57 protein-coding genes (2 of these 57 running past the window's edge) are annotated in these 57,671 nt (G+C 45.3%); 40 read left to right on the plus strand and 17 right to left on the minus strand.

Annotated features, from left to right (window positions below; all coding sequences use genetic code 11):
- The 7 genes from NQ095_RS11130 to NQ095_RS11160 form a co-directional block, all read left to right on the plus strand.
- Nucleotides 1–655: the 3' portion of a YebC/PmpR family DNA-binding transcriptional regulator gene (locus NQ095_RS11130; protein ID WP_098438242.1), read on the plus strand. Its footprint begins 65 nt before the window's first position; 655 of the gene's 720 nt are visible here — the last part of the coding sequence; its start codon lies off the left edge, out of view; its stop codon occupies nucleotides 653–655.
- A 182-nt stretch (nucleotides 656–837) separates the two neighbouring features.
- Complete coding sequence (locus tag NQ095_RS11135; RefSeq protein ID WP_258263537.1) at nucleotides 838–2,103, plus strand: ATP-grasp domain-containing protein; 1,266 nt, start codon at nucleotides 838–840, stop codon at nucleotides 2,101–2,103.
- 59 nt (nucleotides 2,104–2,162) lie between these two features.
- On the plus strand, nucleotides 2,163–4,127 hold the full coding sequence (locus NQ095_RS11140; protein WP_258263538.1) for a hypothetical protein: 1,965 nt from the start codon (nucleotides 2,163–2,165) through the stop codon (nucleotides 4,125–4,127).
- Nucleotides 4,128–4,225: 98 nt separating this feature from the next.
- Nucleotides 4,226–4,420, plus strand: coding sequence for a hypothetical protein (locus NQ095_RS11145; RefSeq protein WP_258263539.1), 195 nt, complete (start codon nucleotides 4,226–4,228; stop codon nucleotides 4,418–4,420).
- A gap of 12 nt (nucleotides 4,421–4,432) precedes the next feature.
- Nucleotides 4,433–4,594, plus strand: coding sequence for a hypothetical protein (locus tag NQ095_RS11150; RefSeq protein ID WP_258263540.1), 162 nt, complete (start codon nucleotides 4,433–4,435; stop codon nucleotides 4,592–4,594).
- Nucleotides 4,587–4,787, plus strand: a complete 201-nt coding sequence (locus NQ095_RS11155) for a hypothetical protein (RefSeq protein ID WP_258263541.1) — start codon at nucleotides 4,587–4,589, stop codon at nucleotides 4,785–4,787. The genes NQ095_RS11150 and NQ095_RS11155 overlap by 8 nt, the downstream gene beginning before the upstream one ends.
- Nucleotides 4,788–4,929: 142 nt before the next feature.
- Nucleotides 4,930–5,583: an oxidoreductase gene (locus NQ095_RS11160; RefSeq protein WP_258263542.1), complete on the plus strand. Its 654-nt coding sequence runs from the start codon at nucleotides 4,930–4,932 to the stop codon at nucleotides 5,581–5,583.
- 51 nt (nucleotides 5,584–5,634) lie between these two features.
- Here NQ095_RS11160 and NQ095_RS11165 read toward each other — a convergent pair whose 3' ends face one another.
- On the minus strand, nucleotides 5,635–6,489 hold the full coding sequence (locus NQ095_RS11165) for a TetR/AcrR family transcriptional regulator (RefSeq protein ID WP_258263543.1): 855 nt from the start codon (nucleotides 6,487–6,489) through the stop codon (nucleotides 5,635–5,637).
- Between the two features lie 163 nt (nucleotides 6,490–6,652).
- Here NQ095_RS11165 and NQ095_RS11170 point away from each other — a divergent pair, with 163 nt between their 5' ends.
- The 9 genes from NQ095_RS11170 to NQ095_RS11210 all read left to right on the plus strand — a co-directional run bounded on the left by NQ095_RS11170 (nucleotide 6,653) and on the right by NQ095_RS11210 (nucleotide 20,553).
- The gene (locus tag NQ095_RS11170) at nucleotides 6,653–9,784 is read left to right on the plus strand and encodes an efflux RND transporter permease subunit (protein ID WP_258263544.1); all 3,132 of its coding nucleotides are present in this window, start codon (nucleotides 6,653–6,655) and stop codon (nucleotides 9,782–9,784) included.
- A 236-nt stretch (nucleotides 9,785–10,020) separates the two neighbouring features.
- Complete coding sequence (locus tag NQ095_RS11175; RefSeq protein WP_258263545.1) at nucleotides 10,021–11,046, plus strand: LacI family DNA-binding transcriptional regulator; 1,026 nt, start codon at nucleotides 10,021–10,023, stop codon at nucleotides 11,044–11,046.
- Between the two features lie 106 nt (nucleotides 11,047–11,152).
- On the plus strand, nucleotides 11,153–12,463 hold the full coding sequence (locus NQ095_RS11180; RefSeq protein WP_258263546.1) for an ABC transporter substrate-binding protein: 1,311 nt from the start codon (nucleotides 11,153–11,155) through the stop codon (nucleotides 12,461–12,463).
- 78 nt (nucleotides 12,464–12,541) lie between these two features.
- Nucleotides 12,542–13,441 (plus strand): carbohydrate ABC transporter permease, encoded by a 900-nt coding sequence (locus NQ095_RS11185; RefSeq protein ID WP_258263547.1) that lies wholly within the window; start codon nucleotides 12,542–12,544, stop codon nucleotides 13,439–13,441.
- Nucleotides 13,442–13,584: 143 nt separating this feature from the next.
- Nucleotides 13,585–14,361, plus strand: a complete 777-nt coding sequence (locus NQ095_RS11190) for a carbohydrate ABC transporter permease (RefSeq protein ID WP_258263612.1) — start codon at nucleotides 13,585–13,587, stop codon at nucleotides 14,359–14,361.
- A 15-nt stretch (nucleotides 14,362–14,376) separates the two neighbouring features.
- Nucleotides 14,377–15,744 (plus strand): GH1 family beta-glucosidase, encoded by a 1,368-nt coding sequence (locus NQ095_RS11195; RefSeq protein ID WP_258263548.1) that lies wholly within the window; start codon nucleotides 14,377–14,379, stop codon nucleotides 15,742–15,744.
- The gene (locus tag NQ095_RS11200) at nucleotides 15,741–17,069 is read left to right on the plus strand and encodes a glycoside hydrolase family 30 protein (RefSeq protein WP_258263549.1); all 1,329 of its coding nucleotides are present in this window, start codon (nucleotides 15,741–15,743) and stop codon (nucleotides 17,067–17,069) included. The genes NQ095_RS11195 and NQ095_RS11200 overlap by 4 nt, the downstream gene beginning before the upstream one ends.
- Before the next feature lie 146 nt (nucleotides 17,070–17,215).
- A complete protein-coding gene (locus NQ095_RS11205; RefSeq protein ID WP_258263550.1) occupies nucleotides 17,216–18,532 on the plus strand; it encodes an oligosaccharide flippase family protein in 1,317 nt (438 codons plus the stop codon).
- A 143-nt stretch (nucleotides 18,533–18,675) separates the two neighbouring features.
- Nucleotides 18,676–20,553, plus strand: a complete 1,878-nt coding sequence (locus tag NQ095_RS11210) for a cation:proton antiporter (protein ID WP_258263551.1) — start codon at nucleotides 18,676–18,678, stop codon at nucleotides 20,551–20,553.
- 14 nt (nucleotides 20,554–20,567) lie between these two features.
- Here the strand turns inward: NQ095_RS11210 and NQ095_RS11215 are convergent, their stop codons facing one another.
- The 3 genes from NQ095_RS11215 to NQ095_RS11225 form a co-directional block, all read right to left on the minus strand.
- Nucleotides 20,568–20,702 (minus strand): hypothetical protein, encoded by a 135-nt coding sequence (locus tag NQ095_RS11215; RefSeq protein WP_258263552.1) that lies wholly within the window; start codon nucleotides 20,700–20,702, stop codon nucleotides 20,568–20,570.
- A gap of 109 nt (nucleotides 20,703–20,811) precedes the next feature.
- Nucleotides 20,812–20,964 (minus strand): hypothetical protein, encoded by a 153-nt coding sequence (locus tag NQ095_RS11220; protein WP_258263618.1) that lies wholly within the window; start codon nucleotides 20,962–20,964, stop codon nucleotides 20,812–20,814.
- 606 nt (nucleotides 20,965–21,570) lie between these two features.
- A complete protein-coding gene (locus tag NQ095_RS11225; protein WP_258263553.1) occupies nucleotides 21,571–22,290 on the minus strand; it encodes a TspO/MBR family protein in 720 nt (239 codons plus the stop codon).
- Between the two features lie 209 nt (nucleotides 22,291–22,499).
- Here NQ095_RS11225 and NQ095_RS11230 point away from each other — a divergent pair, with 209 nt between their 5' ends.
- The 11 genes from NQ095_RS11230 (at nucleotide 22,500) to NQ095_RS11280 (ending at nucleotide 33,266) form a co-directional block, all read left to right on the plus strand.
- A complete protein-coding gene (locus tag NQ095_RS11230; protein WP_258263554.1) occupies nucleotides 22,500–24,287 on the plus strand; it encodes a M3 family oligoendopeptidase in 1,788 nt (595 codons plus the stop codon).
- A 168-nt stretch (nucleotides 24,288–24,455) separates the two neighbouring features.
- Nucleotides 24,456–24,800, plus strand: coding sequence for a lmo0954 family membrane protein (locus NQ095_RS11235; RefSeq protein ID WP_258263555.1), 345 nt, complete (start codon nucleotides 24,456–24,458; stop codon nucleotides 24,798–24,800).
- 15 nt (nucleotides 24,801–24,815) lie between these two features.
- Entirely contained in the window at nucleotides 24,816–25,469 is a 654-nt protein-coding gene (locus NQ095_RS11240) for a PspA/IM30 family protein (RefSeq protein ID WP_258263557.1), read from the plus strand.
- Nucleotides 25,470–25,615: 146 nt separating this feature from the next.
- Entirely contained in the window at nucleotides 25,616–26,347 is a 732-nt protein-coding gene (gene liaF / locus NQ095_RS11245) for a cell wall-active antibiotics response protein LiaF (RefSeq protein ID WP_258263558.1), read from the plus strand.
- A complete protein-coding gene (locus NQ095_RS11250) occupies nucleotides 26,344–27,393 on the plus strand; it encodes a sensor histidine kinase (RefSeq protein ID WP_258263559.1) in 1,050 nt (349 codons plus the stop codon). Before liaF ends, NQ095_RS11250 begins: the two co-directional genes overlap by 4 nt.
- Nucleotides 27,386–28,018, plus strand: a complete 633-nt coding sequence (locus NQ095_RS11255) for a response regulator transcription factor (RefSeq protein ID WP_098351162.1) — start codon at nucleotides 27,386–27,388, stop codon at nucleotides 28,016–28,018. The genes NQ095_RS11250 and NQ095_RS11255 overlap by 8 nt, the downstream gene beginning before the upstream one ends.
- 226 nt (nucleotides 28,019–28,244) lie before the next feature.
- Nucleotides 28,245–29,171, plus strand: coding sequence for a DUF7847 domain-containing protein (locus NQ095_RS11260; RefSeq protein WP_258263560.1), 927 nt, complete (start codon nucleotides 28,245–28,247; stop codon nucleotides 29,169–29,171).
- 63 nt (nucleotides 29,172–29,234) lie between these two features.
- Nucleotides 29,235–29,864 carry a DUF4129 domain-containing protein gene (locus tag NQ095_RS11265; RefSeq protein WP_258263561.1) on the plus strand — a complete coding sequence of 210 codons (630 nt, stop codon included), beginning with the start codon at nucleotides 29,235–29,237 and terminating at the stop codon, nucleotides 29,862–29,864.
- Nucleotides 29,865–29,900: 36 nt separating this feature from the next.
- The gene (locus NQ095_RS11270) at nucleotides 29,901–31,031 is read left to right on the plus strand and encodes a DUF4350 domain-containing protein (RefSeq protein WP_258263562.1); all 1,131 of its coding nucleotides are present in this window, start codon (nucleotides 29,901–29,903) and stop codon (nucleotides 31,029–31,031) included.
- On the plus strand, nucleotides 31,028–31,957 hold the full coding sequence (locus tag NQ095_RS11275) for an AAA family ATPase (protein ID WP_258263563.1): 930 nt from the start codon (nucleotides 31,028–31,030) through the stop codon (nucleotides 31,955–31,957). The genes NQ095_RS11270 and NQ095_RS11275 overlap by 4 nt, the downstream gene beginning before the upstream one ends.
- Nucleotides 31,908–33,266, plus strand: coding sequence for a DUF58 domain-containing protein (locus NQ095_RS11280; protein ID WP_258263564.1), 1,359 nt, complete (start codon nucleotides 31,908–31,910; stop codon nucleotides 33,264–33,266). The genes NQ095_RS11275 and NQ095_RS11280 overlap by 50 nt, the downstream gene beginning before the upstream one ends.
- Here NQ095_RS11280 and NQ095_RS11285 read toward each other — a convergent pair.
- Complete coding sequence (locus tag NQ095_RS11285) at nucleotides 33,258–34,214, minus strand: stage II sporulation protein M (RefSeq protein ID WP_258263565.1); 957 nt, start codon at nucleotides 34,212–34,214, stop codon at nucleotides 33,258–33,260. The two genes, NQ095_RS11280 and NQ095_RS11285, sit on opposite strands and share 9 nt — an antisense overlap.
- A gap of 104 nt (nucleotides 34,215–34,318) precedes the next feature.
- On the opposite strand from NQ095_RS11285, the gene NQ095_RS11290 reads away from it, so the two are divergent.
- A complete protein-coding gene (locus NQ095_RS11290; RefSeq protein WP_258263566.1) occupies nucleotides 34,319–35,122 on the plus strand; it encodes an RDD family protein in 804 nt (267 codons plus the stop codon).
- Nucleotides 35,123–35,403: 281 nt separating this feature from the next.
- Nucleotides 35,404–37,362: a phospholipase D-like domain-containing protein gene (locus NQ095_RS11295; protein ID WP_258263568.1), complete on the plus strand. Its 1,959-nt coding sequence runs from the start codon at nucleotides 35,404–35,406 to the stop codon at nucleotides 37,360–37,362.
- Between the two features lie 50 nt (nucleotides 37,363–37,412).
- On the opposite strand, the gene NQ095_RS11300 is transcribed toward NQ095_RS11295, so the two are convergent.
- From NQ095_RS11300 to NQ095_RS11310, 3 genes are all read right to left on the minus strand, one after another.
- A complete protein-coding gene (locus NQ095_RS11300) occupies nucleotides 37,413–37,700 on the minus strand; it encodes a hypothetical protein (protein ID WP_060671453.1) in 288 nt (95 codons plus the stop codon).
- 194 nt (nucleotides 37,701–37,894) lie between these two features.
- Nucleotides 37,895–38,695: a VLRF1 family aeRF1-type release factor gene (locus NQ095_RS11305; RefSeq protein WP_258263569.1), complete on the minus strand. Its 801-nt coding sequence runs from the start codon at nucleotides 38,693–38,695 to the stop codon at nucleotides 37,895–37,897.
- Between the two features lie 281 nt (nucleotides 38,696–38,976).
- Nucleotides 38,977–39,411, minus strand: coding sequence for an RDD family protein (locus tag NQ095_RS11310; protein WP_258263570.1), 435 nt, complete (start codon nucleotides 39,409–39,411; stop codon nucleotides 38,977–38,979).
- Between the two features lie 160 nt (nucleotides 39,412–39,571).
- On the opposite strand from NQ095_RS11310, the gene NQ095_RS11315 reads away from it, so the two are divergent.
- The gene (locus tag NQ095_RS11315) at nucleotides 39,572–39,808 is read left to right on the plus strand and encodes a hypothetical protein (RefSeq protein WP_258263571.1); all 237 of its coding nucleotides are present in this window, start codon (nucleotides 39,572–39,574) and stop codon (nucleotides 39,806–39,808) included.
- 239 nt (nucleotides 39,809–40,047) lie between these two features.
- Here NQ095_RS11315 and aldA read toward each other — a convergent pair whose 3' ends face one another.
- Both aldA and NQ095_RS11325 read right to left on the minus strand, forming a co-directional pair.
- Nucleotides 40,048–41,499, minus strand: a complete 1,452-nt coding sequence (aldA, locus tag NQ095_RS11320; protein ID WP_309137637.1) for an aldehyde dehydrogenase — start codon at nucleotides 41,497–41,499, stop codon at nucleotides 40,048–40,050.
- 169 nt (nucleotides 41,500–41,668) lie between these two features.
- Nucleotides 41,669–42,688: an NADP-dependent oxidoreductase gene (locus tag NQ095_RS11325; protein ID WP_258263614.1), complete on the minus strand. Its 1,020-nt coding sequence runs from the start codon at nucleotides 42,686–42,688 to the stop codon at nucleotides 41,669–41,671.
- A gap of 114 nt (nucleotides 42,689–42,802) precedes the next feature.
- Here NQ095_RS11325 and NQ095_RS11330 point away from each other — a divergent pair, with 114 nt between their 5' ends.
- On the plus strand, nucleotides 42,803–43,714 hold the full coding sequence (locus NQ095_RS11330; RefSeq protein WP_258263573.1) for a phosphotransferase: 912 nt from the start codon (nucleotides 42,803–42,805) through the stop codon (nucleotides 43,712–43,714).
- A gap of 45 nt (nucleotides 43,715–43,759) precedes the next feature.
- On the opposite strand, the gene NQ095_RS11335 is transcribed toward NQ095_RS11330, so the two are convergent.
- Nucleotides 43,760–44,263, minus strand: coding sequence for a peroxiredoxin family protein (locus tag NQ095_RS11335; protein ID WP_258263615.1), 504 nt, complete (start codon nucleotides 44,261–44,263; stop codon nucleotides 43,760–43,762).
- A gap of 170 nt (nucleotides 44,264–44,433) precedes the next feature.
- On the opposite strand from NQ095_RS11335, the gene NQ095_RS11340 reads away from it, so the two are divergent.
- Nucleotides 44,434–44,748, plus strand: coding sequence for a phospholipase (locus NQ095_RS11340; protein ID WP_258263574.1), 315 nt, complete (start codon nucleotides 44,434–44,436; stop codon nucleotides 44,746–44,748).
- A gap of 42 nt (nucleotides 44,749–44,790) precedes the next feature.
- Here the strand turns inward: NQ095_RS11340 and NQ095_RS11345 are convergent, their stop codons facing one another.
- The 4 genes from NQ095_RS11345 to NQ095_RS11360 form a co-directional block, all read right to left on the minus strand.
- Complete coding sequence (locus tag NQ095_RS11345) at nucleotides 44,791–45,234, minus strand: GNAT family N-acetyltransferase (RefSeq protein WP_258263575.1); 444 nt, start codon at nucleotides 45,232–45,234, stop codon at nucleotides 44,791–44,793.
- Nucleotides 45,235–45,738: 504 nt separating this feature from the next.
- Complete coding sequence (locus tag NQ095_RS11350; protein WP_258263576.1) at nucleotides 45,739–46,296, minus strand: beta-class carbonic anhydrase; 558 nt, start codon at nucleotides 46,294–46,296, stop codon at nucleotides 45,739–45,741.
- Between the two features lie 23 nt (nucleotides 46,297–46,319).
- Nucleotides 46,320–46,817 (minus strand): hypothetical protein, encoded by a 498-nt coding sequence (locus tag NQ095_RS11355; protein ID WP_258263577.1) that lies wholly within the window; start codon nucleotides 46,815–46,817, stop codon nucleotides 46,320–46,322.
- A gap of 107 nt (nucleotides 46,818–46,924) precedes the next feature.
- The gene (locus NQ095_RS11360) at nucleotides 46,925–47,575 is read right to left on the minus strand and encodes a cobalamin B12-binding domain-containing protein (RefSeq protein WP_258263578.1); all 651 of its coding nucleotides are present in this window, start codon (nucleotides 47,573–47,575) and stop codon (nucleotides 46,925–46,927) included.
- Between the two features lie 346 nt (nucleotides 47,576–47,921).
- Here NQ095_RS11360 and queF point away from each other — a divergent pair, with 346 nt between their 5' ends.
- The 8 genes from queF (at nucleotide 47,922) to NQ095_RS11395 (ending at nucleotide 56,419) form a co-directional block, all read left to right on the plus strand.
- On the plus strand, nucleotides 47,922–48,419 hold the full coding sequence (gene queF / locus NQ095_RS11365) for a preQ(1) synthase (protein WP_258263579.1): 498 nt from the start codon (nucleotides 47,922–47,924) through the stop codon (nucleotides 48,417–48,419).
- 280 nt (nucleotides 48,420–48,699) lie between these two features.
- On the plus strand, nucleotides 48,700–49,548 hold the full coding sequence (locus tag NQ095_RS11370) for a YitT family protein (RefSeq protein WP_258263581.1): 849 nt from the start codon (nucleotides 48,700–48,702) through the stop codon (nucleotides 49,546–49,548).
- 109 nt (nucleotides 49,549–49,657) lie between these two features.
- A complete protein-coding gene (locus NQ095_RS11375; protein ID WP_258263582.1) occupies nucleotides 49,658–51,295 on the plus strand; it encodes a DUF2339 domain-containing protein in 1,638 nt (545 codons plus the stop codon).
- Between the two features lie 80 nt (nucleotides 51,296–51,375).
- Nucleotides 51,376–51,489, plus strand: a complete 114-nt coding sequence (locus NQ095_RS22510) for an RAxF-45 family protein (protein ID WP_098351140.1) — start codon at nucleotides 51,376–51,378, stop codon at nucleotides 51,487–51,489.
- Nucleotides 51,490–51,717: 228 nt separating this feature from the next.
- Nucleotides 51,718–53,592 carry a ribosomal protection-like ABC-F family protein gene (gene abc-f, locus NQ095_RS11380; RefSeq protein WP_258263583.1) on the plus strand — a complete coding sequence of 625 codons (1,875 nt, stop codon included), beginning with the start codon at nucleotides 51,718–51,720 and terminating at the stop codon, nucleotides 53,590–53,592.
- Between the two features lie 86 nt (nucleotides 53,593–53,678).
- Nucleotides 53,679–54,650, plus strand: coding sequence for an NAD(P)/FAD-dependent oxidoreductase (locus NQ095_RS11385; RefSeq protein ID WP_258263584.1), 972 nt, complete (start codon nucleotides 53,679–53,681; stop codon nucleotides 54,648–54,650).
- Nucleotides 54,651–54,721: 71 nt separating this feature from the next.
- A complete protein-coding gene (locus NQ095_RS11390; RefSeq protein WP_258263585.1) occupies nucleotides 54,722–55,237 on the plus strand; it encodes a GNAT family N-acetyltransferase in 516 nt (171 codons plus the stop codon).
- Nucleotides 55,238–55,351: 114 nt separating this feature from the next.
- Entirely contained in the window at nucleotides 55,352–56,419 is a 1,068-nt protein-coding gene (locus NQ095_RS11395; protein WP_258263616.1) for a nitric oxide synthase oxygenase, read from the plus strand.
- A gap of 46 nt (nucleotides 56,420–56,465) precedes the next feature.
- On the opposite strand, the gene NQ095_RS11400 is transcribed toward NQ095_RS11395, so the two are convergent.
- On the minus strand, nucleotides 56,466–56,693 hold the full coding sequence (locus NQ095_RS11400; protein ID WP_060671434.1) for a hypothetical protein: 228 nt from the start codon (nucleotides 56,691–56,693) through the stop codon (nucleotides 56,466–56,468).
- 252 nt (nucleotides 56,694–56,945) lie between these two features.
- On the minus strand, nucleotides 56,946–57,671 hold the 3' portion of the coding sequence (locus NQ095_RS11405) for a copper amine oxidase (protein WP_258263587.1). Its footprint extends 627 nt past the window's final position; the window shows 726 of its 1,353 coding nt (coding positions 628–1,353); its start codon lies beyond the right edge, outside the window; it ends in the stop codon at nucleotides 56,946–56,948.

The raw sequence follows: 57,671 nt of genomic DNA on the forward strand, positions 1-57,671 counted from the left end.
ATATGCGAAATTCGGCCGTGAGATTTATGTGGCGGCGAAGCAGGGTGAGCCGGATCCTGAGCTTAACCAAACGTTGAAATTCGTTCTTGAACGTGCGAAAACGTATAGCGTACCGAAACACATCGTGGATCGCGCCATCGAAAAGGCAAAGGGCGGTTCAGAAGAAAATTATGATGAACTGCGCTATGAAGGCTTCGGACCGAATGGATCCATGGTCATCGTGGATGCCTTGACGAACAATGTAAACCGTACAGCATCCGAAGTGCGTGCCGCTTTCGGTAAGAATGGCGGGAATATGGGCGTGAGTGGATCTGTAGCGTATATGTTCGATGCGACAGCCGTCATCGGCATCGAAGGAAAATCTGAAGAAGACGTAATGGAAATCCTGATGGAAGCGGACGTGGACGCACGAGATATCATCGAAGAAGACGATTCTGTGATCGTCTATGCCGAGCCGGATCAATTCCATGCTGTTCAAGAAGCATTTAAGGGCGCCGGAATCACCGATTTTACAGTGGCAGAGCTTACGATGCTTGCTCAGAATGATGTGGAACTATCTGAAGACGATCAAGCCCAATTTGAGAAAATGATTGATGCGATTGAAGATCTGGAAGATGTGCAGCAGGTATATCATAATGTCGATTTAGGTGAATAATAGAGTGTAGGTGAACCCCCGATGCTGGCTGCATCCGGGGTTTTGATTATCGTAAATAATGTCAGTTTACCACTTTATTTGTCGAATAGACTGAAAATTCAGCATAATACTTCATTATCATAAGGGGCTTTGTTATGCTAAAAGGGAATCTGAATAAATACGTGAAAGAGGGAGAGGAAACTATGGGACTAGATCAACTTGAATTGCAACAGGCAGAACAGAGCGTGAAGGATAAAACCAAACCCTATTTAACGGCACTCATCGGGTGGAGCCTGCCGGCAATAGAGGCGTGTACGAAACTGAACAGGCCATTCGTAGTCGTAGGACCGCCGGATTTCGAAGCATACGCTGAAAAACATGAAATTGCTTTTATAGGCTGGGACTTTGATCGCTTGAACGAAGGTTCAGATCATCTTTATAAACAGCTGAAGTCACTCGGTGCTGAAGTGGCTGTTCCCTTATATGAAGAATGTGTGGAGTGGGCCGGGGCTTTGAATTCCCGTTTCCGCAACGAACCACGCGTATTCAATCGTTCTCTATTATTAAGGGATAAGGGGATGATGAAGCGAAAAGCCCAAATTGCGGGAATCAAAGTAGGTGTATTTGAAGAAGCAAGGGATAAAGAGGATGTACGACGCTTTCTGAAACGAGTAAATGAAGCCCTATTGAAAGTGGAAGGAGACAAGAACGATCCCATCCATGTTAAGCCCCTTGATAAAGCAGGATTTGTCGGTCACCGTGCCATCGAGAATCCAGAGGATATCGATGCTCTCACCGAGTCTGAATTCCCTCTGTTGATGGAAAGTCATTTAGACGGGCAGGAGTTTTCATGCGAAGCGTTCATTCATAAAGGGAAAATCCAATTTTTAAATATAACGGAGTATGTACGGTTGGGATATTCCAATTTCGTACCGGCATCTCCTACACTTGAAGAAAAACGTCCGATCATCCGTGAGGCGATTCAACAGCTCATTGATGCATTTGAAATCGAATATGGCGTGATCCATCCTGAATACTTCATCACCTCCGATGGGACCCTTCATTTCGGTGAAGTCGCAGCGAGGGTGCCTGGTGGGCATATCTTTGATTTGATTGAACGGGCGTATGGATTTAACGCTTATCAGGCACAGATTTTATGCGGTGACCCAAATACAACCGAAGAGGAGCTAAGAGAATTTTTCCCTTCGACAGGTGAGAAAGCGAAAGCTCATGCGGGTTGTCTAATGGTGCATCCTCATGTGAATTATGTCGAGAAACTTGAAGTACCTGACGAACTGGAAAACCATCCTTATTTTGAAAAACATGATATGTTCAGTCCTGCCCAGGGAAAAGTGGCTCAGCGGATAGGGTTCGGGAACCATTACGGGACCATCTTCTTCTATGGGGAAGACAGCGAAGTGATGAGGGATCTTTTAAAGGAATACGAACAATTTAACTTTTATATTTAGATCGGTCATCTTTGTGTAAACAACTTATCCGATATTCTGATCGATAAAGGAGTTTTGAAATGGCTTTTGAATTAACTTCTAAGCTGGAAGAACGATTTTTGCTGGCGCTGAATGAATTGGAAAGTGCAGCTTCATTTGCGAAATCAATGTATCAAACGGACGTCTATCAGGAAGCTCAAAGATTACTCGATACAGATGAAGGACTCGATATTTTATATCGGAGCGCAAGCCGTTTTGAAAAAGCCGGTGTATTCCAGGACGGTCCATGGGAAAAAGCATCCAAGCTTCAACCGCCTCTTGTGGCGGGGTCACTGCAGGCGAAAGGTCTGCCCTCGATTATCGAAATCCTGAGTGAACTCAGGATGCTTTCGATTGCAGAAGCCCAATATGAGCATGCAGACGTCTCGGCTGAAATGGCACAGGATTTTCTCAATGAAGTAATGGTGCTGAACCTGAACCTGCTTTTCCCGGAAGCAACTGAAGCCGCGCGGATTGAAGGTGGTGAGCAGAGTGAAAGGGCTACGGAGTTGTTTCACTTTCTTTCAGATAAATTGTCTTACCAAGCCCTTACGACTACGCTGATCAAAGAGATCGAACGGTTGACGGCACAGCGACCCATTATGGTGAAGCGAACCGTTTCCATGATTGAGACTGCGAAGAAAATGCTTCATTCTGATCTTAGTGCAGCGGAACGCCTGGTATTGGAGAAATATGTATCTGCCATCGAAGGTCCGTCCCCTTTGAGTAAAAATATTATCCTGCCTGGTGAATATCGCAAGAAGTTAATGGACGTTTCCCATGAAGAACTGGAGAAGGAGGCCGTTGCGTTCGCCGGGTCCATGCGCGAAACAGGGTTGGTTGCTCCTCAGCACGCCATTCTTCTGAGATATTTATGCAGGAAGTTGCCTGAGCTTGTACCCACCGCACTTCAGTTAAATGATAAAGGAAAAGCAAACCTGGATGAAAATGCCGAGCTTGTTTTTCAACTTGTGAAAGTGGCGATCTTCCCGGCCACGAAGCAGTCTGTATACGGGCTTGCTCTCTTGCTTGAACGAGGGGTCCTTTCCTATTCCCCTGTATCACCGGGACTCAAACGACTAATTGAACTTGATATCAGGGCAGAAGTGAGGAAGACGCTCCTGAATTCGTGTAAAACGGGAGATGGCATCACCGCAAATTCCGTGCTCCTTGCAGGTGTGATCAATGTCCTCGGGCAGCCTATCGGGATTGGACAGGGCTTGAACCCAACCTGTCAAACAGCACGGGGAATCAGCCTTTGGGCGCAGCATGCGCCCGGCTATCTGCTTGAACTGATCCCTAGGGCTGCAAGGGATGGTGACATCGATATCATGTTTGAAGGTACTCCCGTTCATTCCAAGGACTTGAGCGGAGGATTGGCGCCGGAACTTCATCAGGAACTTGATCCTGTTTCACTGGTTCTCGTCCCGCACCTTGACCGGATTTATAGTGAAATGATGAGGAGGGTTTCCCTTAGAGGGGAAGATGGACATCGCTGGGTGAATCCCGAGTTTTATGGTGACTGGGTCCAGAAGGGGTTCAGCACGGTGATCGATCCGTTGACCGGGCTCATATCTGATTATCCTGGTTTTGTAAGGCTGTTTTACGCTACCCATCATCCGGAATACAATGATGACTACGGTTTGATCTATCCGAATCCAGTTGGGATTTTCATTACCAATGTCCACGGAAAGCTCCTTGGATTCCACGCCGTATCCATTCTCCGTATCACCCGCGATCCAAAGGGGGAGTATCGGATCTATTTCTACAATCCGAACAATGACGGTTCACAGAATTGGGGACAGGGGATCGAACCTTCCGTCATGGATAACGGGGAATTGGAAGGGGAATGTTCACTTCCTTTCCATGAGTTTGTTTCCCGGCTCTATGCCTTCCACTACAATCCGTATGAGCAGGGTGATGCATTTGCGGTAGAGAATGATATAGTCGACGAAATCAAGGTCCTTGCCAGGGATAGCTGGGGAAAGGATTATACATGGGTTTAACATGATGAATGGCGTTGAGCGACGGTGGTCGCTCAACGCTATTTTGATTGGAATGATTCTTCTCTCACCAGCCATACTAAATAGTGGAGGTGGTACGAATGGACAGAGATAAGAAATCAGAAAAAAGGCGTATGGATACTCCGTTGAATCCTGAATTCAACATGAATGGCAGGCTGCGCAACCCTAGCCAGGTGTATGTTCCGGGAGAGTCCCTGGAAGAACATCATGCGGTGGAAGAGGGGAACGGCGTCATCGCAGAGAAAGTGATCGGCCAATCGAACGAGAATGGATAGGAGGTGCCAGCTTTGAATATGAAAGAATATCCCGTAGCGGATTTGTCTGAAGATGCCTTGAGTAAAGTGAAGAGTATGGAAAGTGAACTTTGTCAGCAATCAGCGGATGACATCGTGTTGATTGCTTATAAAAATACGGAAAGAAGCCGGGAAGGAGCGAGAAAAGATGGATAAAGGGAACAAGGAAATGCCTGACTTCAAAGAGCTGAATGACCGTATCATAGCGGAGGAACCAAAAGGTCCTTTCTTCGCAATCAAAACGAATCTGGATACGGCAGGGGTCAGGGACAACCCGTATGCGTCGGAGAAAGCGAGTCCTGAACAAGAGGAAAAGCTACAGCAGTTTTTTGAAGATGAAGAGCTATAGAGGTAACCGAAAGGCGTTAATCACCAAACATTGATTAACGCCTTTGCAGGTGGAACCTAGATTATTAGTGGCTACATAAGGATTTTATACGAATATGCCTTATACTAAAGAGGAATCATTCATAGAGAGAGGGGGAAATCATGTGTCTAGAGTTGCCTTAATCGCAGGTGCTACGGGTCTGGTCGGTTCTCATCTGATTGAAATACTCCTTAAGAGCCCTGAGTACAACAAGGTGATTTCTTTTGTAAGAAGGGAGAGTGGCATGAAGCATGAAAAACTGGATGAGCGGATCATTTCATTTGATGTGATGAAGCTTCTGCCTCATGAGGAAATTGATGATGTGTTTTGCTGTCTCGGAACCACGATCAAGAAAGCCAAGTCGAAACATGCTTTTAAGAAAGTGGACTACGAGTATCCCATTCAACTTGGGAAGCTCGGGAAAGCACATGGAGCAAAGCAGTATCTGGTGATCTCCTCGATTGGTGCAAATCCGGGATCACCGTTCTTTTATAGTAAGGTCAAAGGGAACTTGGAGAAGGAATTGATGGAGCTTCATTTTCCTTCACTCCACATATTCAGGCCATCTCTTCTATTGGGGGAGAGGCAGGAGTTCCGATTTGGTGAGAAAGCGGGGGAAATCTTCTCAAGAGCCGTCCGCCCTGTCATGATGGGCAGGTTGAAACGATACAGAAGCATTCCAGGCCAACAGGTTGCTTATGGCATGTATCGGTCAGCGATAGGGACATCCAAACAAGAAGTGATCATACATGAATCCGAGCAGATCCAGGAGCTTTAGGAAATAGGGGGAAATGATGAGAGACCCGCATCGGAAGCGGGTCTTTCATCGTTAAATTTGATAAAAATGCCTCAAAGCATTAATAAGATGCTTCATTGAAGAATCTTCAGCTAAATTCACAAGCATTCCTTTAATGACGACGGGACGGGTTTTGTCTTTCTGGATTTCTTCTTTAATGACTTCCAGGGAAATCCGGATATTCTCTTCCTCTGCCATCTCCAGTGCATCCTGGATCAAATGGACAAGCGTCGACTCATTGATTCTGGTAGAAGACGTGAAGTCCTTCACCAGATCATCCAATTTTTCAAAAGAAAGAACCGGCTCATCTCCACTCCTTAGCAAACCTTCGACTAAATCGTCCGTCCGTTTTAATATGAAATGGGACAAGTAAGCAAAGTCCAGATCGATCTTATCCAGCATGACCAGTTCTAAATAAGAATGGAAAAAACCTTGAATCATCATGGTAATGTCCCAGAAATAGGGCTCTATCTTTTTTCCGTATATACCGAATAATCTTCTTCTGTAATAGCGGTGAGTGTTCATCTTCATCTCGCTTAGGAGATCGTGGATTTCATCATTGAACGGCATGGCGTTCTCTCTGATCTGCATGATGATGAACTCTTTATGCTTACAAATTTCAATGAGCTGACATTCTAATTGCTTTTGGAATTTCTCATAAGGAGGCAGATCCTCGTTTTCGATCTCGTTCACTTTATCGGTGATCATCCTAAAATAGTAGTTCATGATCGCGAGCAGAAGAGCTTCCTTTGATTTGAAATACAAATAAAAGGCACCTTTTGATATATCACATTCGTTCACGATTTCTTGAACGGAGGTAGCGTTAAAGCCTTTCGTGGCAAACAGCTTAATCGATGTTTCAATGATTAATTTTTCTTTTTCTTTCATACTTTCCTCTCCTTGATAAACTCCTTACGTATATTATGACCGATTGGTCACAAAAAATAAACCTTTTCTTTCATAAGCATATTGACTTATGACTAATCGGTCAGTTATATTAGATATTGTTATGACTAGTCGGTCAGAAATAGAGAGAAGGGATGAATACGACGTGAACAGTATTATTAATTTCGTACTTAAAAATAAGTTTGCTGTCTGGCTGATGACGATCATCGTCATTATTGCAGGCTTATATTCAGGATTTAATATGAAGCTCGAAACCCTGCCTAACATCAATACCCCGATTGTCAGTGTGACAACGGTGTATCCGGGGGCTACGCCCGAAGATGTAGCAGACAAGGTGTCCGAACCAATTGAGAAACGGTTGCAGAATCTAAATGGTGTGAATGTTGTCAGCTCAACTTCCTACCAGAATGCTTCAGCCGTTCAGATAGAATACAAGTTTTCGAAAGATATGGATGAAGCAAAGACCGAAGTGGAAGAGGCTCTTTCTGATCTTTCTTTTCCGGACGGAGTGAACGAGCCGGAAGTATCCAGACTGAGCTTTAACGCCTTTCCGGTCATCGCCCTAAGTGTGGCGAATGAAGACCAATCTTTAGCTCAATTAACATCAACAGTAGAAGATACCATCATTCCTCAGCTCGAGGGAGTGGACGGGGTTGCTTCGGTTCAGGCATCAGGACAGCAAGTGCAAGAGGCACAGGTTGTTTTTGACCAGGACAAGCTTGCAAAATATGGATTAACGGAAGAAACCGTTCAAAATATCATCAAAGGCTCTGATGTGTCTGCTCCATTAGGATTATACACGTTCAAAGACAGTCAGAAATCCGTGATGGTTGATGGGAATATTACAACGATTGAAGATTTGAAAGAAATGAAGATCCCTGTGACGACGAGTGGGGCAACAGCACAAGGACAGGAGGGACAAGGGCAGACTCCTCAGGCACCTGCTGCTGGACAAGCACCTGCAGGCATGAAGGTCCCGACGGTTCAACTATCAGATCTTGCTGATATCAAACTGACCGGGAAAGCAGAATCCATTTCCAGAACGAACGGAAAAGAATCCATCGGACTTCAAGTGGTGAAAACAGCAGACGCCAATACGGTCGATGTTGTCAATGCCGTCAAAGAAGAAGTCAAAACGTTTGAGAAAGATATCGATGGAGTAGAAATCATTTCTACATTTGACCAGGGTGAACCGATCGAGGAATCTGTCAGCACGATGCTGAACAAGGCATTATTCGGCGCCATATTTGCGGTCATCATCATTCTCCTGTTCTTACGGGATATCAAATCGACGCTGATCTCCGTCGTATCGATACCATTATCGCTTTTAATCGCGATTTTACTTTTAAAACAGATGGATATCACGTTGAATATCATGACCCTTGGGGCGATGACTGTTGCCATTGGACGTGTTATCGATGATTCCATTGTCGTAGTAGAGAATATCTACCGGAGAATGTCACTGAAAGGTGAATTGCTGAAAGGGAAAGACCTGATCCGGGAAGCGACGAAAGAAATGTTCGTTCCGATCGCATCATCAACTATCGTCACAATTGCCGTGTTCCTTCCATTAGGATTGGTTCAAGGCATGATAGGTGAGCTATTCCTACCGTTCGCCTTAACAATCGTGTTCGCTCTATTGGCTTCACTTCTTGTTGCTGTCACAATCGTACCGATGCTTGCCCACTCCATGTTCAAAAAGGGTGTAGGGAAGAAGCACGTGGAAAAGAAAAGCCGTTTGGCACATTGGTATAAAGGTGTATTGAATTGGACATTGGATCATAAGATCATCACGTCGATCCTTGCCATCGCCATGTTGGTCGGAAGCTTGTTCCTTGTGCCGCTTATTGGGGTAAGTTTCCTACCATCCGATGAAGAAAAGATGGTCATGGCGACATATAAACCAGATCCCGGTCAAACGGAAGAAGATGTTGAGAAAATCGCACAGGATGCAGAGGAATACTTCCAGGGACGTAAAGACGCTGATACGATTCAGTACTCTGTCGGCGGGGAAAATCCGATGAGTCCGGGAAGTTCAAACAATGCAATCTTCTACGTTCAGTATAATGACGATACAGAAAATTTCTCTGAAGAAAAAGAAAAGGTCATCAAAGACTTGCAGAAATCAACTGACAAAGGGGAATGGGCTTCACAGGACTTCTCGGCAAGTGCCGGCAGCAATGAAATTGTCGTATACGTGTACGGGGAAACCCTGAAAGACATCGAACCTGTTGTCAACGATATTCAAGACATGATGGAAGACAAGAAAGATTTCAAAAAGGTCGGATCAAGCATTTCTGAATCCTATGACGAATACTCGTTTGTCGCCGATCAGGATAAACTGAGCGAACTTGGCCTGACGGCAGGTCAAATCGCCATGGAACTTGGTCAGACACGACAGCGTCCGGTCCTCACAACCTTTGAAAAAGATGGGGAAGAAGTGAATGTATACCTGGATGTTGAAAAAGAAACGTATGAAAGCATCAATGACTTAACGGATAAAACGATTCAGTCACCACTGGGCATGGAAGTCCCGATCAAAGACGTCGTTGAGGTTCAGGAAGGTAAAACGTCAGATACCGTATCACGACGGGACGGAAAAGTATTTGCTCAAGTGAGTGGAGAACTGAAGACCGATGATGTGTCGAAAGCATCTCAGGATATCAAGAAAGAAATCGATAAACTAGATGTACCATCAAGCGTGGACGTGAATATGGGTGGAGTGACAGAAGATATTCAGGAATCCTTCACGCAACTCGGATTAGCGATGCTTGCAGCAATTGCGATCGTCTACCTCATCCTTGTCATTACATTCGGTGGCGGTCTTGCACCATTTGCCATCCTGTTCTCACTGCCATTCACAATTATCGGAGCATTGGTAGGGTTATTGATCGCAGGAGAAACAATCAGTATCTCTTCTATGATCGGGGCACTGATGCTGATCGGTATCGTTGTGACGAATGCCATCGTACTCGTCGACCGTGTGATTCATAAGGAAAAAGAAGGTCTATCCACACGGGAAGCATTACTCGAAGCCGGTTCCACCCGACTCCGCCCGATCCTTATGACAGCCATTGCCACAATCGGGGCCCTGTTCCCACTGGCACTCGGCCTTGAAGGAAGCGGACTGATTTCGAAAGGCCTCGGTGTCACGGTTATTGGAGGATTGACCAGTTCGACTCTCTTAACGCTTGTCATCGTACCGATCGTGTATGAAATCCTGATGAAAATCAAAGGGAAGATCGGTGGACGTAAACGTAAAGTAGTGAAAGAATAGTTTGATAAAGAGGCAGTCCTGTATGGGGCTGCTTTTTTGATTATAGAGACGGGCTCTTGATAGGATTGTTCATAGTTGGAATAGCTTTGCCGGAACCAGTCACGGGCAGGCCCGTAAACAGAATGGATACTAACCATAAAAATTTTTAAAGTTTTCTAAAAATAGTATTGATTCCAACAAAAGTCTGGACTATAATAACAATTAACGAAAGCGCTTTCGATGAAGAGGAGACAGTAATGGTTACAATCTATGACTTAGCAAAACGCACTGGGTTTTCCAGTACGACCGTTTCAAAGGCTCTTAATAATTACACAGATGTGAGTCAAAAAACGAAGCAAAAAATCCTCGATGCAGCGGCGGAAATGGGTTATTTACCCAATGCTCATGCCCAGTCTCTATCGACGAAGAAATCCTGGACGATCGGGGTCATGTTTGCAGAGGACAATGAGGTCGGGTTGAAACATCCTTTCTTCAGCGCCCTTATTGAAAGTTTCCGCAAGTATGTGGAACGGGAAGGCTATGATTTGATCTTTGCTTCACGGAACCTCCGGAATCGGGATACAAGTTATCTTGAGCACTTCTTGTATCGTGCCGTGGATGGAATCGTTGTGATCTGCTCAGATCCCAATGATCCACAGGTTCAGGATATGATCAATAATCACGTGCCGATTGTCGTGATCGATATGAGCAATCAGAACTGCAGTGTTGTTTATTCCGATAATATTGAAGGTGGAAGATTGGCTGTGAGTTATCTTCATTCTTTGGGTCACACCCGAATCGCCCATATTTCAGGTGATCCGTCGATCGATGCCGGAGCACAGCGGATCAAGGGATTCACTAAGGGAATGGATGAACAGGAACTCCCAATTCTTGATGGGTATCTTGTTAACGGCGGGATGTTCTCGATTGCAGAAGGAAGAGCTGCAATGGAAAGGCTTCTCGCGCTGGAAACAGTCCCAACAGCAGTCTTCGTAGCAGGTGACCATATGGCAATCGGTGCCATGGAAGCCATCAAAGAGAAGGGGTTAAGGGTCCCTGAGGATATTTCAATCATCGGGTATGATGATATTGAAATGTCTTCCTACCTCACACCGAAGCTCACCACCGTCAGACAGGATACCGACCAGATCGGTGCACGTGCAGGACAGTTACTAATGAAGCAGATCATCCAGAAGAAGAAGCTGATAACGACAGAAGTCATTCCGGTGGACCTCATCATCAGGGAATCTTGTACAGTGGCAAAAAAAGAAAAAAAGAAATAATCTTATATTTTTTTTATGAATTTCGAAACCGGTTTCGGAATTTTTAATTGAAAGTGAACGAAACCGCTTTCGCCTTAATAATTACCAATGAAAAAGGGGGATTAAGATGAAGAAGATTTTGACAATATTCATGACTGTGGTACTGGTTGCAGGGGTACTTTCGGCCTGTTCGGGAGATTCCAAATCGTCTGGCTCAAAAGATAAAGACGTAGATTTAAAGGTTTGGTCCTTCACGGATGAACTGAAGAAACCGATCACGAAGTTTGAAGAGAAAAATGGTGTAAAAGTAGAATTGACGATCGTTCCGATTGCCGATTATCCGACAAAATTAAAGCCTGTTCTTGAAAGTGGCGTTGGGGCACCTGATGTCTTCACTGGAGAAATCGCGTTCCTGAAACAATGGGTCGACGCAGGATACTGGGAAAACTTATCAGAAAAGCCATACAATGTTGATGAAATCAAAGATAAATATGTACCATATGTGTTCGACTTAGGTAAAGATAAGGACGGAAATGTAAGGGCTTTATCTTGGCAAACGACTCCTGGTGGAATTTTCTACCGAAGAAGCATCGCGAAAGAAGTGCTTGGTACAGATGATCCAACAGAAGTAGGAAACATGATGAACTCAATGGACAATGTCTTCAAAGTGGCTGAAAAGATGAAGGAAAAAGGGTACAGCATGTTCCCGGATGAGGGCTCAATCCGCTGGTTCTCACAAGGAGATAATCCACAACCTTGGGTGAATGACAAAAATGAGTTGCAACTGACAGATGAAAAGATCGAATATATGGAATCTGCAAAGAAACTTCGCGAAAATAGCTATACAGCTCTTGCTGCTGAATGGTCCCCATCTTGGTTCGAAGCGATGGATAAGCCCATCAAAATGAAAGAAAACGGCAAAGAGAAAGAAACACAAGTATTCTCCTATGTTCTTCCGACTTGGGGACTCCACAGCGTTCTGAAAACGAATGTAAAGGAAACTACTGGTGACTGGGCCGTGACAAGTGGACCAAGCCCGTACTTCTGGGGTGGAACATGGTTAGGGGTTTACAACAAATCAGAAAACAAAGAACTTGCTTATGACTTTGTGAAAATGATGACTCAAGATGATGAATTCCTGACAGATTGGGCGAAAGAAACGGGTGATGTCCTAGCATACAATCCGGTAACAAATGCGATCAAGGATGACTTTAGCAGTGAATTCCTTGGCGGACAGAACAACTATCAATTCTTCCTTGAGCAGGCGAAAGAAATCGAGCCTGGTATTGTAACGAAGTATGATCAACAGCTTGATACGTTCTATGGAAACGCTGTTCAGCAGTATGTGGATGGAAAGAAGTCCAAAGACGAAGCCATTAAAGAATTCTATAAAAAAGCTCAAAACGCTTATCCGGATATAAAAGTACCGAAAAACTAAGAAGTAAAAATCAGTGGCAGGTGATGTGATTCCATGTCACCTGCCGATAATCTATTAACAACTAGGGGGGGCTGGGGAATGAAGAAAGTAGATCGATATGGTTATCTATTTATTGCCCCGTTTTGGATCATCTTTTTAATATTCAGCATTTATCCTGTTGCTCTTACATTCTACTACAGCTTTACGAACTATTCAGGAAGCGGGACAGCGGAAGTAATCGGTCTTGCCAACTATACCCGTTTACTCACGGACAGCTATTTTGTGGAAGCTTTTTTTAACACGTGGAAAATATGGGGAATCAACTTTGCCCTGCAAATCGGTCTGGCCCTAGTACTCGCATTAATCTTCTCTGATATGAGAATGAAGTTGAAAGGTTTGGCATTTTTCAGATCGATCTTTTATTTACCTAATTTAATCACCATCAGTTCGGTCGCTCTGCTGTTCGGTATCTTACTTGACTGGCAGCACGGATCATTAAATATGATTCTATTAAATATAGGTCTTATATCAGAACCGATTAATTGGCTGAACGAACCTGCGACTGCCCAACTTTCCGTTTCCCTGATCCTTACCTGGATGTGGTTCGGCCATTCGTTCATTGTCGTCATGGCGGGGGTTTCCGGAATATCAAAGGACTACTATGAGGCCGCTTTGATTGATGGAGCAAACAGATGGCAGACTTTTACGAAAATCACGGTTCCTTTATTAAAACCGATCTTACTTTATATCATGATCACATCCCTGATCGGCGGCCTTCAATTGTTTGATCTGCCTATGCTTCTGACAGACGGAATCGGTTCTCCTGATGGATCACTGAATACCATGGTGCTGTATCTGTACAATCAGGCATTCAAGTTTAATAACTATGGATATGCTTCAGCTGTCGCATATGGATTGTTCGTCATTACCTTGATCTTCTCGGCGATTGTCTTCAAAGGGATGTATGGAAATGAACGCAAACAAGCAAGGAAGGTGTAAGCATGTTGGGAAAAACAGCTGTAGAAAAAAATGTACCGACTCAAAAGGTTGAAAAGTCAAAGCCTGAACTTCTGCCACATGAGTCCAAACTGAAGACCAGAAATACCATTGTGAAGAGCATCATCTACATCGTACTTGTGTTGATGGCGATTATCTGCTTCATCCCATTCCTTATGATGCTTGTAAATGCGACAAGATCAAATGAAGCGATCCTGTCAGGATTCACCTTGATACCGGGAAGTTCTTTAGTTGAAAACTACACCACGATGATGGAGTACGTAAACATCTGGTCGGGGTTCAAGAATAGTCTGATCATCTCTGTCCTTACAACTTTATTATCAGGATATTTCTCAGCTTTGACTGCCTATGGATTCGCCTTTTACACATTCAGGGGGAAGAATTTCCTGTTCGTCTTCATGCTTGTGATGATGATGGTTCCAGGACAATTGGGGCTGATTGGCTTCTACGAACTGAGTAAGAATCTGGGAATCCTTGATTCTTTCATTCCACTGATCGTTCCGGCTATAGCAAGTCCGTTTGTCGTATTCTTCTTAAGACAATACATCCAGACGACGCTTCATCCAAGTTTAATAGAAGCTGCCCGTATCGATGGGGCAAGTGAGTTCAAGATTTTCCATACGGTGGCCATTCCGATCATGATGCCGGCCGTTGCGACGATGTCGATTTTCACGTTCATCGGATCATGGAATAACTACATCATGCCACTCGTGATCCTGTTCTCACCTGAGAAATATACGCTGCCTGTATTGATGGGATTCTTGAAGGGATCTCAAGTAGCACAAAATTTAGGTTCAATGTACTTAGGGATCGCGATTTCAGTCGTACCAATCATGATTGCCTTCCTATTCCTGTCTAAATATATCGTCAACAGCATTTCAGCAGGATCAATCAAAGAATAGAGGAGAGAATGACCTATGAAATTTGATAAAACATTTACCTTTGGAACCGCCACATCATCGTATCAAATCGAGGGTGCACATAATGAAGGGGGGAGAACTCCTTCCATCTGGGATATGTTCTGTGACATTCCGGGGAAAGTATACAAGCAGCATAATGGGGATGTCGCATGTGACCATTATCACCGATTCGAAGAAGACATCCAGCATATCAAGCGCCTTGGTGTAGACACCTATCGTTTTTCCATTGCATGGCCTCGTATTTTTCCTGAGAAGGGGAAGTACAATCAGGAAGGGATGGACTTTTATAAGAAATTAGCGGCAAGACTTCAAGAAGAAGGAATCAAGCCTGCCGTGACATTGTATCACTGGGACTTACCGATGTGGGCCCATGAAGAAGGTGGATGGGTCAACCGTGAATCTGTAGAATGGTTCATGGACTATGCAAGAGCGTGCTTCACGGAACTCGATGTGGTCGTCGATTCATGGATCACACATAATGAACCTTGGTGTGCAGGGTTCCTTGGCTACCATCAAGGTGTCCATGCACCGGGTCATACCAATCTGGATGAAGCAGTGAGAGCCGTTCACCACATGCTGTTGTCACACGGAAAAGCGGTTGAACTGCTGAAGAAAGAATTTAAATCTCAAACGGATATCGGCATCACGCTGAACCTGTCACCGGTTTATCCATATACCGATTCAGTAAACGATGCCCTTGCTGCCAATAATGCGGACGGATATTCCAATCGCTGGTTCTTAGATCCTGTATTCAAAGGGGAATACCCGAAAGACATGATGAACCTGTTCTCGAAATATGTCCATACGTATGATTTCATCAAAGAAGGGGATATGGACCTGATTTCAACGGAATGTGATTTCTTCGGCATCAACTATTACAGCCGTGGGATCGTCGAGTTCAGTGCAGCCAATGATTTCATGCATAAGGGAGCTTACTCCGATTATGAGAAAACAGGCATGGGCTGGGACATCGCTCCTAATGAGTTCAAGGACCTCATCCGCCGTCTGAGACTGGAATATACGGATCTGCCAATCTATATCACAGAAAACGGAGCTGCGTATGACGATGTTTTGGAAAATGGAAGAGTGCATGATCACGAACGCGTTAACTACTTGAATCTGCATCTTCAAGCGGTTTCCGACCTCAATGAAGAAGGCATGAACATCCAGGGATATTATCTATGGTCCCTGATGGACAACTTTGAGTGGAGCTTCGGTTACGATAAGCGATTTGGCATCCTTTATATCGACTTCGATACGCAGGAGCGAATCTGGAAAGACAGTGCCTTCCGTTATGCTGAAGTCATCCGGGATCATAAAGAGACACATGGTCTTCATACCAATGCCGAGGAAGTAACGCAATGAATATGAAGGTGATTTTGACAGCCAAAGAAACAGGAGATCGGTTCTCTGAAAAAGAGCCGGTTTCTTTTTCGGATGGCCGTGCTTCTACCCACATCCAACTCGATCCGGAGCGCAGATATCAGGAAATGTTGGGATTTGGCGGTGCATTCACCGAAGCGGCGGCTCACAGCCTTTCCCTCATCAGCCCCGAAAAAAGGGAAGAAATCATTCACCGGTATTTCGATCCGGCAGAAGGTCTTGGTTACCGCTTCGGAAGGACGCATATCAACAGCTGTGATTTTTCATTAGGAAATTATACGTATGTGGAAGATGGAGATGCGTCACTGAAGAGCTTTTCCATCGATCGGGAGAAAAAGCTTGTGATACCGCTTATCCAGGAAGCGATGGAAGTGGCAGGGGAAGAGCTTTCCATACTTGCTTCACCGTGGAGTCCCCCTGCTTGGATGAAGACAAACGGTGAAATGAACAACGGGGGGAAACTATTGCCTCAGTTTGAATCTGTCTGGGCAGACTACTACTCGAAGTACATAGAAGCGATGGAAGAAGAGGGGATCCCGATCTGGGGATTGACGATCCAGAATGAACCCGAAGCGAAGCAGGTATGGGATTCATGCCTGTACACGGGAGAAGAAGAACGGGATTTTATAAAAAATCATCTAGGTCCGTCCCTTGAGAAACATGGCCATGGGGATGTGAAGGTCATCATCTGGGATCATAATCGTGATGTGATCCATGAACGTTCCAAGGCCGTCCTTTCAGATCCCGAAGCGGCGAAGTATGTGTGGGGAACTGGTGTCCACTGGTACGTTTCAGAGGAGTTTGAAAATCTCTCTAAAGTGCATCATGACTTCCCTGATAAGCATTTGATCTTTACAGAAGGATGCATCGAAGGCGGGGTCAGACCCGGCGCCTGGGATACTGGTGAACGCTATGGGCGTAATATTATCGGTGATTTGAACAATTATCTTGAAGTGTGGATCGATTGGAATATAGTACTGAACGAAGAAGGCGGACCGAATCATGTCGGGAATTACTGCGATGCACCGATAATCGTCGACACTTTGAATAACGACGTCCGTTACAATAGTTCGTACTATTACATCGGGCATTTCAGTAAATATATCAAAGTCGGAGCAAGACGTATCGGATGTCAGATTTCCAATGACGCTGTATCGGCTACTTCCTTTGAAAATCCAGACGGGGAGATCGTCGTTATTGTGATGAATGTGAATGACCGTGAGGAAGAGATTTCCCTTTCATGCGGTGAGGGGATTTTCACTACGACTCTTCCATTGCATTCGATTGCCACTTTTATGATCCGTTAGTTGGAAAGCGGTCCTTTCGGGGGCTGCTTTTTATTATGAGGAATGAAAATAAAGACGAGAGCTATGACCCATCCACACCCCGCCTCATATTCCCCGGACAACCATCATAGAATAGACCATCTTACATAAAGGCAGGGTACAAGCGTATGAGTCTGTTTTTAAGGGGTGCATTGGTGTTGGTTGTGACGGCATTCTTAGGGGAATGTCTGGAGTTTGTAATTAATATGATCCTGGCCCGTGAGCTTGGGGAAGCGGGGCTTGGCACATACATGTCGATTCTGCCGTCGGTGTTCCTGATCGTCATTTTATCGAGCATGGAACTGCCTATCAGCCTTTCCAAATTCTTTGCAGAAAAGGAGGAAAGATACCACAGGGGGATGCTGCACTATGCTTTCAGGTTTGCATTGATCACGACATGCATTCTGTTATTGATCATGGTGATGGTTTATGCCTGGACTCCTTTATTTCAAGGATATCACCCGGGGATTCGCTGGCTCGTCCTGATTGTGATCCCGATTGTGGCCTTCACTTCGATCACAAGAGGATATTTCATGGGGATCCAGCGGATGGGGAAAATTGCGGCAGCGAATTTTCTTCGTAAAGGAATCCAGTTATTTTTATTAGTGTCAATCTATCAATTTTTATCCTTTGGCATCGATACATCCATCTTCATTGCCCTTGGAACATTAATTGCCAGTGAAGTGGTGGTTTTTGTATATTTGATTCATGCTTACGTTCTTGAAATTAAGGGTAAAAGAAAGAACAGCCATTCTACACTTTCAACAGGTGAGATGAGAAAGTCAGTGCTATCTGTATCGATTCCGACGACGGTCCTTCGCATCTTTCATGCACTGACCCATGCCATCCAGCCTTTTCTGATAAAATGGGCCCTTGTCCTTTCGGGGATGGGGGCAGTGGATGCGAATGAACATTTCGGGATGCTGGCGGGAATTGCCCTCACCATCGGGTTCTTTCCTTCGTTCATTGCATTTTCGATGCTGATCGTTTTGATCCCGACCGTTTCGGAAAAAGTTTCATCGAAGGATTTTGATGGGATCCTGACCCATCTTAAGCAAGTGATGTGGCTTACATTGGGCTACGGTGTACCGGCCGTGTTTATTTACTATACTCTCGGGGACTACATAACAGAGACGTTTTTTCATTCTGTTTCCTCCGCCTATTATTTAAAGCTGCTCTGGCCGTACTTCCTGTTTCATTTTTTGGTATTTCCTCTCCAGGCCTTTTTGATCGGGCTGGGACTGGTGAGGGATGCCCTCCTTCATACCATATGGTCCAGTGTCTTTTCGTTTTCACTCATTTACCTCCTTGGTTCCCGTTTTGGAATGGAAGGCGTCATTCTGGGTATGAATGCAGGAGCCGTCTTGATTACCATGCTCCACTACGTGACCATCTGCAGGGAACTGGAAACGACTCTTTGGTTAAAATCAGCCATAAAAATGTAAACTATACAAAACAAATGTGCTACCGCGAGGCATTTGTTTTGCAATAGGAGGGACGGACCTTATATTCTATTGGTAATCTGTAACACCTACATACCATTTATTTGTTATGATGGCTGATTTCATAACCTCCAAAGGAGAAATCTATGATCGATTCTATTTTATTCAACATCATGTTAGTCGGAGTACTGGGAATCGCTTCCCAATGGGTGGCTTGGAGATTCAGGCTGCCGGCCATCGTTGTCATGTCGATTGTCGGACTGCTCGTAGGTCCGATATTCGGCCTCATCAATCCTAAAGACGATTTTGGGGAAGTGTTTAAACCTATCATATCCATGGCTGTGGCCATCATCCTCTTTGAGGGAAGCTTGAATCTTGATTTCCGCGAAGTGAGGGGACTCGGGAAACCGGTCTTCAGGATCGTGACGTTCGGGGCCCTCCTTGCCTGGATCCTTGGTTCCCTTGGAGCCCATTATGTTGCAGGTCTATCATGGGCTGTTGCCTTCGTGATCGGTGGATTATTCATCGTTACGGGTCCTACTGTCATCCTGCCTTTACTCAGGCAGGCGAAGCTTAAGCCGAGACCTGCAGCAATCCTGAAGTGGGAAGGGATCGTCGTCGACCCATTCGGCGCCTTGATTGCTGTGTTTGCCTTTGAAATCATCAACTTCTTGATAAGTGATGATGTAACAGGACTTTCTTTATTACTTTTCTTTGCCGCCTCCCTGTTTGCCGTCGTATTCGGATGGGCCCTCGGGAAGTTCACCGGCTTTATCTTTGAAAATGGACATGTTCCGGAATTCCTTAAGTCACCTGTTGTGTTTGCACTCGTCCTTGCCTGTTTCACGATATCAGATCAAATCACACATGAAACCGGCCTCCTGGCTGTCACGGCCATGGGGATGACGCTTGCAAATATGCATATCTCATCCATCGACGATATGCGTCACTTTAAGGAAAATATTTCGGTGCTGCTCATATCGACCATATTCGTGATGTTGACGGCTTCACTAACCGTCGATACCCTGTACCGAATCTTCAACTGGAACATCATAGCATTCGTCCTGCTCATGCTATTCATCGTACGGCCACTTTCGATTTGGCTTTCGACGATAGGGACGGACCTCTCAGTCAGGGAGAAGATCCTTGTCGGTTGGATTGCACCGCGGGGAATCGTCGCTTTGACCGTTTCTAGTTACTTTGCGTCGGTATTGTTGGAGAAGGGCTTTCAGGATGCATCCATCCTGACGTCCCTAACCTTTGCCCTTGTATTCTCAACCGTATGTGCACACGGGTTTTCGATTAAATGGCTGGCTAAGAAACTTGACCTGGCCATCAGCGAACAGCCTGGTGTCGTGATTGTCGGAGGGAGTAAATTCAGTACTGAATTCGCTAAAACTCTGCAAGATATGAAGATTCCTGTACTGATCACGGATTCCTCCTGGCAGCGATTGTTTTCGGTGAGAAAGGCGGGGATCCCATTTTACAGGGGAGAGATCCTTTCAGAACAAACGGAGTACTATCTGGATATGACTCCGTATGAATATATGATCGCAGCGACCGAACTGGACTCTTATAACGCCCTTGTGTGTACGACGTTCGTGCCTGAGGTCGGAAGGAATAATCTGTTCCAGCTGAGCCTCAGAAGCAAGCGTGATGATGACCTGGAAGATATGGTCCATACGATTGGAGGACGCATACTCTTTCAAAATCATGTCACGTGGGAAGAGCTGAATAAACGTGTCGAGCGTGGAGACGTATTCAGGAAAACCAATATCACGGAAAAATACACCTTTGAAGAGTATTTACATGAGCGCGATGAAAATACCTTGTTGATGTTTGCCCATAAACCGGCGGGAAGAATCGAATTCTTCACGGAAGGCGCGTCACCGAAGATCGAGCAGGGAGATGTGATTGTCAGCCTGACTCAGCCTTGTAAGGAAATCAACAAGATTCAAGAGAAGCTTACCGTTCAAAGGGAAACAAAAGCAAAAGAAGACAGAAAGAAAGAAAGCGCCGACTGAGTCGACGCTTTCTTTTATTTTTCACCCGAATACTGCTCACCTAACTGCTGCTTCACTTGATTGTACGTCAGGCCGGATTGTGCGTTCTGACGTTTCACCTCATCAATATCCGTCCCGCTCTTTGTTACCCTTTTGTTTGGCTGATTCATACTCACACCCCCTGAACTTAATGTCAGTCAGATGAGACTATTCTATGCAAGAATAAAGTGGCTGGGACATAACTAAATCCATTTCCTCTAAAGACGAACAATCAATAAATTAGGTAGGATTGCTTGCTACACCGCTATTGATTTCCGTGCAAGACTTCGCTTTCCTCGGGCGGAAGGCGAGCCTCCTCGTCGCTATTCGCTCCTGCGGGGTCTCACCTATTCCGCTTTTCCCGTAGGAGTCTTCGTCTTGCACTCCAATCAATAGCTAGATCCTGCTATATACATAACATGCTTTAGCAATAATAATAAATGGTCCGTTTCACCAAGGTAGTTCCATTGTTCGGTCATTAGGGGTGTATCTTAGCAGAATGTGTCATTCATATCAGGTAAGAAAGAATACTTGTATTTTTAAAAGGAATCTGTCACTGCAACTATTAGGATAAGAGTTAAAGTGAAACACTTACGCTTGGAAAGTTGATTGGAGCGGAAGATGCTCGACTCCTGCGGGAAACGCTGGACAGTCCGAAAAGCGGAAGCGGCTTGACCAGCCCCTCGAGGTCATAAGCTAAATGGACCAAGAAGGCGTTATTTTGCCTTCTTGGTCCATTTAGCTTATGACCTCGAGGGGCTAGCTGCTGTAGCTGGACAGGTGAGACCCCGCAGGCGCAGCCGAGGAGGCTCACCGCCAGCCCCGCGGAAAGCGAGCAACTGGAGCGGAAATCAACCACTACTCACTACGTCTAAAAGCAACAGTATTTACGTAAACAGCCGATTGATCACAATCCGAACGATTTCGATTTTCAAAAAAGAATTTCGAATGATCGTCCGGATTTTCTTTTAACTAAACACTTTTCCCAGCGTCTTCATTTTATGAACGTGTGCGCTTGTAGACAAGGTCAAAGATCAGGATGATGACGGCGAGGGCATAGGCGGTATATGAATAGGTGGAGTGCTCTGCCATATTCTTCACGCCGATACCGATAAAGGCCCATACAAATACGAGTGGGTAAAGGAGATCATGCTGCGTGATACGGAACCAGAAGGCAAGGACAGTCGCGAAAATCAATCCGAGGTACGCCCAGACAAGCTCGGAAATCCCGAATCCGTTCCAACCGATATCCACTAAATAATAGGTGATATTCACAATCGTCGCAATCGAAATCCATCCTAAATAGATCGAAAAAGGGGCGGAATCCAACAGGGACGGACCTGTGCTTTTGATCCTCCTATAAAGGGCAATCAGGGTGATTAATAGTCCGAGCATAATAAAGACGGAAACAAGGAAATAGTTATAATGCCAAGCCAGGATCCACGCTGAGTTCAACAGGCAGCTCAGTACGAATAATCCGCTTGTTTCCTGATAAAGTGGGAGCAGGCGTCTCTCTTTAGGGAATTGACGGATGATCCAGATGGCGAGCAGAAGGTAAATAAGGCTCCAAATGGAAAAAACATAGCCTGCAGGTGTAATCATGATGTCGAGCCTGTCGCTGATTTCCCTCGTGGATTGATTGTTCAATGGCAGTGTGACAGCCAGTGTATTCATCACGATCACCAATGCAAAGGCTAAAATATTTAAAATCAACTTCATATTGTATCCCCCTTGAAAAATAATGGTGCAGGAAAGGATCCCTTTCGGACCTGTTGTTTGCTATATACTATTCCACTTTTATCCGTTTAAAAACCAAATGAAGAGAGTTTAGGTAAAAGGAATTGTAAAAGATCATGAAGGATTTAGAGGTTTTATCGAGAATTAAAAATAGGATAGGGACAATTTACATATTAAATTAGGGGGACATTATGGACCATACAACTCATACATATTCAACTGTTTGGGATTTAGATGTTTTTTTCAAAGGGGGGAGTGAATCACAGGAATTCAGGAATCATCTCGATACATTGGAAAAGAAGAAAAATGACTTCGCAGAGAATGCCCTTGCCTTTCATCCGCCTCAATCTGCGAATGATGCGGAGCTTGTGTGGAAGCTCATTGATGAAGCGAAGGACGTGATGTTGTATTTGCGCCAGGCAGGTGCTTTTGTCAGCTGTCTGGAAGCTCAGAACATGCATGATCGGAAGGCAGACTCTCTTCGAAGCGAAGTCACAAGCCTGAGTGCCGATTTCTCTTCTACCTTCACCAAATTCCAGCAGCAACTTTCAGATTGCAAAGAAGAAGTGTGGGAAGACCTGCTGAAGCATGATCGCCTGAGTGAAATCACGTTTGTGCTGAATGAGTGGAGACAAAAAGCGAAGGACAAGCTTTCAAGCAGTGAAGAATCCTTGATCGGGGCGCTCGCCGTCGACGGTTATCACGGCTGGGGGCAGATGTATGACACAATCGTCGGGGCGATGGACATCACACACGAAGGAAAAAGCCTCTCGGTGGGACAGGCCAATAATCTACTATCAAGTCCGGATCCGAAGACGCGTAAAGAGGTTTTCGACAAATTGGAGGATGCGTGGAAACAGAATGAGGAGCTATTTGCCCGAACCCTCAATCATCTCGGCGGCTTTCGCTTGAATGTGTATAAAAAGCGGGGCTGGGATGAATTGATGAAAGAGCCCCTTGAGTACAACAGAATGAAGCAGGAAACCCTCGACGCCATGTGGGGAGCCATCAGCAAAAACAAAAAGCCTTTCGTACAGTATCTGGACCGGAAAGCGAAATTGATCGGCAAGGATAAACTGGACTGGTATGACCTGGATGCTCCCGTGGCGGAGTCGACGAGCACGATGTCATATGATGAAGGAGCGAAATTCATTCTGAAGCAGTTCTCCCGTTTTGGAAGTGAGATGGCACAGTTTGCAGAAAAAGCCTTTGAGGATGAGTGGATTGAAGCTGAGGACCGTTCAGGAAAACGTCCCGGGGGCTTCTGTACTTCATTCCCGTTAAGTGATCAATCACGAATCTTCATGACGTACTCAGGCTCGATGTCGAATGTTTCGACACTTGCCCATGAATTGGGGCATGCGTTCCATTCCCATGCGTTAAAACCGATGCATACCTTGAACCGCAACTACGCTATGAATGTCGCAGAAACGGCCTCCACTTTTGCCGAGATGATTGTGGCAGATGCAGCCGTGAAGGAAGCAGAAACAAAGGAAGAAAAGATTGCCCTCGTTGAAGACAAACTTCAGCGGAGCGTCGCATTCTTCATGAATATCCATGCCCGCTTCTTATTCGAAACCCGTTTCTATGAAGCGCGCAAAAAAGGGATCGTGTCTGTCGATACGTTAAACGACCTGATGGTGGAAGCTCAGAAGGAAGCATTCGCCGATTCACTGGGAGAGGTCCACCCGCGATTCTGGGCCTCGAAGCTCCATTTCTATATTACAGGAGTGCCATTTTATAACTTCCCATATACATTCGGCTACTTGTTCTCATTGAGCATTTACGCGAAGGCACTGGAGTCCGGAGAAAGCTACGAAGAGAAATACATGTCCTTACTCCGCGACACAGCCGTCATGACAGTAGAAGACCTTGCCATGAAGCACCTCGGTGAGGACATCACCAAAGAAGCCTTCTGGCAAAAAGGAATCAACCTCTGCACCGCCGATGTAGATGAATTCCTCGAACTGACGAACTAAATAAACATGTTAAGGTCCGTCCCTGCTATTGAGGGACGGACCTTTTTAATGTTCAGTCCCGCCCCTCCTAAGCCTCAAGTCTGATACGAAAATAAAGCTCCGGCTCGTTATGGGAAATCCGGAAACCAGGTAGGATAGAGACATGAAGAAGAAAGGAGGCAACAACATATGAAGAAAGTTGGATTGCTTTTAGCTGGAGGAATCGCAGCGATCGTATTACTGGCCAATTTAGGACCGATTGTGGGGCTTGCGATCTCATTATTGATCATGTACTACAGCTTTAAAGGCTTCATCAAGACAGACTCCACAGGGAAAAAAATCCTTTGGGCTCTGATCGGTCTTGCCGCATTCAGTGCAACCGTATCGAACTTCCCGGCGATCATCGGGCTGGTTGCTCTGTATGTTCTATATGTGATCTATAAGAACTGGAAGAAAGAAGAAGTCATCATCGAAGAGAAAACGTCGGACCCCTTCACGAACTTTGAAAGAGAATGGTCACAATTAAAAAACTAAAGGAGAGAGTTAACAATGGCAAATTTATTTCAACGATTAAAAAATACCGTCATGTCAGACCTTCACGAAGCAATTGATAAAAAGGAAAAGAAGAATCCGATTGCGGTCCTGAATCAATACTTAAGACAATGTGAGCAGGAAGTGGAAAAGGTAAGAAAGCTTGTCGAGAGGCAGTATTTATTAAAAGAAGAGTTTCAGAAAGAGTATCAACAGGCTTCCGTTTTAGCCGACAAACGAAAGTATCAGGCAGAGGTAGCGTCCAAAGCAAGCGAAGAAGGCTTGTATGAATTTGCCCTGCAGGAACAAAAATACTATGAAGAACGTGCCGTGCGGATCCAGGAATCCAAGCTGCAAGCGACAAAAGAGCTTGAAGAGCTTGAGCGTAAATATGAAGAAATGAAGCACAAGCTAAAGGATATGTACATCAAGAGGATGGAGCTGATGGGCAGGGAAAACATTGCCCGCGCCCATAATAAGATGAATTCCGTGCTTGAATCATCATCAGGTTATAACAGCCAGGCTTTCTCTAAGTTTGATGAAATTGAAACGTACTTAGATCAACTTGAGCATGGAGTGAATTCTTCCTATTATCGGAACACGATTGACGCGAAGATCGCCAAATTGGAAAAAGAAATGAAAAATGAGGAAACAGAAGCCATTCCTTCATGAAACATGGTATTCTAGGTTAGTAAATACTTGATAACGTAAAAACAGGGGGAACTCATGATGGGTTCACCCCGTTTTAACCTCAGATATCCACACACATTCAACTATATGAGCAAAGAATATACATAACCAGAAAGGAGGAACCCCTCATGTTCAATCGTCTACGCTCGGACGGAATCAGTTGGATCATTTTAATCGGGACATTGCTTATACTGCTGGAAGTCTCCTTTTATGATGGGGGGGTTCTCGTCTTTCTATCAATAGCGGCATTCTGCATTTATATCGGACGAAAAAAACTGCCGAGGACATCGGGGAAAATTCTGTTGTGGTTTGGAATCATCAGTCTCGCCATCAATATCTTCAATACGGTGGCTTTTAAATTTTTATTATTTGGGATCCTTCTTTTTATTATCGTGAGATTTGCCGATTCCAAGAAACATCCTAAGTATATTTCACCGACCATTAAAGAAACCTTTACCCAATCCCATGAACCACTCGTGATGAAGAAGTCCGCTCTTCAGAATGAATGGTTCGGGCCAAAGCGGACACCGGATCATGTGTATGAGTGGAACGATATCAACATCCAGGGCGTGATCGGCGATTCAGTCATCGATGTCGGGAATACGGTGCTGCCAAAAGGGACTTCCGTGGTGTCGATCCGAAATATACTTGGGAATATCGAGATACTCATCCCTTATGATGTGGAAGTGAGTATCCATCACTCCGTCCTTGCAGGGTCTATCGAGATTTTTGATGAAGTGGAGCCGAAAGCGATCAACCAGTCCCTCTATTATCAATCACCGGGATACGATGAAGCAGTACAGCGGGTGAAGATCTTCACCTCCATGTGGATCGGGGATCTTGAGGTGAAGAGAATATGAGTACGGTCAGTAAGCAGGTCGTTGCAGGCATCCTCTTTTCCCTTGTTATGGTGCTGTTTTTATCCCTTTCTTTCTTTTATTTATATCCGTTACAGGATTGGTCCCTTTTATGGGAAGTAGAAATCATGGATATTCCTGGAGCAGGGTTTATTCTCGTTTTCAGTATTGTGATCGGGATTGTTTTCGGCATCCGGAGCGGCTTGAAGGATAAGCGGCAGCTGCGGGAAATGGAAGATGCCCTTCACCATGTGGAACAAGGGCGCACGATCACAATCCCTGAAACGGCCACCTCCGAGGTGCAGCAGGTGTGGAAAAGGGTCGATGCCCTTGGGAAGCATCTCACCGATCAAGCCCGTTACTCCCAGAAACTTGCCAATGAAAAAGCCGAGGAGCAGGAAAAAAGGATACAGGAAATCGTATCTCAGGAGCGGAATCGTTTGGCGAGGGAATTGCATGACTCCGTCAGTCAGCAACTATTCGCCGCATCGATGCTCATGTCTGCCATCACGGAAACCCCATCGACTGGCCGTACTCCCCATGAAGAAAAGCAGCTTGGAATGGTGGAGCAGATGATCCATCAGTCGCAGCTTGAAATGAGGGCGCTTCTTCTCCACCTTCGCCCTGTGGCGTTAAAAGGAAAGAATCTTCAAGAAGGAATGAAGGAGCTGTTGGTCGAATTAGCTCAAAAGGTGCCTCTTGATATCGAGTGGAAAATCGAAGAAATGAACCTGGATAAAGGAATTGAAAATCATTTGTTCCGGATATTGCAGGAGTCGGTTTCGAACACACTCCGGCATGCCAAGGCCACATCCCTCGACATCCGCCTCATTAAAAGGGAATCCATCATCATCTTACGAGTGGTGGACGATGGACTTGGGTTTGATGTGAATGAATCGAAGGTAACGAGCTCGTATGGCCTTCAAAATATGAGGGAACGGGCCATTGAAATCGGTGGGACGTTTAAAGTCATCAGTGTGCCAAATAAGGGGACGCGCTTGGAAGTGAAGGTTCCCGTTGTGGAGAATGAAGGTGAAAAGAATGATTAAAGTAGTATTTGTCGATGATCATGAAATGGTGAGAATCGGGGTCTCTTCTTATCTGTCGGCCCAGGCGGATATCGATGTCGTAGGGGAAGCATCTGACGGTAAGGAAGGCGTCCAACTGGCTCTTGAACTTCGCCCCGATATTATCCTGATGGACCTTGTAATGAAAGAAATGGATGGCATCCAGGCGACGAAGGAAATCATCCAGGAATGGCCGGACGCGAAGATCATCATTGTGACAAGCTTCCTGGATGATGATAAGGTGTATCCTGCCCTTGAAGCGGGAGCTGTCAGTTATATGCTGAAAACCTCGAAAGCAAGTGAAATCGCAGAAGCGGTTCGCAAAACCCATAACGGACAGTCGATCCTCGAACCCGAAGTGACGGGGAAGATGATGACACGGATGAGACAGAAGACTGTTTCCCATCCCCATGAGGAATTGACGAACCGGGAGCTTGAAATCCTCCTTCTCATGACGCAGGGAAAAACGAATCAGGAAATCGCCGATGAATTATTCATCGCCCTGAAAACAGTGAAAACCCACGTGAGCAACATCCTCTCCAAGCTCGGTGTGCAGGACCGGACTCAGGCTGTCATCTATGCTTTTAAACATGATCTCGCTAAATAATATAAGAAAGTGACCCAAAAAGAAAACTTTTTGGGTCACTTTTTCGTATAGAAAGAAGAAAGCAGAGAGCATCAAATGAAAATGGAACCATATGAATGGAAATAAGATGCTGTCAGTAAATAAGTCCAGAAAAATGACAAATATTTCATCAACTGAAGGAGGAATAATGTTAAAATAAGCGATATATTGTAAAATTTTGAAAAAACAAGCAGTGGAGGATCAGAATATGAATGCACAATTTAGTAAGCCGAAAAGATTCAGTGAAATACTGGATCATACTTTTCGATTAAGTAAGAATCATTTCAAAGATTTTTTCCTGATTGTTCTAGTGTTATTGGGACCTGTCTATTTATTGCAGGCTCTCATTGAACTTGCAGCGGGTGTCAGTTTCTTTAAATCCGCAGGAGCGGGGGAAACCTGGTTCGAGGGGATTGTTAACAGCTTTTCAGGAGAGTTTTCACCCGAGGAAGGACCGGCAGTGAATGTCGGAGCGGAACTCGGCACGGCACTGATCAGTCTTATCACCATGGTCCTGACGCCCATTGCCCAAGCCGCGATATTATTCACTTTGAATCATATGAGAAAAAATGAAGACTACTCGGTCAAGCTAGTCATCAAAGAGGGATTCTCCCGTTTTTGGCCGATTATCGGAAGTAGTATCCTATTTGGGTTGATCGTGTTTGGGTTCATATTTGTCCCCATTTTCACCATCGGAATCGCAGGGGTATTCAGTGCTGCCTTGTTTGATACGGGGGTTGGGGTGATTATTACGATCATCGTCTTATTCCTCCTCATTGCGGCTGTTGTGGCTTACCTCTTGGCACGCTGGAGCTTCTACCTCGGAGCAGCGGCAATTGAGCATGACGCGCCGGGACTTGGCAGAAGCTGGAGACTGACGAAAAAGCGTACATTCACCATCATTGGATTGTATATTGTGTTCGGCATAATTGTTGGAATCGTCAGTGCGGCATTTGAATTCACTTTCGGTCTGGTATTGGGAAATAGTGTTTTGTACGGGATGATCATCAATTTGGTGACACTATTTACGACCATGCTGTTCGCTGTTGGGTTCGGAGTGATGTTCTTTGACCTGAAAACAAGACATGACGCGGATGATTTAAATGAAATGATCGATGACTACCATACGATATAACCAAGGAAGTATCCAGTCTGGCCCGGGATTCCGGGCCCTTGATCTGAAAGCTAGGTGAAGAAAGTGTTGAATGAAAACAGAGCGAGGGATCAACTCGAAGAAATCCTGGAAGGGGAAGAATACAAAGCCTACCTTCAGGATAATCAGGACCTGCTGTCGGCCATGTGGGAAAAAGCAAAGGAATGGATCCGGGACCTGCTCGGAAACATCAACCCTTCTCTTGAACCGACAGGCGGTGCGGCATCGGGTATCCTGATTACACTCATTGTCATCGTTGTAGGCATTCTTCTTGTCATAGCATTTAATGCGGCGCGTAACGGGGTGAGAAGACGCAGGTTCCGCTCGAACAAGCCCCTTCAATCCATGAACGAGATGGAGTGGTCCTATACAAGACATCTCGAGGAAGCCCGTAAGCAGGAAACCCTGGGTGACTATACGAGAGCCACCCGTCACATGTTCCTGGCACTGCTTCTGTACTTTCACGAAAGGGAGTATCTGGAGGCGCGCGTCTGGAAGACGAACTGGGAGTATTACGATGAACTGCGTAAAGTGAATCAACGGTGGGCGGATCGATTCTACCGGCTTGCCCTTTTATTCGACGAGGTTGCGTATGGTGAACGTGAAGTGGATAAAGAGGAGTATCTCCACTATAAAGAAGAAGCCCTCGGATGGTTGGGAAATGGAGATTCTTAGAAGGACAGTGTAAGGGAAAGGAGGTAGGATCGGGCATTGAAGTTAACTATAAAAAGGTGGATCCCCCTGGTAGGTCTTCTGGGTGCATTCATCGTGATCGGGGTCTTTCTTTCTCCGGAAAAGCTGAAGGAGTATCCGTCCTATATATCAGAATCTCCCTCGCCAACGGGGATAAAGGCCCTTTACACCTATTTGGAGAACGAAGGAGATTCCGTTCGTCGTTGGTCCCTTTCACCTGACCGGTTGTCCAAAAAAGAATCCGGCCAGATTCTGATCATGGCGGAGCCGTTTACAGTCCCGGATCAGGAAGAAATGGAAGAGTACGAGGATTTTATGAGGCGGGGCAATACCATCCTCCTTCTGAAGGATAATCCAAAAGGGATGTTCGATATCAAGACGGAAATGATCGGGGACGATCCAGTGCTACCCCTTGTACGTGACGGAAAAGGAAATACATATGAAACCGATACTTTATCCGGCGTCCGCCTTGAAGAAGAGGCGGGAGATAAGGTCCTCCTGGATGATGTGGATGGAACAATCGCCTACAGTACTGACGTGGGTCAGGGGCAACTCATTGTTTCCACCACACCTGCCTGGATGACGAACGGAAGTATCCTTGAGAAGGATCATCTTTCTCTGATTCTTCTTTTGTTAAATGAGGCTGGTGCGGAAGAGGGGACCATCCTGTTTGATGAATTCCTCCACGGAGGAGAAAGTCAGGCATCCGTTGCGACACTATACCCGCAATGGCTATTGCTCTTGATTCTTCAATCAGCAATCTTCACCTTACTCGGGCTATGGATGCAGGGGAAACGGTTCGGGGGGATCCTTGTCCCCCGGGAGGAGATGACCCGGTTCAGCGATGAGCGAATCAAGGCCCTTTCAGCGTGGTATTTAAAAGGGAAACAGTACAAGGCTTCCCTTCTGATCCAGTCTGATTATGTAAGAATCCTGTTCCAGGAACGATGGGGTATCCCGACAAGTAAAGAGTGGGGGGACTTGAAAGAACCGTTGGAACGGAGACTCCGCACCGTGTCCGAAAAGGAAATCGCATCCTTTTTAATGGGGATAAAAGGTGTACTGAATAAAGAGAGCATCAGTAAACAGGAATATGTCATGTGGTCAAAAAGAATAGAATTATTCAGGAAAGAGGTGGAGGATCGTTGAAACCAGAAATCACATCCTTAATGGAGATATTTGAAGAGCGCATCGTAGGACAGAGGACGAATCTTAAACTCTTGCTGTCTTCGATTCTCGCAGGAGGACATGTATTGATCGAAGGGGTCCCGGGCACCGGGAAGACTCAAATGGTGAAAACATTGTCCCGTTTGCTTGGAGGAAGCTTTAACCGGATTCAATTCACCCCGGACCTGCTGCCGAGTGACATAACAGGAAGTACGATTTATAACATGAAGGACAGCACTTTCCAGACCATCAAAGGACCGATTTTCACCAACGTCCTATTAGCCGATGAAATCAACCGGACACCGGCGAAGACTCAGGCAGCACTATTAGAAGCCATGGAAGAGAAGCAGGTAACGATCCAAGGATCGACATACCCACTAGAAGAGGTATTCTTTGTGGTGGCAACCCAGAATCCGATTGAATTCGAAGGAACCTACCCGCTTCCCGAAGCTCAGCAGGACCGTTTCCTGTTCAAGCTCGATATTGATTTCCCTTCATTTGAAGAAGAGAAGTCCGTTTTAAAACAGGTGATCGAGAATCATGTTGACCGGAGTGAAGTGGGGGCAATCCTCGATATTGAAACCTTTTTATCCATCAGGAAAGAAATCGAGGATGTCACGCTGAGCGACGCGGTATTGGATTATATCATGCAAATCGTCAGGAAAACCCGGGAAACGGAGACGATCCGCTTCGGTGCAAGTACAAGGGCGGCGATTTCAATCGGGAAGGCGGGCAGGTCATGGGCCTATCTATCAGGGAGGGACTATGTCACCCCTGATGATATCAAGATGGTGGCAAGGCCTGCTCTCAGACATCGTATCCAGCTATCCCCGCACGTAGAATTGGAGGGACTGACCATTGACCAAGTCATCCAGGAGCTTATTGGGTCGATTACTGTTCCAAGATAAGGGGATCCTGCCGACTGGGCGGCTATTGGTCGTCTATGTATGCTTTTCAGCTGTCCTTTTAGCGGGCACGCTCGTTGGGCTGTCATGGTCATGGATCTTTATATTGAATGCTTTGTTTCTTGCTTTGAGTCTCACTGACTTGACGTTCTCACCTTCTAAAAAGAGTGTTGAAGTGAAGAGGAGCATCCCTGACCAAATGGAAAGAGGTCTTGATTATACGGTCGAATTAACAATCCATAACACATCGGATCGGAATATGTTGTATCGTCTTTTGGACGGCACACCACAAAATTTCCAAGCAACATTTCCACTTGAAGGGGAGCTTGCCGGTCATTCAATCGTAAAGCCCTCTTATGATGTTCTGACCCCTGTACGGGGGGATTATCAGTTAACCAGGCTCTATTTCCGCTACCGGAGCTCGCTTGGTTTATGGGAGAAACAAATAACCGTTGAAACCATGGATAAGGTGAAAGTCATCCCAGATCTCACTGAAACGAGAAGGGTACTGGAAGATGCCCAGCGATTTTTACTGTATGAAGGGGTGAAAATCCGCAAGTTGCAGAGTGGGGCCGGTGAGTTTGCGAAGATCAGGAATTACGTGGTAGGGGATGATCCCAGAAAGATCAACTGGCGTCAGACAGCAAAGCTCAGAGAAGTGATGACGAATGAATATGAGCCTGAGCATGGGAAGTATATTACGATTCTCATTGACTGTGGCCGGATGATGGGGGCGGAGCTTAAGAAAGGGAATCGGCTGGAGAAGTCCCTTGAAGCAGCCCTGACCGTTACGGCGGCTGCCCTTCAGAATGGGGACTATGTATCGGTCCTCGCATTTAGTAAGAATGTGAAGGTGTACATTCCGCCTGCAAAGGGGATGGCCCATCTCCAGACCATCCTCCACCGCATTTATAACCTCGAGGTGGACGCGGCGGAATCCAATTATGCGGCCGTCCTTCACTATGTCCAGACGGTCCAGAAGAAACGGAGTCTGTTGTTATTATTCAGCGATATCCACACATTTCTCCATGAAGATAATGCTCTATATTATTTGCAGCGCCTGCGCAGGCAGCATCTCTTCTTAATGATCGGGATAGAGGATGACATGTTGGTGAAGAGGATAAAGTCTGAGCCGGTTGATGAGATACAGGCGATGATGAAGAGTATGGCCCAGAAACAGATGCTCGTCAAAAAGAAGGAGAAGTCCAAGTGGGAAAAACAGGGCCTCCTGATGGTGGAGGCCCGTGAAGAGAAACTGGCAACGATGGCTGTTTCCTCCTATATTGATTTGATGAATCGCGGATTAGTGTAGCCTGCTGAGTCGGACCTTGCCGATGGCCATATAGAGAATCAGTCCAACAACGGTCAACAGAGCGACCATGTACTTGGCAGGAAGTGAGATCGCGGCCGGAGTGATGAAGCCTTCGATGATCCCGGCGATGACAAATAGCGGGATCGTACCGAGGAGGAGCTGGACGGATCGTTTCGCCTGCTCCTTCAATTGATATCCCCGTGTGAAGCGTCCGGGTACGAAAAGCTTATAACCCATCAACAATCCCGCACCACCGGCTATGAAAATGGCCGTAAGCTCAATCATGCCGTGGGGTACGATATACGCCCAGAATTCGTAACTCATTCCCTGATGCCAGAAGACGGCGGCAAGGGCACCGACAATGATGCCGTTATATACAAGCATATACATCGTCAATAAACCGAATGTGACTCCGCCTGCAAAAGCAAGGAAGGCCACTTTGATATTATTGGTCATGATCGCAGCCGACATGATGGAAGAATTCACCTCACCGTCACTTTTCCCCAGATTCCCGGGATCCACCCCCTGAGACATTTCAGGGGGAAGGATGGAATAAAGGTGGAGGGGATCATTCATAACGGAGAGAAAAGCACCCAGGGCACCGACCGTAAACAATACCATTGCCAGGACAACGAATTTCCATTGATCGAGAAGGAGACCGATAAACGTCGTGGAGAAAAAATGCCGAATTTGCTTTCCACTCGTGATCTGATCTTTATAAAAGAGATTATGAGATTTCGACACGAGTCCGTTTAAATAACCCGTCACTTCTTCTTCGGGAAAATAGGTCTGGCTGTAAGACAAATTCTGGGCAGCCTTTTGATAGAGGCGATTGAACTGATCGATGGACGTTCCCGTCATATTCTTTCTTTTTCGCAACGTTCCGAGGAGATCTTCAAGAGCCTTCCAATCATCCCGGTGCTGTTTGACAAACTGCTTCACTTTCATTGTGACACCTACTCGTTCATTTGATTTCTTATCTCTTATTATAGTAAGTTTAGAAAAAAATAGAAACCATTAAAGGTAAATTCAACCAAAAGGAGGGAATGGATATGCATGAAGAACAGGTCGATATCAGGACGCCCGAATTCGTTTCCCTGAAATTTCAGCCGGCGGGCCTGGGCAGCCGTGCCGCAGCCCTTATGATCGATCAAATCATCTTGACCATCATTAACATTTCGATTGTGGTGCTCCTGTTTTTCGCCATCGCAGACGATAACCTGAAAATAAATATGTTCGATTTCAACTCAGTTCTCCTCGGGTTCTTCTTGATCACCATCTTCGTCATTAACTGGGGATATTTCTTCGTCCTGGAGTACTTCTGGGGAGGGAAAACAGTGGGCAAACGGCTGTTGGGCATCCGTGTTATACAGGAGAATGGCCACAGTGTGACACTTTTATCCTGCTTCATCCGGAATCTGATGAGAATCATCGACATGCTTCCCGTCTCCTATTTTCTCGGGATGATCATGATCTTCCTTCATTCAAAGCATAAACGGTTGGGGGACATCGTGGCAGGAACCATCGTCGTACACGAACGACGGGTGAAAGGGAAGAAGAAAGAGAAGGCCATCGAAAAAGAAATCCGGGAACGTGGTCTTAGACAAGAAGATCTGTCAGTCGAAGAATGGACGTTGAAGCAGCTCGGTACAAAAGAGTGGAATCTGGTCAGAACGTACGCGAACCGGTTCCTGCAATTGCCCCTTGCAAAGCGGAATCATTTAAGCAAACAATTGGCCGATATCCTGTTCCCGAAACTTGGAATCGATATGGATGGGATGACCTATGAAGAACTTGAAAACAACCTTCTCCTTCTGTATTTGGTAATGAGGGAGGATTGGGAAATTGAATTGTAAACAGCAGAGTCTGAAGAGGACTTTGCTGTTTTTTGTGAGTCTTTATACCTATATAAGATTCTTTCCTTTTAACTAAAGGTTTTTCTTCATATAGACCAAATATATTAGTAAATAAAGTAAAACTAGTAGGGATATAGAGGCGGTAGTTTACACTGCATCTACAAAATTTACAAAATGGTTAGAAAAATCATGTCCATCCTCCCCTTACATTACAAAATGCGACAAAATATACTTGTACTGTAATCATTTTAATATATATGCATTCTGAAAGGGGAAAGGGTATGAGGACAAAAAAGGTATCATTATCGATTATCAGTATCCTGTTTATACTGACGGGAGGATGGATTCAGCCACAGAGTGGAAATAAGAGCGTAGAAGCAGCCACGCAGACAGCCGTCATTAATGAAGTTGCCTGGATGGGAACGACGGGTTCTTATAATAATGAATGGATGGAACTGCACAATCCGACTGCATCTGATTTATCCTTGGACGGATGGGTGCTTGAAGCCCAGGATGGTTCACCGAGCATTACCTTAAGCGGAACAGTCGCAGCACAGGACTATTTTTTGCTGGAAAGAACGAGCGACAGCACGATTTCAACCGTTCCAGCTGATCAAGTATATACAGGAAGCCTTGGGAATTCCGATGAAACCCTGTACTTGAAGGATGCGTCAGGTACCATCATCGACGTAGTAAATGGATGGTATGCAGGCGACAATACGACGAAAGCGACGATGTCGAGGGTCGATCCAACTGTCAATGGTACTGTTTCAACGAATTGGAGTACGGCAACCATATCATACGAAGGTGGATTCGGGACACCTAAAGCGGCTAATGCCGCAGCACCGACGGGTAATGGGAGCGAATCCATTACCAATGTGAGCGAAGAGCTTGGTGCCATCAATGTCTATTTTAATAAAAGCGCATCCACTCAATACGCCATGCCTGGAAATGAAGCAAACTACCATGTCAATCTCGAGGATCGATTATTGAAGCGGCTGAATGAAGCGGCTACATCCATTGATTTTGCCACGTATGAAATTAATCTGCCACGGGTGGTCGAAACGTTAATGGAAAAAGCTGCTCAAGGGGTGGATGTACGAATCCTGGCAGACGCGAAGGACGGAACTGATCCCCACTACGCAGAACGCTATGAAACGATGCGTTTAAACTTGGAGAAGCTTGTCCGAGGTAAGGATGGGGTTGTCGGGACAGGGGACGACGCCCATATTTTATCGGATTCTCCCATGTTTGTTGTAGAAGATGCAAGGAAGCGCGCGGCATTTAATTTACCAGCAAGCTACAATGATTTCCCGCAGCGGAACGTGACAGTCGGAAACACGGCTACAACAGGCTATATGTTTGTTGAAGGAGAATGGAAAGCCGCGGACAGCTATTATTCTCCCGGCAATCAGATGCATAACAAATTTGCTGTCATAGATGGGAAATGGGTCTTCACGGGCAGCTGGAACTTTACGGTTACAGGACTCTATGGAACGGAAGAAAACATGGAACAAGGAATCCTTGACGGAAATCAGCAGCATGTCGTAGAAGTCCATTCCCCTGAGCTTGCCTCTATTTATAAAACCGAATTTGAAGAAATGTGGGGAAGCGGGACGACGACGCCAAATAATGCAGTTTCCAATTTCAGTACACGGAAAATCGATAATACGCCCCATACCCTTACAATCGGTGGAGATACGGTCGAAATATATTTCTCCTCCGGGGATGACGCTGTTGGACGCATGAGGGAACTCGTGAAAACGGAAGCGGACAAAAACGCCTACTTCACCATTTTCGCCTGGAGCGATCAGGCATTGGTGGACGAGTTGAAGAACAAATGGGAAGGAAGCTATGTGGATAATCAGGGAACGCTGACAGGTTTTGAGGTAAAAGGCGTATTCGATCCGAGCTTCTGGAATCAATGGTGGTCGGCGAGCATCGAAATGACGGGAAGAACGGCCACCCAAACGAGTACGAATAATCCGAATACACGTTGGGCGAATCCTGCACCGGTGTACGCTGCCAATGAGAGCCGCAAGCTTCATGCCAAAACGATGCTCATCGACGCGGATACAAACAGTGATCCAACGGTCATTGTGGGGTCGACCAACTGGAGTGAAAACGGAAATAATGTAAATGATGAAAATATGCTCATCATCCATGACGATAGCATCACGAATCAATTCCTGCAGGAGTTCAATGCGAGATACGCGAACGCCGGCGGAATGCTTCAGTAAAACATAAAAAAAGGATGGTTCTCATGTCGAGAACCATCCTTTTTACTTGGTCATTCCATCCCGGGTGCCTTCTGAATTTCAAAGATAAGGACAATTGCAGTGATTGCATGGGCAATCAATCGGATAATCGGGAAGAAGTTCAGGAAGGAAGCAAGGATTCCGAGGATGCTTCCGAGAATCGGCTGATCTTCCGACCTGGAAATGTATAATACGCTCGCATGCCACAGGGCTATTAGACAGAGTAGAAAAGGTATCGATTCTCCGGCGATATTACCAAAGATGGGGACAGCCAAAAATAATTCAATTGAAAAGGACAACCATTTTATACGTGAAAGCACGGACACACACCTCCTTATCTCAGTGTATGAACGTTAGGGGGACTTGTGCCTGTTTGATTGGATGATTTGTTTTAGATTCGGTTGCTGGGGAGGGGGAGATATAGTGGGAATCTTGTAGATGAAAACAGAGAAGGGCAGATACTTTTATCCCACAAAAAAACCACCGTCCAGATGAAAGACGGTGGACACTGTGGTTATGCCAGGATTTTCTCCACAACTTTATGCTCATTTTCATTCAATAAATTTTTTCCGATGGTTTCATGAACTTCTTTATTCATGCTTTCTTCCAACACAGCAGCTTCTTCCTTATCTCCAACAAGAACAATTCGCTCCCATTTTTCATCGGCTGCTTTTTTGTCGAGGATGCTGCCGAGACTTTTCCACCAGCGCTGTTGATTGGCTTTCAAACGATTTTCGTATTCCTCCTGCTGGTTGGCTTTTCCACCGCCGCTTCCCATGCTTACATCTGCATGGTGTGGTCCTTCATGCTTACGCCAGTCGTCGGTTTCCAAATCGAATTCCAAGAATTCGCTGGACTGAATTTCCCCGAATGCAGCAGTGAGGATTTTGATTTGATTTTGCTGAAGAAGCACGAGACCCGTATGAGGATGTTCTTTATGCAGAGCCTTCAATTGGTCGAGATGAGGATTCTCCTCCCAGTAGAAATTCGTTTCAACAGGCACCTGAAGTTCGAACGTTTCCCAAATCCCACTGTCCGCTGAAGCGAAAATGATGAAACTCCGAGGCAGTTCACGTTCCAGGCTGTGCACATAGTTCTCCACTTTCGGACGGATGGTTTGGAGTCTTTCTTTTTCCTCCGGAGCGCTTTCAAGATATTCTTCGAGTCGGTTGAATCCATTCTTGAGGGCGATCTTCCACTCCCCACCCTGCTGATCAGGGTCGCTGCGGTCGGTATTTAAGTAGATCGTCAATAATTTGTCCGGCTTCTGTAAGTATAAATTTTCCAACACACTTATGGTTTTCTTTAAAGACATGGAACTCCTCCTTATCGAATGCTTACTTTTCATATAAACGGTTGAGGATGTGTTTAAACACTATTTTGTAAAAAAAGGGAATTGTTTAGATATTTTGGGTGGAATTTTAATTGGATCCAATAAGAAGGGGAGAATGCACGATCAATAGAGTGGCAAACTGTCTTGCTGGATAGGAAGTATTCATGCGTCTCACTTTTAGAGGAAATGAAATAGGATGAATTTCGAATAGGGACAGATTAGGAGAAATAATTGTAAACAACCAGCAGGAGCTGGTTGTTTTTTTACATGGTTACCTGTTTCAAACTTTCCTCAGGAGTCATTTTAGTCACATAGGTCCCTGCCACAAAGTCGTGAATTGCACGCTTATCATCTCGGAATATGACGAAAAATGCACTGAGAAGGGCACCGAAACCAAACGTAATCAGATAAAACACTCCGGTCACTACATTTCGCATCAACATATTCCCTATATGTATATTGCTGCCATCTTTTTTCACAATTCGTATGCCCATGGTCTTTTTTCCTACGTCGTACCCTTTCCAGAAGACAGGTGTTAATAAGAAGTAGAGGAACATGATGAAGGAAATGATGGGGTCGTCAGGGTTTAATTCATCCGTTACAACGCCAAATAGTACTAGGAGAGGGACGTTGATGAATAATCCATTGGCAAGTCCTGCTCCAAGTCGTGTCCAAAAGCCAGCAGGTTGATTGATCATAGCAAAGGCTCCTTTCAGCAATGTTATATAAGAATTGTAGCATAGTTCGAAAGAGTCAATGTGTGAAAATCCCTTATTTCTGTAAGATATCAGATAAATCATGTTTTATGTTCTTTACACCGGGTAAATATGTACTAAATAACATTCGACGGGAGAGAAAATGATGAGCTATATTAACCAGGGTAGAGAGCGTATTCAATTTGATCGGAAGGGAAAGACCAAGGATTTACATATACTGGAGTGTACGCATTGTTCGAATGAGTTCCGTTCGACGATGAATGTAAACCAGATAGAGTGCTCGAATTGCTCTACAGCGACCAATCCTAAAATGGACCTGTCCCTGTTTAAAGTCATCGGCGTTATTGAAAATCTACAAGGGAGTGAAGTACGTTGCTAAATAAAGATAAAATGGCTGATTTGAAAATGGATTTTAACGATATTCTTTGGATGAGTTCAGGTGTTGCTATCATTCTATTATTAATTGCTTTAGCGAATTTCTTTATCCTCTCATAAGACTTTCAAATACCGCATATTAAAAAGTCCTGAACAAGCTCAGGGCTTTTTTTGTTGGAGAAATATATCAAGATAAAAAGCCTGACCGCTATCACCTTGATAGCGGTCAGGCTTTTCGTTCTATTAACCCTTATAGTTTTCATCATACTCGAGATAAACAACATGTGTTTCAAGGTACTCGTTCAGTCCGTGCTTCCCGTCTGCTCCACCGATTCCCGATTGACCGCGGCCAGCATGAAATCCATTGATGGCCTCGAAATTTTCACGGTTGACGAAGGTTTCCCCGTAACGAAGCTCGTTTGCGGCCCTCATGATTTCATGGAGGTTCTCACTGAAAATCGAAGACGAAAGACCATATTCCGTATCGTTGGCAAGCTCGATCACTTCGTCAAAATCCTTGTACGTCATAATCGGCAGTACCGGCCCGAAGATTTCTTCCTGGATGATGTCCATCTCCTGCTTCACATCGACAAGAAGGGTAGGCTCATAGTAGAAGCCTTTCTCTATGTTAACCGGCTTTCCGCCAGTAAGCACCTTTGCCCCGTTTTCGATGGCAGTGTTGACCATTTCCGTAACGGTATCGAGGCGGTCTTTATTTACTAGGGGACCGATCTCGTTATCGCGGTTTGTTGGATCTCCAACAGTTGTGTTTTTCATGGCTTCGGTCATTTTACTGATGAATTCTTCTGCCACATCCTCATGTACATATACTCGTTCAGCATTCGTACATGCCTGCCCGGAGTTTGTGATCCTGGATGTCTTGATCTTTTCAACGGCCAGGTCAATATTGGCATGCTTCGTGACGATGGCCGGAGCCTTGCCGCCGAGTTCCAGGTTTACTTTCGTGATCGATTTTGATGCGGCTTCCATCACTTTCGAACCTGCAGGGTAACTTCCTGTCATGGACACCATGCGCACTTTAGGGTGGCTGGACATCGGATTCCCGATATCCGACCCTTTCCCTGTCACGAGATTGAAGACCCCTTTGGGCAGTCCCACTTCATCTACGATCTTAGCAAACTCACAAGCGGTATTCGGTGTATACTGACTGGGTTTCAGGACAATCGTACAGCCTGTCACGATCGCCGGTGCCACTTTTCTCGCCAGGATGAACATTGGGAAGTTCCATGGAACGATTCCTGCGACAACACCGATCGGTTTCTTATAAACCAGTATGTTCTCGTTAGACCGTTCACTCTCAAGGATTTCTCCTTCATAGCGGAGTGCCCATCCCGCCATGTAGCGGAAATACTCGATGGCAACATCCAGTTCACCTTCAGAGGCATCCAATGTCTTCCCGTTTTCTTCCGTCAGCATCTGCACAAATTGATTTTTCCGCTCCTCCAATTTGTCGGCCATTTTATATAAATAAGAAGCCCGTTCCTTCGATGGAACCTTATTCCATGAAAGGAATGCCGTATGGGCAGATTCGATTGCCTGATTGACATCCTCTTCCGTGCCTAAAGGTATAGAAGAAATCGTCTCCTCATTCGCAGGATTAATAACATCCATCGTCTCATTGGACGTACTATCAACAAACTCACCATTCACATATAACTGATACTTCTTCACCATTACTCCTCCTCCTGAACTGTTAATCACATATCTTCCTCTTTTCCCGTCCAATGGGGAGGAGTAAACATAAGGATGTGCAAAAGAAAGAGGGACGGACCTCCCTCACGCATACCTGAGTGTTGATATATCAGGGTTTCAAGTGAGAATAAGGAGGTCCGTCCCTCGACGATTATTTACTTGGGTCGGCGATTTTGACGAGTTGTTTGCCGATGTTTTTTCCTTGGAAGAGTCCGAGGAAGGCGTCGGTTACGTTGTCGAGGCCTTCTGTGATCGTTTCTTCGTATTGCAGTTTTCCTTGTGATAGCCACTTGCCAAGCTCAGTTGCGCCTTCTTTGAAGCGGTCACTATAGTCATTGACGACAAAGCCTTTCATGAGTGCGCTGGATTTGATCAGTTTCGTTTGAACACGCGGTCCAAGGTCCCTGTCTGTCTTATTATAAGAAGAAATGGCGCCGCATACTGGTACACGTGCATGTTTGTTTAGTAAACTAAGGGCAGCGTCACCGATTTCACCACCGACATTTTCATAGTACACGTCGATGCCATTTGGACATGCTTCTTTTAATGTTTTGTAGATATTGTCCGTCGTTTTATAATTGATTCCTTCGTCAAACCCGAGGGTATCGGTCAGATAGCTGACTTTTTCATCAGATCCTGCGATCCCGACAACTCGGGCGCCTTTGATCTTGGCGATTTGTCCAACCACTGATCCTACTGCACCTGCAGCTCCGGATACGACAACGGTTTCGCCTTCTTTGGGTTGTCCGATATCCATCAGTCCGAAATATGCCGTCAATCCAGTCATCCCGAGGATACTTAGGTGCGTAGAAATCGGGGCGACATCTGGATCGATGGAGCGGACCTCTTTCTCATTGGCAAGGGAATACTCCTGCCACGGAAGCATGCCGACTACGAAATCCCCTTTCTGGAAGTGCTCGGACTGTGATTCCACGATTTCCCCGACGACTCCGCCGGAGAGCGCTTCGTTTAATTGGAAAGGAGCAACGTAGGACTTGGCATCAGACATTCTCCCGCGCATGTAAGGATCCACGGAAAGATAAAGAGCCTTCACTAGTACTTCCCCTTTGGATGGCTTTGACACTTCGATTTCCTTATAAAGGAAGTCCTCTTTGACAGGCATTCCTTCAGGGCGGGATACTAATTGAATTTGTTTCTGTGTTTCAGGCAGCATAACGATTCCTCCTTGAAATTTGACTATATTCATTTTTTTCCGATTACTTGAAACTTATCACATTAAGTTTAGATTCCACAAAGAATAACACTTGAGAAAGGCGTGATAAATGTGCCAAATCTATGGGATGCAGAAGTAGCTGTCACCTCCAGTCAGGCTAAAAAATTGATTGAATCCCAGTTTCCGGAGTTGATTCCTGCTGACATCAAGATTTTAGATTATGGTTTTGACAATACGGTCATGGTAGTAAATAACGATTGGGTTTTTCGGTTTCCCAGGAGAGAGATTGCCGTAAGACTTTTGAAAACGGAAGGAGTGCTTCTGCCACTCCTTGATGAAAGCGGCCCGGATCTTCAAATTCCGGTTCCTGCTTATTACGGTAAACCTTCGTCTCTCTACAAATGGCCGTTTCTCGGATATCGTTTTGTGAAGGGGACGATTCCATCAGAGTCATCCGGAGTCATGAGAGAAGGGGAATCTGCCATTAAATTGGCCAGGTTTCTTAAAAAGCTTCACGGAACGACTGTGGCAGGAGCAGAAAAACATGGAGTACCATATGACGAGCTTTCCCGGTTGGATGTTGTAAAGCGGCATCCCATCTTGGAAAAAAACATGGAAGAAATTAAAGATCTCAACCTATTTCACCCAATGGAAAAATTAGAAAGGTTTCTTCAGAACTTACCGAGTAAGGCTTTGCCCGAGGAACTCACACTTGTACATGGCGACCTTCACTTTAAAAACATCGTGGTAGACAAAGAGGGCACCCTATCAGGGGTCCTTGATTGGGGGGATGTCCATCTTGGTCACCGGGCCATTGATTTAAATCTTATCTACAGCTTTCTCACTCCAAAAGGAAGGACTCAATTTTTAAAAGAATATGGAGAAGTTGGGGAGGAAGAATTGGACTATGCCAGATTCAAAGCGGTTTATACGAACGTGGTTTTACTTCTTTACGGCTACCATGAAAGTCAGCCCCATACGGTGGTGGAAGCTCAGCAAAGCCTGAAGCTTGCTCTGACATAATAAAAGCCTGGTTGACTCATCTGTCAACCAGGCTTTCTATTTCTCTTACTTCACATTCTTTTGGATATATTTTACGATCTTACGAAGTTCATTGGCATGGGGACGGCCGAATGGACTCGTTTGTCTTTGCTGGTACATGGCCTGTCCTTTTTCATTCACAAGGAAGTAAGCCGGTTCACCATGCTGTCCGTGATCATCATACGGAGCATCTTCTCCATGATAGAAGACGTCATAAGCTTTGATCGCCTCTAAATTTTCGTCGGCTAGTACAGGGAAAGTCAGATCTTCTTTATTGGCAAACTCCTGTAGATCGGCCATCTTATCACTTGAAATCGTCAGTAAATGAACATTTTCTTTTTCAAAGTATTCTTTATTTGCTTGAAGCTCCCTTAATTCTTCCTGACATACAGGGCACCATGACCCTCTGAAGAAGACGATGAGATGCCAGCTTTGATGTTCTTTCTGATGATCCTCGAACGAGAAGGTTTCACCTGAAACTGCAGGGAGCTTGAAATTTGGTACCTTATCTTTTAATTGAAAAGCCATTATTCATTCCTCCTATGTGTTTTCTAACTTGTCAAATAGGCGTTAGGACAAACCCGGCCTCTTGCGATTACATACAGTATAGTAGTGTAAATTTCTTTCATAAGATGTATTTCCCTTTTGTTGAGAAATAAAACGTACAATTGTGCAGATCATGACTGGAAAGGATGAATTCTATGAGAAATGGTGGCAGACCGAAACTATGTATTTTCCCGGAATACAAGTGGTGCGGTCCGGGATGCAGCGGACCGGGTGCACCCGTCAATTCGGTTGACGCTGCATGCAAAGCCCATGACCTATGCTATGAGCGACACGGCCCGACATGTGAGTGTGACCGGCTGTTCATGAAGAAACTGGAGGGTGAAATCGATCCTCATACACGGAAGGGACGGCATGCTTTTCTTTTCTATCAATATATGCAGCTGCAGACGAGGGTTAAGTGCCAGGAGAATCGATGTGGAAGGCGAAGGTGCAGGGGGTCTTGGATATAACATGAAAGAAGGTCCGTTATTCTTTGGACCCTCTTGATTCAATTATTTTAGGTTCAGAGTATAGTGATAAACCGTTTCCTCCTTTATATAATCGTTTTTCTCATACAATGCCTGTGCCTGGACATTGTCCCGGTCCGTTTCCAAAATGACCGACTTTGCATTGGTTTGAACCGCATGTTCCTTCGCAGCGTCTAATAACATCTGTCCGGCACCCAGTCTGCGGGCCTTTTTGGAAACATAAAGGTCATTCAGCTTCCAGATCCGCTCCATATAAACGGAGGAGAAAGAAGGATACAGCTGGGTGAACCCTACATATTCATCATCGTGAAGGGCGACAAAGATCACAGATTCATCATGTGCGAGGCGGCCTTCAAGATACCGTCTCGCACCAATCGTATTCGATTTCTGATGATAAAACATACGATAATCATTAAAAAGTCCTACAAGACCATCCAAGTCTGAAAGACGAGCACGACATACCTTCATTCAATCCCCCCTTCCATACACTATTTTATGAAAGATGGGGAATAACATGACGGTGAGGTTCAATATGAATTGGGAAAGAGTAGTGGATTTTTATCCGTAAATATTGTTATGACGGGGTTTACCTCGTAAATAGGTGTGATTTTTGAGGTCCGTCCCTCCAAAGGATACAAAAAAACCATGAAGGCGGATTTCGCCTTCATGGTTTTTTAAACAGTTATGCTCGTCGGGCTTGCCAAGCCGCCTGCGCTTTTCTGATTGTCCAGCTCCGGCGGCTAGAGGCTCGAGGTCATAAGCCAGAAATGCCAAAAAGGCAAAGAGCGCCTTTCCGTCATTTCCGTCTTATGCTTGTCGCCTCTGCCCAAGCCGCCTGCGCTTTTCTGATTGTCCAGCTCCGGCGGCTAGAGGCTCGAGGTCATAAGTCAAGAACGTCAAAAAGGCAAAGAGCGCCTTTCCGACGTTCTCGCCTTATGCTTGTCGCCTCTAAACAAGCCGCCTCCGCTTTTTTTAGTACCCTTCAACTACCAAATCAAGTTTCCCGGTTTCGGGACTGATGACAAGTCCGTGAACGGGGATCTTTTTATCCATTAATGGATGGTTCTTGATCATGTCCACACTGTGGGCGACGCTTTCCTGTACGGAGCTGAAGCCTTTCAGCCAGTCGTGGAGGTCGATTCCAGAGTAGTTGACGGTCTCGAGTGTTTCTTCCGTAATGCCGCGTTCCTTCATTTTATCAAGGATACTGTTGCTGTTGATGGCGCTCATGCCGCAGTCGTGATGACCGATGACAATAACTTCATCTGCCTGCAGTTCGTAGACTGCCACAAGCAGGCTGCGCATGATGCTTCCGAATGGGTGGCTTACGATGGCGCCTGCATTTTTGACGACTTTCACATCTCCGTTTTTCATGTTCATGGATTTAGGGAGCAGCTCTACTAAACGAGTGTCCATACAGGTAAGAATCACTAAGCGCTTGTCCGGGAATTTGGTGGTCCGGTACTCTTCATACGATTGTTCTTCTACAAATTGCTGGTTGTAATCAAGTATGTTCGTTAATAAAGTCATATCGTCTCTCCTATAAAATAAAATTATTTCACATTTCGTTGAATGTGATATTCAATCTCTTTTATTTTATCCATAATTTCTTGCCGATTCCAATCAGATGTATTGGAAAGCTTTAAATATAATGAAGAAATTTTTGCAAGTACTTCTGTCAGGTTCGATTCTTTTCTCGAATAAGCGGGATTACCCATCAAATCGAACAAGCTGTTCATTTGCTCGGATACTTTTTGGTATTGATGATCCTTGGCAATGAGGACAACATGGAAATACTGCTGGATGTCTGAAAACTGAAAGAAGATGTCGAATAGCTCGAAGGAATCGTTTTTCTTTACATTCAGTTCCATTTCGCCTTTAGTATGTTTGTGAAGGATCCGGGCAAATTTAGGTGAACTTTCTTCTTCCACGATGGACATGAAGTTTTCACCGGGCATCAACAAGTCATAGCCTGAATTTGAAGCATCTATTAAGCTAAACTGCCTATCCAGTAACAGATAAGGGATAGGGCATAAGTGTAAATTTTCCACACGATCACTCCCTAGAGAAAGGTTCCGGACGTCACTGCTGCGTCTCGTAAAAGACGAATGGTACTAATATCAGAACCTCATATTGTCGGCTGCATGTAATTAAGGAGTTAGCCCTTCAAGGAAATAAGCCCATTGGACATGTCAGTGAGATAGTCATTGAGTTCCAACAAGTCATGAAAGCTTGTCACCTTTGATTTTTCCAAGAAATCAAGGGAGTAGTGGGAGACGAGTCTGCCACCGACAAGAATGTCAATCTCCTGATGATGCGCTCTGATTTCTTCGATGCACTCTTTTAATCGGGTCAGTTCTGTCGTCATACCAATGGATATCCCAATGGCATGGGGTTTCCAAGCGCTAATGAAGGTTAACGCATCTTTGACAGGGACGTTGGCTCCCAAGTAACGGGTATTCCATTGCTTTTCTTTGAATACTTCGTTCGCAAGTTCCAGTCCCAAACTGTGTTGTTCACCCTCAATGCAAAATAAAAGAGCTTTAGGTTGGTTTTCTAAAGCTTCTTGATGGGTAAAAACAGTAGCAAGTAGATATTTAAGAGTTGCAGTAGCTAAATGCTCATCTGCAACGGTAATTTGATTTTTCTCCCAAAGATCACCAATTCTATACATGGATGGTTTAATAATTTTCTCGTAAAAAGTAAAATTATCTATTTTTGAATGGATGGAAGAGGAATGCAGTTCAAATAATGAATGCACGTCTCCTGTGAGAATAGACTTGGTGAAAGCCTTGACAAGCTGATTCATTTATAATCACTCCCAGCAAAAATACCAATTACTATATTCAATAGATAGAATCGAAATTCCTGCTGTAAATTTCAATCTATAATTGGATTGACTTTCCTAAAAATCTTATTTAATATAACCTCTGTAACACTAATTATCGCTCAAGTACCTGAGAGAGGTTCATAGCATTAACCCTCTATAAAAAACTATGGTTCTATGAATCTAACATGGGATTATCTTAAACATGTTATCATTTAAGCGTAACAGGATAGTACAATTTTTGCAATTTTCCTGCCTGTTATGTCGATTCTTAGGCTAATGCTATGTCCTCCTTCATTCGAGGCACTCTGAAGGGGAGGATTTTTACATGTCAGGAAGAAAAGACGAAGATTTAACAGATTTATCATTATTAGGTAATCAAGGGACTAACTACTTATTTGAGTATGCTCCACACATCTTGGAAGTATTCGACAATAAGCATCCGAACCGGGATTATTTTGTGAAATTCAACTGTCCTGAATTCACAAGTCTCTGTCCGAAAACAGGTCAGCCGGATTTTGCTACCATCTATATCAGCTACATCCCTGGTGAAAGGATGGTGGAAAGTAAATCTCTTAAGCTCTATCTGTTCAGCTTCCGTAATCACGGAGATTTCCATGAAGACTGCATGAACATCATCATGAACGATCTCATCGAATTGATGGATCCACGTTATATCGAAGTGTGGGGGAAATTCACCCCGCGTGGAGGAATCAGCATCGATCCATACTGCAACTACGGAAAGCCAGGGACGAAATATGAGACGATGGCAGACCATCGCTTGATGAACCATGATTTGTATCCGGAGAAAATAGATAATCGATAAAGTGTAAAAACGATTCCTGATGGGATCGTTTTTTTTTGCGTTTTTTACAATGTCCCTGTGGAGGCATTTGCGGAAATTCCCCCTTTACCCTGAAAGTTAGTCGTTAAACCTCATCCTTGTCCTCATCACATCTGCAAACCCTTCCAATTTTCACAATTATTAAACCTTATTTTTTTGACCGGATTCCCTTTACAAAGGGTCTTGATGGGCTTTATAATCCCGTTGTTCAACTATTTACGGAAAACCAAAATAAATTTTAAAGAAAAAGGAGGTTGCGGTGATGCGACAAAGAATATTTTCCTTCTTAATGATGAATCTTGGGGCATTTCTTGTGTCTGTGAATGTCCATTTTTTCTTATCGCCTAATAATTTAGCGACAGGGGGAGTCAGTGGATTGTCGATCATCATGAACGATCTGTTTCCAGGTATATCTCTTGGACTGTTCATGATTATCATCAATATCATTCTGTTTATCGTCGGTGTGATTTTTCTCGGCTTTAATTTCGGTGCGAAAACGATTTACGCGAGTTTCGCCCTTTCATTCTATGTTTGGTTATTAGAAAGATTTGCTCCGATGAGCGCGCCACTCAGTGATGATATCTTGATCCAATTGATCATCGGTCAATGCATTGCCGCAATCGGTATGGCGATTGTGTTCAACCAGCAGGCATCAACGGGTGGAACGGATATCGTGGCTTTGATCTTTAATAAATATTTCAATATAGATGTAGGCAGAGGCGTGCTGCTGGCGGATTTATCAATCGCTATGTCCTCAGCCGTACTTTTCGGACCGCAAGTCGGAATGTATGCATTCTTCGGGGTCATCCTGAACGGACTGGTCATCGATTATGCATTGCAGCAGTTCAATTCAAATAAAGAGATTGTGATCATCAGCCGTTACAGTGATGAAATCAAGTCTTACATCGTGCACGAACTTGGGAAAGGAGCGACGATCCATACGGCAACGGGAGCGTTCACGTCCGATGAAAAGGAAGTCATCACAACCATCCTTGGACGCAAGGACTTCTCCAAACTGAAAGGCTTCATCACCCAGGTCGATAATCGTGCGTTCATCACGGTTCACACGATGAACGAAATTCTTGGACAAAACTTTAAACGATTAGCTTAGAAATGAAACTCCACCTTTTTATTGGGTGGAGTTTTTTTATTGTGACTTCAAAAAAATATAGGAAAATATTCCATCTTTCCTGTATAAATAGAAGTAGGGGGGTGGAAGTATGGAAAAGGAAGAACTGAAAAGGTTGGAACAAAAAATCAACTTTCTGGAAAAAGAGCTTTATCTCGTGAAACGGCAGTTAATTCAGGCAAAGAGTGAAAACGAATCACCCGTCGTCCAAAAAACAGAGGTCTACCCGGAACCTGAAAAATCAATTCCTGCTGTTTCTGCACAACCCATCATCGAAAAAGAACCATTTGATTTCTCCGTCGAACGCTGGCTCCCAAAAGTCTTCTTGTTCGTTTTATTAATAGGAAGCATCTGGGGATTCATGGCGGCTTCTCAAAACGGATGGGTCTCACCGGGGCTCCGGGTGTTGACGGGTGGCGTGATCAGTATCGTGATGTATGCGCTTGGTGAAAGGTTCAGCGGGGATCAGCGTAAATTATCCATCACGCTTCTTTCGGGAAGCATCGTCCTCGCGATCATTACGTTATTTTCAGCTAATATCCTATACGGTTATATCGGGGGACTCATCACGAATCTTTTATTAATCCTAATCATTTCTGTTGGACTGTGGGCTTCTCACAAGCACAGTTCTCAACTGATTCTTTGTTTGATAGGGGTAGGGGCATACCTGTTTCCGTTCATTTTCGCAGGGGATGAGCGGAATGAGTGGCTATTTTACGGCTATGAACTGGTACTGTTCTTCGTATTGATGACGTTCAGTACGTTGAAAAGTTACCGGATAGCCTGGAATATACATTATTATTTACTGTATTTTTCACTGTTTTTCTTTGCGGCGTTTGGTGTCGGAGAGATCACCCTGACCGTTCTTATTCCGTTTGCGATCCAGCACGCGTATATCCTGCTCCTGATTGTCCTTAATCGGGATGAACGGGTGAACGCCGAGATGATACCGGCCCTTGTGACAGGCAGCTTCATCCTTCTTGGATTGTTGAATGACATTTATGCAGAGATTCCCCTTTTCTATTATGTGGCGTTTGCTGCTGTGTATATCGGGATTTCCTTCATTGAACCAAAGGAGAAGAAGCGGACGAAGGATGTCCTGCTTGTCCTCGGATTCCTGCATGTGCTCCTCTTCCTATTCGAATGGTTTGAATACGATTGGCGCTTCGTGCTGGTGGCGATTCAGGCAAATGCCCTGTTGTGGCTTGCGGGGAGAAGGGAAAGCTATGTCGGATTTGCCGGATCATTTCTCTTGATGTTGTTTTCTTTCTTGGGAATGATGACTAGTGCATCGGAGGATTTCTTCAGTGTGGAGCTGCCGATTTTCATTCTGGCGTTTCTGTATATGTATTTGATTTCTCAAATAAACAAGAGGGAATCTTCTTTCTTGAGCGTTTCAGCGACCACGTTAAAAGTCGTGCTGACCGGTCTCGTGATGTTCTTTGTCCTTCGCTTGACGGATTTCATCGTCATTGGCTGGGAGTACACGCCGCGGACGACGGCCTTCACCGTTGCGATCGCCGCACTGTCCATCGGCTATCTCATCTACGGGGAAAGCAGGAAGGATGTGTTCTACCGCTGGGTGGGGATCAGCTTCCTTGCCCTTGCCTTAGTGAAATTTTTCCTTGCCGACCTTGTGTTCCTGGACTTCACGATCCGTGCCATGATCCTGATTCCAATCGGAGTCATCGGTCTCGTGTTATCGAGGATACTGTATAAAAAGGAATAAACACGTTGCAAAAGCTTTCAGAATAATTATATAATAGAACTATAAAATTTCGTGTAATGATAAAAGGAGGTGGAATTGAGATGAATCGTTCTGTAGGATTGCGTGGGAAGTATTTAGACTATATTTACATTTGCCGTGCAATTTTTCATGCATTTGCGTTCAAGGGGACACGTATGCCCTTTTTCAGCAAGTGAATATGAATACTGAACGGTAAGAGGTCTCAATTCCAATCACTTTTCTATAAAGAGTCGGAAAAAAGGGGGGCGTTTTCGCTCTCTTTTTTTGTCCCTTCTTTTATTAAAGGGGAAGTGCGGTGCAGTAAAGTCCCGCATTTCTGTAAAGCCATGGGAGAGCCTTCTGCTCCTCCATGGCTTATTTTATGAACCTCTTACCTCTAAATAGATCTTGAAAGGAAGAGGAAAATGATTATTTGCAGCGCACAGGAACTAAGTAAGATGTTTGGAGGTCATTTGATATTTGAGGATTTGAGCTTTGAAATACCCGAGAGAGCCCGGATTGGCCTCGTTGGACGGAATGGGACAGGGAAGACGACCATCTTTAAATTATTGTCAGGGGTGGAAGCTCCGGACAAGGGGCTCATTCATCTGAAAAAAGGAGCAAAGGTAGGGTATTTGGCTCAGATTCCACAGTATAAGGAAGGTACGAAAGGAATCGATGTTTTGCGTTCCGCGTTTTCCGAACTGATTCAGATTGGTTACCGGTTAAAAGAGCTGGAAACCAAAATGGGGAATGAAGAGAATCCGGATACCCTCAACCAGTTACTAGAAGAGTACGGAAAGCTTCAGGATCAATTCACCCTTTCTGGAGGATATGAGATCGAGTCCGATATTGCGAAGATCGTGAACGGCCTCGCCATTGGGGAACTGGTGGAGAAGGATTTCAATGCGTGCAGCGGCGGGGAACAGACAAAGCTTTGCCTCGGTCTGATCCTTCTTGAGAAGCCGGACCTGCTGCTTCTTGACGAACCGACGAATCATCTGGATATCGTGGCGGTTGAGTGGCTTGAGGATTTTTTGAAAGAATATGATGGCACCGTCGTCTGCATTTCCCATGATCGATATTTCCTCGATCACGTCATTACAAAGGTATATGACCTGGAAGACGGGGAGCTGACGGTTTACCATACAAACTACTCCGGATTTGTAAAGGAAAAGGAAGAGCGCCTGATGATCGAGTTCCAGGCGTATCAGGAACAGCAGAAGAAAATCAAGAAGATGAAGGAGGCCATCAAAAGGCTGAAGGAATGGGCGAATCAAGCGAATCCTCCGAATGAAGCCCTGCACAAGCGGGCACGGAATATGGAAAGAGCATTGGAACGGATGGAGAAGATCAAGCGGCCGATCCTTGACCGCAAGAAGATGGGACTGGAATTTGAAGAAACGGATCGGAGCGGGAAAATCGTATTTTCCATGGAGGAGGTTTCGAAAGTCTACGGGGAAAAGATTTTATTTGAGAGTGCCAGTCTCCACGTCCACTTCAAGGACCGCACGGCCATCGTCGGTCAGAATGGCACAGGGAAATCCACTATCATCAAACTGCTTCTGGGGGAAGAATCAGCGGATAGTGGTGTGGTGAAAATCGGAAGCAATGTGAAACTCGGCTATCTTTCCCAGCACTTTACGGTGGCAGACCCAAATGTCCGGTTGATCGATGCCTTCAGGGAAGAGGTACCTGTAACAGAAGGGGATGCCCGGCATATACTCGCCAAGTTCTTATTTTATGGGCCGAATGTGTTCCGGAAGGTGGGGCAGCTGAGCGGTGGGGAAAAGATGAGGCTCAGACTTGCCCAGCTGATGCACCAGGATATCAACTTCCTTGTCCTCGATGAACCGACGAATCATCTGGACATTGATTCAAGGGAAGTATTAGAGGATGCATTGGAGGATTTCAAAGGCACGATCCTGGCCGTATCCCATGACCGGTACTTTTTGAATAAATTGTTCAAGAAAACCTATTGGATCCACCGGGGTGAGCTTTATTTCTTTGATGGGGCTTACAGCTGGGCTAAGGAAAAGCTGCCTGAACTCGCCCCGGAAGAGGCAGTCGTGCAAGTGGTGAAGGAAGCTAGACCAAAAGCAGTCGCGGAGAAACCCTCCCGCACGATGGAAGAAATCGAAGCAGGGCTTGAAAAGGTGGAAGACGAGATCTTTGCCATTGAAGAGAAGCTTCTCGCTCAGGCAGACCTGGATGTCATTCAGGAGCTGTATAAGGAAAAAGAACAGAAAGAACAGGAACGGAGCAAAATGTATCAGGATTTAGAAGAATTATTGGCATAAGAACAGGGAGATGGCGGAGGGAGTCATCTCCCTTCCAATTTTCCAGGGGGAATTCGTATAATGAAACAAAGAAAGGATGAGAAAACATGGAAGCCAAAGAAGTGATCATCATTGGAGGAGGCCTGTCAGGTATCATGGCAGCCAGGACGTTGATGAATAAAGGGGTAGAGGATATCCTCATAATGGAGAAGAGCAGAAGTGTCGGTGGCAGGCTGGCCACAAGGCGAATCGGGGGAGGGAAAGCAGATCATGGAGCCCAGTTCTTCACGGTCCGTTCCCCGGAACTGCAAGAGGAGGTAGAGAAGTGGCTCAAAGCAGGATGGGTGAAACGCTGGTTCGGCTCTCCCTACCCCAGATACACATCCACGGACGGCATGAACTCCCTCGCGAAACAACTGGCAAAAACCATCCCTGTCAAACTGAACACCAGGGTATCTTCCATTCGGGACGGGAGGGACGGACCTCTGGTAGTGGAACTTGAAACTGGAGAAAAGATCCTGACGAATCATTGCGTAGTGACGGCTCCCGTACCCCAGGTTATGCAATTGCTTACGGGTACGGCACATTTACGTTTACCCGCTATTTCTTTTGCCCCGTGCTTCGTTGGCATGTTTACCTTTGACGGGGCAAGCCGTATCCCGTCACCAGGTCACTTAGATGAAGAGCTTCCTGACGGTGTGGAGCGGGTGGTGGATCACTATAAGAAAGGCATCTCCTCCACTGTTACCGTGAGTGTGTATATGACGGGGGATTGGTCGAAGCGAAACGAAAGCCTTGAGGACGACGATATCTTAGGGGAAATCCGAAAGGTTGCGGAGAACTATCTTGAAAAAGGAAGTGCGGTGACAGAAGCTCAGTTGAAACGGTGGAAGTATTCAGAAGCAGAAGCTGTGGTACGCACTCCTTTCGAGGAAATGGGGGAAAAAGGGCGGATCATCCTATGTGGGGATGCTTTTCTCCGTGAGAATGATGAAGCTGGACGTACGCGTTTTGAGAGTGCCTATTTATCGGGGATTTCAGCTGGTAAGAGGCTCGCTGAGAAGCGAGAAGGAATATGATTGATCCGTCCGTATAACGACCATATTCTGAACAAACACTACAATAGACTAAAGGATAAGCAGGGGAAGACATGAAGATACAATTAAGACAGGCAACGAAAGAGCAGATTGATACCATCATGGACGTATACATCAGATGTAAACATGATCTTGATGGAAAAGGCTTGCTGCAATGGAATGACAACTACCCAAGCAGTGCCTATTTTAAGGAAGAAATGGATAACGGGAACCTTTATGTATTGATGGTGGACGGAGAGGTCGCAGGATCTGCAACTCTCAACGAGTGGCAGTCACCTGAATGGTCGGAGATTCCGTGGGAACACAGGAATGAATGGGTGATCCACGCCCTGTTTCTCGATCCCCTTCAACAGGGAAAAGGCTTAGGAACGACATTTATGAAAAAGTGTGAGGAACTGGCTGGGGAAAAAGGGTATGAAAGTATCCGGCTGGATGCCTATTCCCGAAACACGGGGGCGAACTCCCTTTATGAGAAACTCGGATATGAATACCGTGGCTCTGTCTATTTCACCTCGAAACCTGAGGGCCACCAGGAATATCGATGCTATGAGAAAGCCGTGACTCTCTAACATTCAATGGTTGTTCAAATGTACCAAGGAAAAAGGTATAGGAAAAATGGTATACTCTAAGGTACAGTATGCGCTGAATAAGTTAGCAGGGAAGCGATTATATTGACACCGATCATGGATGAGGCACGAGCCTTTATTACACAGTGTTATCAAGAACTGAATAAAAGCGAATCGGACATCATGTTTCGCCTTCAACAAATAGAAGAAGAACTTACTGAGATAGGGACCTACACCCATACAAACGAAGAGCTGGTCCACGGAGCGAAAATGGCTTGGAGAAACAGCAACCGCTGCATCGGGCGCTTGTTCTGGAATTCATTGACCGTGTTTGACGAACGGGAAGCCTCGACGGAAGAGGACGTGTTCCAGGCCCTCTTCCGTCATTTGGATTATGCATCGAACGGAGGCAGGATCCGGCCGACAATCACGGTTTTCAGATCATCTCATCCGAACAAGCCCGATATCCGGTTATGGAACCATCAACTGATCAGATATGCTGGTTATGAGGAAAATGGTCAGTACAGAGGAGACCCCCATTCCATCGAATTCACTCAAAAATGCCGGGAACTTGGCTGGCAGGGGGAGGGGACGGACTTCGATGTTCTTCCCTTAGTCGTGCAAATCGGAGATCAGCCTCCAGAGATGAGAGTGGTTGAGCCGCATCTTGCTTTGCAGGTACCTCTTCGTCACCCCGAATTCGACTGGTTCGGGGACCTTGGACTGAAGTGGTACGGTGTCCCGATCATTTCGGACATGGAATTGAAGATCGGGGGGATCTCATACAAGACGGCACCCTTCAACGGCTGGTATATGGAAACAGAAATCGGTGCCCGGAATCTCGCCGATGAGAACCGCTACAATCTGATCCCGAAAGTGGCGAGCTGCATGGGGTTGGATACTACAAGAGCGGCCACGTTGTGGAAGGATAAGGCGCTGATAGAATTGAACATTGCTGTGCTTCATTCTTTTAAAGAAGATGGGGTAAGCATCGTGGACCATCACACGGCTGCCCAGCAGTTCCGGCTTTTTGAAGAAAATGAGAAGAGCGCGGATCGCGATGTAACCGGAGACTGGACGTGGTTGATCCCTCCCGTTTCTCCTGCAGCGACTCATATTTTCCATAAAGAGTTCGATAACACATGGAATTCGACCAATTACTTTTATCAAGATAAACCATACTAAAAGAAGCTGTTTTCTGTCCTGTACAGAAGGCAGCTTTTCTTTCCCGTTAAAAAGTAAACGGCGGTCTCTTGGACACTTCATAATATTGAAACCAGAACCTGAACTCGTCGAATAAAACAGGACCATCGAATGTGAAGTTCTCAAAGAAATCCTCGATCAGTCCGGCGTCGGCATCATCCATGATCCCTGTGACATAAAGGGGAGTTTTAAACCGCTTATACAAATCTTCATATCCATAAAAATGAAACAAATCTTCTAATTGCTCCTCATTCATGCTATCACCTTCCTTACTAGTAGGGTTTCTTTTTCTTCTAGAAATATCCATAAAAAAAACAGCACCGGAAGGGCCGAGCTGCTTTAAGGTGTTAAGATGAAAGTGATTATTATGGATAAGAACAGGAGAAATGGGCAATCGTACAAGCACAAGTAGTACAACCCTCATAGTATACATTATGTGAAGCCACTCCTTTCATTCTTCACACTGGGGGACGGACCTATTATAGGTCCGTCCCTCTCATGTTAAAGATTATTGTTTGTGTGAAGCGTATTTTTTCATTCCGAGGGTTGTACCACCCGCGATGATCAATAGGGCTGCAAGGAGGTATTCGAATGGGAATTCGTTGTTGTCAGCGGTTCCGCCCATACCAGTGTTTGGCATCTCTGAAGGCATGTTGGCCTTGAACTTGTCAGGGAATTGATCCGCGAAAGCTCCTGATAAACCTTTTGCAGGATTCAGCATATGCTCATATGCCATACGGATTCCATCCCACGCTTTTTCATAATCGCCAGCCGCATAGCTGTCGAAAGCACCAATCAGTTGTTCAACGTGCATTTGAAGGCCGTCTGCAAGAGCATCTGATTCTAAACGGCCGTCTGTAGCAGTTTCAAGGAATTTAGAGAATTCGGCGCGGTAGCCATCTAGATTCTTGATTGCTTCTTTTTTCGCGGCTTCATCTTCAGCACCCGTTGCCTTTACATAATCAACGAAGAATCCGATATGTTTTGACCACATGTCTTTGAATTGGTTTCCTGCCTCTTCACCATAAACAGAAGCTATCGCTGCAGAAAGATCTTCCGTATTGGCATTCAGGGCATTGACGGAAGCATCGAAGTCTTTAGAACCGTCGATCCCGTTTTGCATCGCCATCGTCGCAAGGGCAGCATGCTCTGTTAAAAGATGGTTAAGTGTTGATCGTAAGTCCGTTGCAGGAGTCACAGCCATCGTGTTTTCGAATTTATCCGGATATTGATC

Source organism: Rossellomorea sp. SC111 (genome assembly GCF_024733565.1).
Lineage (GTDB): Bacteria > Bacillota > Bacilli > Bacillales > Bacillaceae_B > Rossellomorea.

Coding starts and splice junctions, on each gene's coding strand:
- NQ095_RS11360 (WP_258263578.1), bottom strand. CDS start 47,575: ATGAATCAGCTTGTCAAGGCTTTCACCAAGTCTATTCTCACAGGAGAC.
- NQ095_RS11340 (WP_258263574.1), top strand. CDS start 44,434: ATGAGAAATGGTGGCAGACCGAAACTATGTATTTTCCCGGAATACAAG.
- NQ095_RS11350 (WP_258263576.1), bottom strand. CDS start 46,296: ATGACTTTATTAACGAACATACTTGATTACAACCAGCAATTTGTAGAA.
- NQ095_RS11345 (WP_258263575.1), bottom strand. CDS start 45,234: ATGAAGGTATGTCGTGCTCGTCTTTCAGACTTGGATGGTCTTGTAGGA.
- NQ095_RS11180 (WP_258263546.1), top strand. CDS start 11,153: ATGAAGAAGATTTTGACAATATTCATGACTGTGGTACTGGTTGCAGGG.
- NQ095_RS11250 (WP_258263559.1), top strand. CDS start 26,344: ATGAGTACGGTCAGTAAGCAGGTCGTTGCAGGCATCCTCTTTTCCCTT.
- NQ095_RS11135 (WP_258263537.1), top strand. CDS start 838: ATGGGACTAGATCAACTTGAATTGCAACAGGCAGAACAGAGCGTGAAG.
- NQ095_RS11155 (WP_258263541.1), top strand. CDS start 4,587: ATGGATAAAGGGAACAAGGAAATGCCTGACTTCAAAGAGCTGAATGAC.
- queF (WP_258263579.1), top strand. CDS start 47,922: ATGTCAGGAAGAAAAGACGAAGATTTAACAGATTTATCATTATTAGGT.
- NQ095_RS11165 (WP_258263543.1), bottom strand. CDS start 6,489: ATGAAAGAAAAAGAAAAATTAATCATTGAAACATCGATTAAGCTGTTT.
- NQ095_RS11195 (WP_258263548.1), top strand. CDS start 14,377: ATGAAATTTGATAAAACATTTACCTTTGGAACCGCCACATCATCGTAT.
- NQ095_RS11225 (WP_258263553.1), bottom strand. CDS start 22,290: ATGAAGTTGATTTTAAATATTTTAGCCTTTGCATTGGTGATCGTGATG.
- NQ095_RS11140 (WP_258263538.1), top strand. CDS start 2,163: ATGGCTTTTGAATTAACTTCTAAGCTGGAAGAACGATTTTTGCTGGCG.
- NQ095_RS11290 (WP_258263566.1), top strand. CDS start 34,319: ATGCATGAAGAACAGGTCGATATCAGGACGCCCGAATTCGTTTCCCTG.
- NQ095_RS11235 (WP_258263555.1), top strand. CDS start 24,456: ATGAAGAAAGTTGGATTGCTTTTAGCTGGAGGAATCGCAGCGATCGTA.
- NQ095_RS11260 (WP_258263560.1), top strand. CDS start 28,245: ATGAATGCACAATTTAGTAAGCCGAAAAGATTCAGTGAAATACTGGAT.
- NQ095_RS11305 (WP_258263569.1), bottom strand. CDS start 38,695: ATGTCTTTAAAGAAAACCATAAGTGTGTTGGAAAATTTATACTTACAG.
- NQ095_RS11295 (WP_258263568.1), top strand. CDS start 35,404: ATGAGGACAAAAAAGGTATCATTATCGATTATCAGTATCCTGTTTATA.
- aldA (WP_309137637.1), bottom strand. CDS start 41,499: ATGGTGAAGAAGTATCAGTTATATGTGAATGGTGAGTTTGTTGATAGT.
- NQ095_RS11375 (WP_258263582.1), top strand. CDS start 49,658: ATGGAAAAGGAAGAACTGAAAAGGTTGGAACAAAAAATCAACTTTCTG.
- NQ095_RS11240 (WP_258263557.1), top strand. CDS start 24,816: ATGGCAAATTTATTTCAACGATTAAAAAATACCGTCATGTCAGACCTT.
- NQ095_RS11315 (WP_258263571.1), top strand. CDS start 39,572: ATGATGAGCTATATTAACCAGGGTAGAGAGCGTATTCAATTTGATCGG.
- NQ095_RS11145 (WP_258263539.1), top strand. CDS start 4,226: ATGGACAGAGATAAGAAATCAGAAAAAAGGCGTATGGATACTCCGTTG.
- NQ095_RS11205 (WP_258263550.1), top strand. CDS start 17,216: ATGAGTCTGTTTTTAAGGGGTGCATTGGTGTTGGTTGTGACGGCATTC.
- NQ095_RS11175 (WP_258263545.1), top strand. CDS start 10,021: ATGGTTACAATCTATGACTTAGCAAAACGCACTGGGTTTTCCAGTACG.
- NQ095_RS11395 (WP_258263616.1), top strand. CDS start 55,352: ATGGATGAGGCACGAGCCTTTATTACACAGTGTTATCAAGAACTGAAT.
- NQ095_RS11285 (WP_258263565.1), bottom strand. CDS start 34,214: ATGAAAGTGAAGCAGTTTGTCAAACAGCACCGGGATGATTGGAAGGCT.
- NQ095_RS11230 (WP_258263554.1), top strand. CDS start 22,500: ATGGACCATACAACTCATACATATTCAACTGTTTGGGATTTAGATGTT.
- NQ095_RS11190 (WP_258263612.1), top strand. CDS start 13,585: ATGGCGATTATCTGCTTCATCCCATTCCTTATGATGCTTGTAAATGCG.
- NQ095_RS11390 (WP_258263585.1), top strand. CDS start 54,722: ATGAAGATACAATTAAGACAGGCAACGAAAGAGCAGATTGATACCATC.
- NQ095_RS11210 (WP_258263551.1), top strand. CDS start 18,676: ATGATCGATTCTATTTTATTCAACATCATGTTAGTCGGAGTACTGGGA.
- NQ095_RS22510 (WP_098351140.1), top strand. CDS start 51,376: ATGAATCGTTCTGTAGGATTGCGTGGGAAGTATTTAGACTATATTTAC.
- NQ095_RS11215 (WP_258263552.1), bottom strand. CDS start 20,702: ATGAATCAGCCAAACAAAAGGGTAACAAAGAGCGGGACGGATATTGAT.
- NQ095_RS11400 (WP_060671434.1), bottom strand. CDS start 56,693: ATGAATGAGGAGCAATTAGAAGATTTGTTTCATTTTTATGGATATGAA.
- NQ095_RS11310 (WP_258263570.1), bottom strand. CDS start 39,411: ATGATCAATCAACCTGCTGGCTTTTGGACACGACTTGGAGCAGGACTT.
- NQ095_RS11200 (WP_258263549.1), top strand. CDS start 15,741: ATGAATATGAAGGTGATTTTGACAGCCAAAGAAACAGGAGATCGGTTC.
- liaF (WP_258263558.1), top strand. CDS start 25,616: ATGTTCAATCGTCTACGCTCGGACGGAATCAGTTGGATCATTTTAATC.
- abc-f (WP_258263583.1), top strand. CDS start 51,718: ATGATTATTTGCAGCGCACAGGAACTAAGTAAGATGTTTGGAGGTCAT.
- NQ095_RS11370 (WP_258263581.1), top strand. CDS start 48,700: ATGCGACAAAGAATATTTTCCTTCTTAATGATGAATCTTGGGGCATTT.
- NQ095_RS11185 (WP_258263547.1), top strand. CDS start 12,542: ATGAAGAAAGTAGATCGATATGGTTATCTATTTATTGCCCCGTTTTGG.
- NQ095_RS11385 (WP_258263584.1), top strand. CDS start 53,679: ATGGAAGCCAAAGAAGTGATCATCATTGGAGGAGGCCTGTCAGGTATC.
- NQ095_RS11255 (WP_098351162.1), top strand. CDS start 27,386: ATGATTAAAGTAGTATTTGTCGATGATCATGAAATGGTGAGAATCGGG.